We start from the raw sequence: 54,657 nt of genomic DNA, 5'->3' as shown, positions 1-54,657 counted from the left end.
ACTGGCGGCGGTGTTCGTAACTGGTTTGAGTGAGAGGATCGAAGCCGCAGAGAAAGGCCCGTCGAACGCAGCGGGAGGTACAATGATAGTACGGGGTGGCATGGAGTGATATCTGCGACTTCCTTGATCGGGCCATGGCTTCATCCTGATATATATACAGTACTGAATAATGCCTGCTATCGAAAAATTGATCAAGTTTTAAAGTGGGTGTCTCCGAAAATATTTCAAAAACACCTTTCCACATAAATGGGTGTCCCATAAATAAAACCATAAAACCCAAGTGGATGTCCTTTAAAGAAGACGCGAGGTGGGTGTCCTTTAAAACAAGATGGGTGTCCTTTAAAAAATTTTAAAAGGTTTGTGAATTTAATATCCTCGAAAAAAGCCGCCATCCATAACCAGGTTCTGACCGGTCATTTGGTCAGACATTGGACCGAGTAACGATAGAATCGCTTGTGCAATGTCTTCAGGCGTTGAGTACCTGCCACTCGGAACATTGTCGGTTTCGATGGTCAACTTGTTCTTCATAAGTTCTCTGATTTTTTTCGGCTTTACGTTGCAGTTTATGAATATATGAATCCGTACGTACTGCTCCCAACGATAGTGTATTTATTCTGACTCCTTGATCAGCCAACGTCAGAGCAATGCTCTTACTGTGTCCCACCCATGCCAAGCGCATGGTATTAGCAGCACCATAGTGTGGTAATGCACATACAGAGCTTAATCCATTCACAATTACAATCTTAAATGGCTTGGGGAACTGCTGAACATCCAGCACCATTCTTAATGCTTGTAATGGGTTCACGTATGTTTTTCCCATATATTCATGATATTCATCTGGCTCCGGAAATAATCCGTGCAGAGGCTCAACTCTTGGAGGAATTAAAACGACACCATCAACAGCACCGATTTGTCGATCGGGTTGAAAACCCGCTAGATCTTCAAAATCCAAATGCACATGACCGGGAACACTGCGGCTTGCTGGTACCCAATCGATATCAGAAGCATGGTTTAATAAGGCGTCTCCAACTCCACTCGAAGCGCATGTCAGCTAAATTCTCAAATGACTACCATCTCCATATAAGAAGGATCTATATCGAATATCTGAGACTCACCTTTAATGGTTAATATCACCTGGTTTTCCCGAAACTGATGGACTCCAACAGCAGTGTTAATAATTGCACTTCTGCTGATATGGCGGGTGCCGGGAAATATCACAGCAATATCACTGAGCGATGCCCTTATGCGAAGTTTTGAACCATCGAGATTTATAAAATTAATGTATGGATGACTCCTCTCGCCATATACCCAGTTATCATGAAAACCAACTATGCGACGGTTGCTTCCCATAACTCGAGACAAGGATTGCCGTATGTCAGATACCGTTAATGTATTCGATTCCTGATCTTGGTTATGCTCAGTTTTTGGCTTATAGAAGAACAGAAAGAAACCTGATAGCAAAACCACAGAGGAAGCAACCAAATAACATGCATATATCTTAAAGAACAGCGAAAAATTAAACCTGACCTGGGTTAACCATTCAATCTCTCCCAGTAATTTCTCTCCCAATCGAATATCAACGCTACCGCTGTCTGTGGATTTTCGAGCAAGCTCCGACAATTTGGTTCCATTGGAGCAAACAGAAATATTAATGTCAGAAACTTCCTGGAAGTTTAAAAATTTAGAAGACAGACAAATAGGAAGACCTGTGGTTTCATAAAGATGATTAGCCCAATTTGACATACGTCGTTCAAGTGCAGGGACATTAAATTGGTAGACATCATCCATAAAGCTATAGGAGGATGTCACATCACGCAGGAATACTGAGGCTCTTGGTATTGGGTTCAAGAATTTTGCAATAATGGTTGTAATTACAATACCTGACATTATTGCAGCCAAGATCAGTATTGAGAGCTTTAATCTCATTTATTATATCCTGGTTAAGCTACTGATTTTGCCCGGCAAACCAATTTCAGCATCCATACAATGTAAATTGAAATAAAAACCTTTGGATCCATACGAGCTCAATAAAATCAATGAATCGCCATTCAGGTGCTAGGGAAAGCATTAAACATTTTGATCGCTATTCCAATATATATTCCAACCCATAAAAAAGTTGCTGGTACTGCCCAACTTTCTTACAGGCCAGGCATATTCCCGGCATAAACGATTCCCTGTGCTGAGAGTTATGTTCAATTTTCAGAGTTTCGCTGAGACCGCCGAAAAATACCGTTTGTTGTGCGACGATACCGGGCAGGCGTATTGAATGGATGGGTACATGCTGTAATAGCGCCCCTCTGGCACCGGCTAACAGTTCTTTGGAATTAGTGGGTGTCCTTTCCATAGTACAGGCCTGAGAAATAAGTTCGGCTGTACGAATACCCGTACCGGAAGGACTTTCTTCTTTCTTGGGGCTGTGAGCCTCTATAATCTCCACGTCCGGCAGGTAGCGGGCGGCCATTTCGGCAAACTTCATCATCAATACAGCACCAATGGAAAAGTTTGGAGCAATAACACCCCCCACTTTTTTCTCTGCAGCAAGCGCCTGCAACTCAGCAACCTGTTGTTGCTGAAAACCCGATGTGCCGACGACAGGGCAAACACCAGCCTCGATTATCGTTCTGGTATTTTGGAAACCGACTGATGCAACGGTTAATTCGACCACAACATCCGGGCGCAATTCCTGGATCATGGCAGCCAGATCATGCTCACGACCAACGCCGCCCACAAACTCAAGTTCCGGATCCTGGCTAACCGCTTTAACCGCTTCTGTCCCCATACGTCCACGGGCACCATTTATCATAACTCTGATCATAAATTTGCTCTCTTTTTTGCCGATATCAGTTCAGTCCGACTGGCTAATACTGAGGGATGAGGGTATCAGGTGGGCCTCTTCTCCCCCTGAGTATTCATAAAAGAAATAGTGTTTCCGACGATAACCGCTTTCTGAAAAGACGATGGGTTGACCATCGAAAATGGATGGTCGATGACTGTGAGCCAATACCGCCAGAGGGCCTTCTGTGGTCCGGCTACGCCCCCATTCTACAGCCAGCGAGACCATGTCATAGACATAGGCATTTACGAAGGTTGGATGACTTTGTTTACTGCAGCGTTGATAAAATGCCGCCCAGAAATCATCTTTATATTGGCCCCTGACTTCTCCATCCCAGTTTTTCAGAAAAACCATTCGGGTCCCATTATTGTCGATTGACGGACCAACAATTTCGATAAATTCTTTACGTGCCCCAATGGAATCAGGGCCGATCAGGATGACATTACCATCATCTCTAAGTTGTCGATAAAGAAGTGCGATTTTAGGGTTTAACAGGGCCGCAAACACCACATAACCCGATAAATCCGGAAGCTTAAGCAGGCTGTCACCCACTACGTTATGCTCTGTGACCGCAACGGAGGCATTCATGATTTTCAATTGGCTCATAAACTGAGCTGACAACTGCTTGGAGTAAGCACTGCTGGCATCGGTAATCACTGCCAGTGGCCTGGATGGATAGCGCTCCAGGTAAAACTGGGCTAACGCTTCCGCCTGATCATTATTTCTGGGAAACAGCGATAAGCCTTCCTTCGGGGTCTTGATCACACTATCACTGGTCGCACTGGTCAGATAGGGAATATGTGCCTCTTTTAAGACAGAGATGGCCGCAATGGCCTCATCGGATATTAATGGTAGTAACGCCAGGTCAACGCCATCTTCAACCATTTTTTGCGCCGCAGTAACTGAGCCGATACGACTGCGATGATTTTCATAAATACGAAAGGTAACTCCAGACCGCTCTTGAATAGATTCAACGATACACAACTTTTCTATCGAACTGGCATCTGCCGCTCTCTCGCTTATGCCTCCAAACATCACTCCGATATTTTGAGCAACGGCTAAACCGCTATTGGCCAGCCCCAAAAACATAAAAATCACGTGAACAACTTTGTGCATTTTGAAACACTCTTGTTTTGTGACAGGACACCCCTAAGAGCCGCGATAGTACTGAATAAACGCTAAGTTGTTAACCACGGAAAATGTCGCTTATCTGCCTTTAATGCGCACAGTTAATGAATAAGCGATCTTGTTTCTATCTCTGAAATATTTATCAATATCCTCTACTCAATCAGGCCTTCAATCCGCTGTGGACGCTGTAAAAGTTTGATGCTTCCGAAACTTTTTCAGCAATAGCAGACGCTGTTATGAAGGACATTTTCCTCCCCTGATTGACAGAATATGAACGAACACAGGGCGTTCAGCAGAGATATGCATTTCATACTAAAGAATGAATTTTAAAGAGCGATTTTGTCCTTGCCGGCTCTCACCTTACAAACAGGAATAGACATGTGACTTATTTTTATGGTCTGAGCGAAAAAGCAGATGTTTCCGAAATCGGTTACAAAAGCAAGATGCTGTCTGAGCTTCACCTACTGGCCGATCGAACTCTGTATGAAGATCTGAATATCGTTGTTCCGGAAACTCTGGTTCTGAGTGCTGATTTTTATCGTGATCAGATCAATACCCTGATCAAGCGACATACTTTTCTGTTTCGGAATCTGACATCTACGAAGCACCTGAACAAACTCAGTCGTACAATAAGTGCGGAACTTGCGGGAATTGATCTGGACCGCGACAGCAAAGAGCAGTTACAGGATTGGCTGGCAAGCTTTCCAGAGGACTCGACTTTTGTGTTACGAACGTCTGCAACTTTTGCAGACCATAGTGATGCTATTCACAGCGGTCAGTATGGTAGCTATTTCAGCCTGAGCGGAGACCAGGTCTGGCATCACATCAAGCGTTCCTTACAGACAATGTGGCGTCCTGAAGTCATTAACTACCGTATGGTGCATGGTTTGTCCCATATGGATACCGCTATGGCCATCATGATACAACCGATGTTAATAGCAGATGCATCTGGCATTGCTTTTTCAATCAACCCACTCAACGGAGAGTTTCACGAGAGCCATGTCCAGCTGATTTTACCGGCAAGAAGCAAAACAGATAATCGCCCTATCAGCCATCATGACTGGATGGTTCGATGGCCCACTGACGCAACCACTGGCAGTCAGCCATTTTCAACGGCACCTTCCGAACCGGTAGCAGAGGTGATCAGTTTATCCGATCAAACGACGAACGTTCCGCTATCTAACACGGATGTTACTCGTCTTGCCAGCTTTACCAGAACAGTCATGTACGGACAAAAATGTCCTTGTAGTGTTGAGTGGGTGCAAGTTGGCCGTCAGATATATCTGATGCAAACTCGTACACAGGAAAATCTGCCTGACAAACTAGACCGTGCATCAACTATTCATCTGTTCCCAGAACCATTAACTCCTTTGATGGGTGACTGTGCCAGCAACGCTTTGAATGTATCAATCAAAGAAGCCAGCAAGGGCTCTGAACTGATCATGACAGGAACCCGGGGATGCTGTTATCGCGATGGATTCATTTATGGCAATCGAACCATTATCGCGCAGCTGGCACTCAGTGGTATAACTCCCGGTACGGGTCACCAGCCAGACTCACTGGAAATACCGGAATATTATCGTCAATCAAAGAGTCTGTTGAATTTACCGGTGCAATCAGCCAATGACCTGGATGCTTTTTTGGCTCAGGTCCGTCTGCTAGAGCAACAAGAGCTTTCTCAGGCGGAACTCAGTCAGTGTCAATATCATCTCGAACAGGTAATGGGTCTTACGCATGAATATTTCGGTGCGTATATCCGCCGTACCCTGGCAAAACAGTTTTTCAGCCGCCACCTCTATCACATTCTGGCCACGGTTGTGTACGAACCAATGGAAAGCCAACAGCTTTTTCTGGCCCTTATTGGTGCCACTCGTACTAAATCGTCGAGGATCAATCAGTTGATACGATCACTGGTCAAACAGGTGCAAGTGATGTACAGCCATCAGATGGAGCAATTGGACCCACCAGATATCAGTGAGTTAACCCAATGCCCGGAAAGCTTCAGGCAAACGCTACTGCACTGCATTGAGCATTACCAGGAAGGTTCGGATTTTTACGATTCCGGTTGGGATGAAAGCCCCACCACGGTATGGACACTATTGCATGATCTGACCGGTCGTGTATTTGATTTTGATACCCAGACGCGATTGGAACGTGACAAACTGGCGGCACTTAAAACCCTGTTTAACCAGGTACCGGCTGAGTATCATTTTACGTTGCAGGGCTTCGTTCATTATGCAGAAAGTTTTACTGCTATCGAGACAGTGGAGAATGTACAAGCCAGCCAGATTGGGAAGTTGTTACGTCATACCCTGACGATTCTGGGTCAACGTTTTGAATTAACGGATCCCCTGGATTTGTTTTTTCTCACCCAAACGGAAATTCAGGATCTACAACAGTGGCGTCTGCCAACCACTCTGCGCCAGCAGATGTTGGCACGGAAAGCAGCATATTTGGCCGACCGCAATTCAAACGGTGAAGAGACTTCCGGATCAGTGCAACAGCCTGGCAATGGAACCTTATGCGGCATTCCTGCCAGCCCGGGTATTGCATGCAGCGTCGTATATCGGGCCAATTGTCTTGACGATATTGAGCAAATGCCTGCCGGAGCTATTCTGGTGATCAAAAATGCTCATCCCCGCTGGCTGCCGTTTTTTTATCAAGCAGCAGGGGTCATCGCAGAAGCGGGTGATGTGCTGAGTTATTGCGCAGTCACTGCCCGTGAGATCGGCATACCCGCAGTGGTAGGCGTCGGACCAATGGTTGCTCAACTCAAACCTTTTCAGCATGTGGAGATTGATGGGCTGTCCGGCACCATTACGCTCACCGACTGAATCTGTATACACACGTCACTATTCTGTCAGGTCACCTCAGGTGAACTGTTTCGCCCGACGCATTTTGATCGGGCTCTTTTTTGGACTTCAGTCAACAATGCGAGGTATTTCGGCGACATCACCTCAAACCTGTTTCAAAGTCTGCCTGATCCTTAAAAACAGCTTTTCATTACTGAGCATGAGCAGACCACACAACAGTAAAATAGCCAGTAATTTGCCATGATAGTATTGGAGTGCTGGATCAAACAGCTCAAAGATCATGGTCAACAACGGAGATACATTGATGATGATGGTCACGTACAGGGCCGGTGCACGCTGAATCCCTTTCTGTAGTAACCATAACGGCAGTATGTTTCCGAGCAATACAATCACCGCAAGATATGACCAAAAGTGATCAGAGAACAGGTACTGACGGTGATCCTGTGGCAGAGCAAGCGCCACACATATCAACAACAGAGGAAAACGCAACGCCTGTACCTGAACGGCGGAGAAGTCCTGCTGGTGTAAATGGCGGGACAAATAGGTATACGCAGACAGACTCATGGCTGTCAGACCACAGAGCAGCAACAAACAAAAGCTGAACAGCCAGACGGATGAGAACGGATTGTAACGTTTGTGGTCTACAGCCAAATATAACAGTAAGCCGGCTGTCAGAGTCAATCCCACGATAACGGTTCGATAATGACCACTGATCGGCCTGCCCTGATAATATTCGTAAGCAGCCCCCATCACCGGCGATAAACCAAATATGATGGCAACCATTAACGACGGCTCTATCCATTTCAGGCCGATAAATAATCCCGCCCAGGCTCCAGCCGTGACAATATTGATCAGAAAAATTAATGGTAAGTGGGGCTGAGTGTGCGACCAACGCACTGGTCGGAACAGCAGCGTTATCAGGACAAATCCACTCCAGGTACCTAAAAACGTCCAGAATAGCAGTACGAATACCGGAAGGTTCTGCAGCAGGTGAGAGAGCACCACATCGATGATTGCGCCGATAAACGCATAGGCCAGTATGTAGCCGGATCCTTGCATACGGTTTTCTGAATCATGGGACAAAATCAAACATTCCCCGCTGTTCTAATTGGGTTAGCCACTGGTAATCATTCTCCACTTCTTCAGGGTCATCGTGGCACAGAGCAACCCAGCCAGGAGATGTGAATACGTCACGAGTGATGGAGATTCTGGTGCCTTGTTCCGGTAGCTGACAAGCCAGAAAAGTTTCTCGCGCGCGAATATCCGAAACCGCTCTTACGGCTTTCAGGTTACCGCTTTGATACGCGATCAGCTCTTTGATTTTCAGTGCTTTTAATGGCCGATAAGGCCGGCTCAATGCCGCCATAAATAAATCCGGATCCAGATAACACTGCACCAGTGCATCAATCTGAGTCTGTGCCAGCGCATCCCTGGACAAAACCGGAAAACCGGCACCATGAATACGGGCACCGGTTTCAATCAATACCCAACCTCGAGCCGTTAGAAACAATTCACTATGGCCAGCACCATAGTGAATTCCAAGAACATCCAGGCATTTAAAAACGTAGTTCTGCAACTCTGCTAACTGCGCGTCCGGCAAACTGATCAGTTCGGTAAACTCGCAGACAGCCGAGCCACCATTGTGCTGACCTTTGCCCATTTTCCAGATAGCACATAACCGGTGACGACCATGCATACTGACGGTATCCACCACATATTCTTCACCAACGATATATGGTTGCAGCAGCACTTCCGAATTAGGCAGATTCAATTGATTATCTGCACCAAACAACATATTAAAGGCATGTCGCAGTTGATTCATATCGGCACATACGGACACGCCGTCAGTACCTGAGCTTTCAACAGGTTTTAATACCACCCGACCGGAGTATTCCAACAACTCCGGTCCATATTGCTCAATCTCTGCAATACTGCTGACACACGTTGATGGAATGTGTTTCAGGCCGGCAAGCTTCAGTTGCATCTGCATAGCCAGCTTGTTTCGCCGTACCTGGCTGCTGGCAAAATCATTACCGGGTAACGTCAGTTTCATCGCCAGCAGATCCGTAAGCATCGTACCGGTTTCACAACCGGTTACCACTGCGGTAATCGACAGTTCTTCAAGATGATGCCAGAACCCGGGCGTATTACTGTAAGTTAATTGCTCGACAAAACAATCAGGCCGGTAAGAATGTAATAGCTTCTCTGGCAGATTATTCCGGCTCTGAATATGAACACACTGACAACCGGCCTGTTGAAACGCAGGGGCAATATCGATACCGGATGAATAAGCATCCACTATTGCAACGGTGTGGGCATGCGGAGAGGGTGATCTGGAGGTTTTAGTTTTCATGGGCAATATGCCTACCGGAAAAGGTTACAAGTCACAGGGGCAATACTGACGTTCACAGCTTGCCCTCTTCCTTCGGTGTTTTTAAGCTATTACCAGCTCAGCGGGAATAGTAAATTCTGTTGGCGGGGTACAAAATCAAATGCGCCACAAGCTTCATCCAACAATACAGCTACAGCTTCATATACAGCTGTTACATGTTATTCATCCACTTCAATATGCCTGTCGAAAAAAGTGGGCGAGCATCATATTACCATTACTCAGCTCATCGTCCAGGCTTCTTTCAATACTCGTTTGATAACCATGTGATCTTTGAGAGCAGGTTTAATTTAAGCCATTCTTCCTGCCGCATGGTGCAAAAATACGACATGGTTTAAGTGCAAGGTACTCCATGTGAACAAACCTGACCAATTGGCCATAGACCAATCGATTCTGCATAAGGGAACCCGTTGTTTATACCTGAAACTGGCTGTGCAGCCTGGCATTCAAACCGATTTTTCTGTAGATGAATATGGACGCGACTACTCAAAATGATGAGGTATATGATTTACATTTTTAAAAACAAATACAGTAGAGATTGATCATTCTCAGCGCGTTGCACGCAGATGTAATTTTTATAACACGGGGAATCACCCATAATTTCAAAAAACAAAAACAGACTCTGATTACTTTGAATGGTTCCCAAGACACAATGAACAAATAAGAAATTATCTATGATAATTATTGCTATCTATACCGTACTTTTTTACCAAACGGCCAAATGTACGTCTTTCTTTTCCAGCCATTCTGGCGGCTTTGGCGATGTTTCCGCCAGCCACCCGTAATGCCTGGTCAATATAATTACGCTCAAACAACTCTACCGCCTGATTTTTTGCCGTGCTGAACAATTGTAATGTTTCAACCCCATTTGGCTTTGATGCTGATTTTTCATTCGGTTTAGGACAGTTACCTGACTCATGTTTCATGTATTTCGAAACCGAAAATTCAGGTTCGCCTTTGGGCCGAGTTACGCGGATTTCTTCGGTGGGACTCAACAGGAATACTCGATGTATATAGTTTTCCAATTCGCGAATATTACCTGGCCAGTCATAATCAATCATCCAGGAGATAGTATCCGCATGAAGGTATTTTTCTGGCTTTTGATATTGCCGACTGAATTGGTTCATAAAATATTCCGCCAACAATGGAATATCCTCTGCGCGTTCGCTTAAGGTGGGTAAATTTAATCCTAGAATATCCAGACGAAACAGTAAATCATCACGAAAACGTCCCTGCTGCACCCACTCTTCCAAAGGCCGGTTGCTGGCAGCAATCAACCGCACATCAGCCTGACGAACTTTCTCTGAACCTAAGGGCCTGAACTCACGATCCTGCATGAACCGCAATAATGATACTTGTGACTTTAAGCTCAGGCTATCAACTTCATCGAGAAATAATGTACCACCCTGGGCCTGCTCTACCAATCCCAGATGCTTTTGTTTGGCATCGGTAAATGCTCCGCGCTCATGGCCAAACAACTCGGCAATAAACAGATCATCATTGTATGCGCCGCAATTGACGGCAATAAATGGCTTACTTTGCCTGGAGCTCAAATAATGTATAGCCCTGGCAGCCACTTCTTTGCCAGTACCGGTTTTGCCTTTTAACAATACCGGCGCATCGTATTCAGCCATCTGATGAATGAATTGGACCAGCTGCAGAAATGCCTCTGACTGACCAATCAACGACAGCCCGGGAATCGGAGACTGCAGGCTGGATTCATAACCACTGTCGTGCAGCCACTGACGAATGGAATTGGCCAGGATAATTGGATCCGTTGGTTGTTCGATAGTAGTGGCACCAGGTATTTGCCGTCGGGACTGACAAAATGCAATATGAAATAAATAATGATCATCAAGAGCATGAATATCTGGCAATCGCCCCTGCTGATCTTCAACAATTAGATTGGGTATGGTATCGGCTATCGGACGATCACTCTGGATGACATCAATATCCAGACGCATAAGTGCATCGAGGATAATTTGCTGTTCTGCTGTAAAAAATAATCTGACAAGTCGCACCAACTTCTGAGTCATCAGAATTCCCTCACTCTGGACCAGTGTTCTGTTCGCAAACCGGAATGTTCATAGCATGTACGCGTTCGTCACCGGTATTAAAAACGCTGCGTTAAAGTCTGCGCAAATCGATCACTTGTGACCGACAAACTAATTTTTCCCAGACTTTCGCTGTACACAGGCTTCCCCACCAACATTATTTAACAGATCCATATCATGATCAGATGTGACAAAATGCGGGTCTATTTCAACGGCATGGAAAACATCAATTGACCGGAAAATGGCTTTACTCATCCTTGCAAACCACAAGCCGCAACAAAACCGAGCACCTCAATAGGGACCAACAAATTGCTTTACGCCGCACAGCCAGAGCATTATCGGGTACCAATGTTTCAGGTAACAGCAGGTATCGTCTGCCAGCATAACAATGCAGCCAAACGCTATAGTGTTTTTGTCGCGATGACCGCCAAAACGGCAAAGTTCAGTAAAGACCGCCAGTGACGTTTTCGCAACCGCTAACGTTCTCGTTTGAGAGCCACTCAAAACCGCCAACGTTACACACGACACGGCACTATCGTCGCCCAGGCATGATTCCATGCACCGCTGACAAAATGAACGCAGCTCACATAAGAGTAGCGAACTGCTTATTATTTCCAACTAAAGAATGATATCCAAGAAACAAAGCCTGGCAGGTATCGTCAGACAAAATGCTTCCCGCATCTTGTGCAGGCTTTTTCTTCGTATTCAGTGGCAACTAGTTTGAATTGAGTAGTACGGCATGCCGAAGCAAGAAAGGATTAGGCTCAGACCATCCATTGGTTTGGGTTTGGGTTTGGGTTTGGGTTTGGGTTTGGGTTTGGGTTTGGGTTTGGGTTTGGCAGGTTGTTGCTGTTTTTCCTTTGTGCTGTGAGTAGTCCGCATCCTCCTCTGCGGCAATTCGGTTATGATCGACAAACTGCGCTTTTGATGCCCAGCACATCTCATACACCTATGGTTGTTCAGCTACAAATATACGGCTAGTACTCGATGGCAACATCCGTTTTAGGGACACTGCAGCAGGACAGAATATACCCAGCTTCGACATCTTCATCGGTTATACCGCCGTTATGTTCCATGGTCACTTCACCGGTTGTTTTGAGCACCTTACAGGTCCCACAAATACCTACACCACAACCTTTGGGAATATGCATCCCCAGTTTAGCCGCAGCGTTGTGGACAGTCTCCCCCGGTGCAACCTGTACACTCTTGCCAGTTGCAGTGAATTGCACTTGAAGCAAATCTTCCTGATTAATTGCATCGGCCTCTTCTGACGCAATCTCAGCCTGTTCCAGAGCATCCTGTTTGACGTCACTGGGAGTGGCACCGAACGACTCCTCGTGATAACGAGTCATGTCGTAACCCTGATCTTTCAGCAGTTTCTTAACTGCCGCCATATATGCAGTCGGACCACAACAGAAGATTTCCCTTTGCTGGTAGTCCGGTACCATCAGCTCCAGTTTGGCCAGATCCAGATAACCACGATAACCATGCCAGACCTGTCCAATCTCCTGGCGCTCACAGATCATATGCAAAGCAAAATGCGGCACTCTGGAAGACATGTGCTCAAGTTCGCGCTGATAAATAATATCTCTGGGTGTTCGGGCACTGTGTACAAACGCAATATCCACTTCACTATTGGTATCAAAATACCAACGTGCCATTGACATCAACGGCGTAATTCCCACCCCACCTGATAACAACAACACTTTGTCTGCCGGGTTATCGATACAGTTAAACAAACCGACCGGACCGTGTACGGCAATGACATCGCCCTGGCGCAGGTTCTCGTGCAACCAGTTGGATACATACCCATTCGCTACTCGCTTGACCGTAATAGAAAAACTATACGGCACAGATGGAGAACTTGAGATCGTGTAAGAACGCATGACCTGAACACCATCGATCTCCAACTCCAGCGTGACAAACTGGCCAGGCTTAAAAAAGAACATGACCGGCTGCTCAGCCATGAAGATAAAGGTTTTAGTATCCCAGGTCTCGTAGATCTCTCTGACACAACGCACCACATGCCGGCCGTTACTCCAGATATTAGTACTGACTGCAGTGTAGTAAGGTGTGATCAGGGCATTTTCAGGTGACTGGGTCATGCAATTCATCTCCATAGCGAATGGCCCGATTGTGCAGACAGACACACAGCTAAAGTTACCTGTTTACGACACGCATTTACGCTTTTTCCGGCACCGAAGGCTCACGGCCTCCTACAATTGTTATATCAGTGCCTTGTTAGTGATTAATCAGGTGGGTGTCCTATAAATAAAGAGGGTGAATAAAGTGGGTGTCCCTTAAAAGTCAGTGATTGATCAGGTGGGTGTCCTCGATGTTTATTGGAAACTCATCTAGCTTGAGTGAGTGTCCAGGGAACGGAGGGAGAGCTAGAGTGGGTGTCCTATGAATACAGTGGGTGTCCCTTAAAAGTCATTCCACAACACACATAGGTGTACCAGCGATGGGATCAGGATAAATCCGGGCCTTGACCGAAAACACTTGTTGCAGCAGTTCAGCCGTAAGGACCGAAGTGGGTGTCCCCTGAGCGCGGATCGCGCCGTTGGCCATAATGACCAGGTGGTCGCAGTAGCGGCAGGCTTGGTTAATGTCGTGCAGTACGGTGACGATGGTCCGTCCCTGACGATTTAGCTGACGCAGCAATTGCATCAATTCGATCTGATGATTGAGATCCATGTAGGTCGTCGGTTCGTCCAATAGCAGATACGGGGTATCCTGGGCCAATGTCATAGCCAGCCAGACCCGTTGTCGCTGCCCACCAGATAAGTCGCTAACCATGCGTTCAGCCAGTTCCTGAATACCGGTTTGAACCATGACGCGCGTAATGGTTTCACGGTCGGACTGGTCGAGCCGCCCCCAGAATCCGGTATAGGGACTGCGACCATAAGCCACCAGCTCTGCCACGCTGACACTTTCCGGTATCTGCTGGGTTTGCGCCAGCAGGGCAAGTTGGCGGGCAATCTGCCGCGATGGCTGACGATGTAGATTCTGTCCCTGCCACAGTACCTGACCGGAACGCGGCCGCAGTAGTCGCGCCATGGTTTTCAGCAATGTCGATTTGCCACAGCCGTTGGGACCGAGCAGGGCCGTAATTTTGCCATCAGGGATCGTTAGGTCGACACCTTTGAGAATAGTTTCGGCACCATAGCCCACAACCAGGTTTTGAGTACTTAGTTGCATGAATTACTTCACCTTAAATAACAACCAGAGAAAATAAGGAGCGCCGAGGATAGCCGTCATAATGCCGGCCGGCAGTTCGATCGGCGGAGCGATCGTGCGCGCGGCAAGATCGGCGACCAACAGCAGTAATGCTCCGGTCAGAATGGCCGCCGGGATCAGTTGCTGATGACGGCCACTGGTCAGTTGTCGGGCCAGGTGTGGTGCCACCAACCCCAGAAAGCTGATCGGACCACAAACAGACACCACCGCGGAGGTGAGACCAATAGCAATCGCCAGTGCCATCGCCCGGACCAGAGCAACATTCACCCCCAGACCAACCGCATTATCATCTCCTAACCCGATCAAATTCAGCCGGTGCGCCAGCCATACGGCCGGTAACAGTAGCACCAGCCAGGGAGCCACCTGCGCCAGTTGCGACCAGCCCCTGCCCCACAAACTGCCAGTCAGCCAAAGTAGCGCATTGTTGATTTCCATCGGTCGCGTCAGCATCAGAAAGTCGATGCCACTGGCGCAACAGGCCGACAGCGCGACGCCGGTAATGGCAAATTTGACCGGTGGTGTTTTGTGACCACAGATCAACCACAACAGGCCAGCGGCCAACAAGCCTCCACTCAGTGCTACCCAGGGCAGCCACATGACCGACAATTGCGGCCAAAGGGTCATCATAATCACTGCTGCCAACCCGGCTCCCTGACTGACACCCAGAATGTCCGGTGACGCCAGAGGGTTGCGGATCACGCCCTGAACAAGCGTTCCAGCCAGTGCCAGCATGGCACCTGCCACCAACGCCAGAAAGATTCTCGGCAACCGGTATTCATGCACCGTAAAGAAGTACTCACTATCACTATGAAGCCCATTCCAAAGCTGACTCCAGGATAAATCCACGGCTCCCAGGACCAGATTCAACAACATCATCAACAGCACCAGAAGCACTAATGTGAGCAATCGGAAAACAGCGCTGTTCATGTACGGACTTTGACCATGTAGATAAAAAACGGTGCACCAATCAGCGCCAGTATCGCCCCGGCCGGGGTCTCTACCGGGTATACCACGGCCCGGCTGACAATATCCGCCAGCAGTACCAGTGCAGCCCCCAGCAACATACTGAATGGTAGTACCCGCCGATGGTCTACACCCATCCAGCCGCGTGCCATATGTGGAACCAATAAACCGACAAACGCAATTGAGCCCACTGCAGCAACCGTCGGACCCACCAGCAACAGCACCACGCAGCCGACCAATAGCCGGATCCAGCCAATATGAACACCGAGATTACGGGCCCCGTCATCCCCCAGAGTCAATAGGTTCAACGTTGGGGCTAGCATTAATGCGATGAAAAGTGCAGGTATAACGGCTGGCCAAAGGTAAGCAAGGACTGACCAACGGGCATTGGCGACACTGCCGGCCAACCAGGTGATCACGCCAGCAGCCTGATCTTCAGCCATGATCACTGCGGCTTTGGTCAATGCCGCACACAATGCCGATACGGCTACGCCGGCAAGCACCAGCCGACCGCGTTCGGCACCCGGTCGCCAGGCTGCTCCGAGCAACATAACCAGTATCCAGGCAATGCCACCGCCAATAACTGCAGCCACTGAACTAAGCATCACCCCCATCAATGATGAAACAGTCGATACCAGCGCCATTCCGAGTGCGGCGCCCGCATTGATCCCCAGAATAGACGGTGACGCCAGCGCATTACGGGTCAGTCCCTGCATCAGTACACCGGCGGCGGCCAGTGACGCCCCTACCAGCATGGAAGTGAGCATGCGCGGCAGACGTAGGTCCAACACGACTGCATGGACGATGCTGTCAGCCTGAGGCCGAAACAATGCCAGTAGCGTCTGTGCCGGGGATATATGAACCGGTGACCAGGCGAACAGCGAACACCATGCCAACAGCAACAGTACGATGAGTAGTAAAGCGGTTTTTAACCACATAAGCAGAAACTATCGGGTCGACATGATGGCGACCAAATCGCGGGCGATCGCCTCTGCCGCGAGTATTCCACGACAGCGCGACCAGGTATTGCCATTCACATGGTAAACATGCTGTTGCTGCACTGCTGTGAGCAATTGCCACAGTGGCTCACTGTGCCACTGCACGTCCAGACTGTGGGTGGCATAGGGACCGATCATCAGGTATTCCGGGTTCAATGCCACCAGTTGTTCGAGACTGACCTGACGATAAGCAGAGTGATCCTTCAGACCAAAACCGGGTGTTGTCATTCCCAAAGCCTGAATAACCCCTCCGGCGTAGGAATAGGGAGTGTGTAGAAATAAAGCATCTTCGCGCGCCACACCGAACTGAACCTGGGCTCCGTCCGGCAGCTGCCGGGCATAGTTCTGCATGATCTGTCTGTGCTGCTGAAGCCGGTCTCGCATTTTCGTTTCTTTACCAACCACTCTGGCAATGATGGCTGCTGACTGCAGGCTCTGCTCATAGGTTTCGCTGCGGGAGGTCAGAATCAGGGTCGGTGCGATTTTATTGAGTTCATTATAGATGCTTTCATGGCGCTCAATATCGGCGATGATCAGGTCCGGCTTCAATGCTGCAATCATTTCCAGACTGGGTTGTGCCCGAGTGCCGACGGAGGTGTAATCACCCACAATTTCGCTGACGGCTGGCAGCAACCGTTTACGGTTTTTATCGTCGGCAATACCGACAGGGCGAAGGCCAAGCACTGCCAGGGCATCAGCGAACGAGAACTCCAGCACGACGATACGTTCAGGCCGCTGATCCAGCGTAAAAGCGCCCTTTTGATCATGAACAGTTACGGCAGGCGCGATTACTGCACTGAACATCAGGCCGACGACGAGTAATGCAGACAGGCGCTTCAACATATTCGGTTCCTTAATAAGACAGAAAAAAGAGTGAGAGTCGTTATAACCGATTGATCAGGATGCCGTTGTCCCCATAACCCTGATGAGATCCTGAGCCATATGCTCTGCCGCCAGAATGCCACGACAACGGGCCCAGATGTTGCCATTGACCTTATACACATGATGCTGACGCACGGCCTGAAGAATCTGCCACAGGGGTTCCTGTTGCCACTGCACATCGATGCTGTTTTCAACGTAAGGGCCAAGCAGCAGATATTCCGGATTGATAGCGACGAGTTGTTCAAGGCCAATCTGCCGGGAGGCGGTCTGGTCGGTGCGGCCCGTCTTCGGCGTTTGCATACCGAGCGCGGCAATAACACCTCCTGCATAGGAATCTGTCGTATGCACGAACAGCGCATCATCCCTGGCAACGGCAAACTGTACTTGTCTGCCCGCCGGCAGCTGGGCGGCATACTTGCTCATACGTTGCATGTGCAACTGCAGCCGGGCCTGCATCTGCTGGTGTTTGCCAACGAGATCACCAATGACAGCAGCAGCTTGCAGGTTGCCTGCATAGGTTTCCCGGCGCGAACGTAACAGGATGGTCGGGGCAATTTGACTCAATTGTGCATACACCGCCTCATGGCGGCCGATATCGGCGATGATCAGGTCTGGTTTAAGGGAAGCAATCACTTCAAGACTGGGTTGCGAACGAGTACCTACCGAATGATAGTCGCCTATCATTTGCCGTACTGCTGGCAGTAACCGGGTGGAGTCTTTGTCATCGGCGATGCCCACAGGGCTGACTCCGACAACAGCAAGGGCATCTACAAACGAAAACTCCAGTGCAACGATTCGTTGCGGTACGCTATCGATGGTGAACAAGCCTCTGGCATCTTCCACAGTGACAGCCTGTGATGAACCTGCCAGAACGAATAAGCACCCAATCAGATTGATCAGAATAACCTTTAACATGCATACAACCTTTACTATTGCGAATCCCAAATCAGACTGATCGGTCTGAATGCCATCAATGGAGCGTAATAATAATGATTATCATTTGATATTAAAGTTTTTTCTGTCCGAGACGCTCAGCCAGTGCCAGTATTTCGGTTTGCATAATGACCTTTTCGCGCCAGTGCAATGGTATGCCATCAACGCCATAAAAGGCTCCGGCAATCTGGCCACAAATGGCTGCCGTGGTATCGGCATCGTCACCAAGGTTGGCGGCCTGCAGTATTGCGTCCTGAAAACTCTCTGTGCTGGCAAAGCACCACAGAGCCGCTTCAAGGCTGTCTACCACGTAACCGGTACCTCGCACCTGGTCGACGCTTTTCTGCCGATAACCCGCGGTGGCAATAGCAGCCACTTTGCGGGTTTCTGGCTGATAAAGTCCGGAATGCAGAATACTGTCCTTATCTACACCAGCAAAACACTGATGTAGCAGAGTGGCAAAGTAGCGACAGGCATCCACACACTCCTTAGCACCATGGGTGGTTCTGGAGCTGTCGCCAGCATAACGGATCACCAATTCCAGTTCCGGGCTGAAATACATGACAACCGGGGCAAGACGCATTAACGAACCATTACCAGCCGTGAATGGATTGGTTGAACCAGCATAAGGGTCACCGCTTCTAAGGTATTGGCTGATCGCCTCCGAAACCGTTACGCCGATATCGAAACAGCGACCATTACTGCTCAGGTATCCTTCATTGCGCCAGCGACAATAACGCTGCATTTGGTCATCGGCATCAAAGCCTTCACACTCCAGCAGCGAGTGTGCCAGACATAAAGCCATAGAGGTATCATCGGTCCACTGTCCCGGCTTCAGGTTAAAAGGACCACCTCCAACCATGTCGGTCAGTGGTTCAAAACTCCCCCGTTCCCGAAACTCAAGGGTCGTACCAACAGCATCCCCACAAGCGAGTCCCAACAGGCAACCTCGATAACGTTGTTCACGATCTGTCATGGTAGTTTTTTCTGTTATTGGTTGAAGAAAGCGCTATTATGGCCGTTCAAAATTGGTTCTGGCCGATATTGGATCAACAATAATATGAATAGTTCCAATCAGCAAAACCTACATTTGCTACCCTCTTTTGCGTATCGCTCTATCAACCGTTGCAGTCTGCCGGCGGCCATCCTTGGCAGCCTGGAATTTCAACAACATCCTACGGCTCTGTTCATTGATGGCGTCCAGGAATTCTATTCGGAACTGTTTAACTCCTTACAGCCGATTGATGATCCGGATGATCGGGTGGAACATTTCAAGGAATACATGCGCTCGTGTTTTTTGCTGGACCATCTGGATGAAGCGGGTTACGCCGGTGACCAAAAACGCTACCAACGAGGCAAAGCCAATTATCTGCGCCTGTTACGCGGTTGGATGTTCAACGCCAGCGGTGTTGAAGGAGCGGTCATGAAAAGCTGGGTGACATCACGCTTCGGGCTGCTGCCACGTAATCATTTGGGACCACTGCATGATTATGACTCACATAATTATCAGGCTTACCGGGCTGGATATGCCCAGGGACTATACAACACCAATGCGCTGGAGGCGCAGCTGGATCTGTTATACAGCTTTTGCCAGTATGAACTGCAACGACGTTTTCCGGATACATCACACTGGCACTTATACCGGGGCGTCAACCGGCTACAGGATCACGATGTGCTAGCACAGCCTGGGCAACGAGAGTATGTATTGCTACTCAACAATCTCAATTCTTTCAGTCATAGTGGTGAATATGCTGAAAGCTTTGGCGACTATGTTTTTCGCACCGAGGTGCCCTCTGCCAAAATTTTGTTCTTCCCCGAACTGTTGCCAGGAATACTGAAAGGCGAACGAGAGTTTCTGGTAATTGGTGGTGCTTATCGGGTGTCGTTGCGTTGATTGCATAAAAGATCAGTAACGCCTTTTTCGGTTTCCGTTATAACTCGGCAGTATCCAGCATCTGCCCCAAAACAGTCTCAACGCGGATATGCTGACAATACCGAATACTCGTGATGTGTTTTTCAACGTCTGTTAACTCAAAAGGTGTTAAACCTTTGTAACGGCTTTGATATCGAAAAAATAGCACTAAAGTATGACTACCAACATCAGACACCCTTGGTGATGATGCTTACAAATTAACATCAGCGTGCCATTTATTCCGATCAACGGCAAATCCATGATTCAAACCATACCTGAGGGACTGCGAACATCCCGTACGTCATGGTTTAAAACACGCAGGGGTTTTCATGTGCAGAGAAAATGTGCCATATGTCTTTATTCCCATCCAAAAACGGATCGATAAAAAACCTCTGTTTATTGGCAGGCGAAGGTTACGAAAAAAACTCAGGGAAACACTTATAAATGCATTTGGTATTGGCGGCTGTTTTCTTGTGGGAGGTTATCGCGGTGTTGGTAAAACCTCCCTGGTCAACCAGGTATTGGAAGAGATCAAAAAGCGCTATCAACCCTGGAAAATACTGTCCCGCAAACCACTGTTTATTCGCATAGATCTCGGCGTGGATTCAGGTTTATCCATTCGTGACATTCTGTGTGATTTGGTTGAAAGCACCCATGTAAAAACCAGAAGAGAATGGCTGCATGCAGTCTCAAAAAGAGTTCTCCTTCTGGTACTGATGTGGGTTATCAGTATTTTTTACGGCTTTCAAATTGTCGGCAACACGGATATTACAGTGTTTATCCACAATGAAGCAGCAATACATGATCTGCTGCAATTTACGACAATCATCAGCGGTATTTTGTGTCTGCTGGGTTTCTGCTGGATCATGATTCTCAGAGGTCCCAACTTCACCCAGCTTGGAAAAATCACTCAGCTGGTTAAGTTAACCCGTTACGCACGAATGATCGAAATGGGTCTTACCACAGATGGCGGCTTACCGGGCAAAATCGGTGTCAGGTGGAAAAAATCCTATTCTCAGGAACCAATTTCAGCCAGAAGAATACAGCAGGAACTGACCAAGTTTTACCGGCATTCCAGCTATCAATACATCGTTGTGTTGGATGAAGTGGATAAAATAAATCCTGCTCCGGTGGAACAAAGCACCCAGAATTCGAAAACCCGTAAAGCCAAAGTCGATGAATTGCTTGGTGGATTGAAATCCCTGCTTAACGGAACCCACTGTATTTTTATCATTATTGCCGGCCGGGAAATGGTGGATGCCTATTACTCGGAATCCGGCTACACCAGCGTACTGTATGAAGGTGTTTTCAAAGAAATATTTGAAGTACCCACACTGCTGACAGATAGCTCCGATCACAAGCTCCATGAATTTCATTCGATGGTGAAAAAATACATCAATTCGGTATTGGCTGGGAAAGAAACAGGCGACAACCCCAATTTCGAGCACATGATAACTTTATCAGGTTCAAGGACAAACCATAACGTGGAAATACTCGATGTTCAGTTTTTCTACGAACTGTTTGTCAAATTTATCACTCTGCATTCCTGGGGCAACATCAAGCGAATGTCGATGATGGTTCAGGATCATATTGAATGGAACGATAAGGACTATTACGACCAACTGACTCACAGGCGCAGCATCAATCTGTTGCCGGCCAATCAGAGTAAATCCACACCTTTTCTGTTTTTTACGCCCTCGGATATACGGAAAATGTTCGTAAGCGCCAAACTATATTCGTTGTACAGCACCAACATTGGTCGTCTGGTTTCCAGAACCCATGATAAATCCGTCGTCTCCAGTTTTATCAGTATTCTGGATGTCGTGCGATTTCACAGCCAGGGATTTTCCCGGGCAATGCTGGATAGAACCGTCGCCGGTATCGATGTGCACTCGGAGACCAATCTGGCTTATGTCGCAGATGAACTGGTCAACTCAACCTTTCAATCCATCATTCGCAGAACGGCCAGCAATCTCTTTCCGTATCGATTTTACATTACCACAGACCTTGAGTTCAGTTATCTTTCCAAAAGCCTCGGAGCGAAATCCTCCAGCTTTGAATTTGCGCTGGATTCAGCAGAACCGGTTCGGGCATTTTATATACAGGAAGTGGAAAACCAGAAGCCGGACGACCGTTCTAAAAGTTCATTTTCGAGCGCTAAATTACAGTCGATATTGGGTGATATTTATGCATCAGAACAAAGTTATGACATGGCATTCTCCTACTATGCCAATGCCACTTTTCTACTGAAAAAATTACTCAGAAATATAGAGGGTAACCAGTGGCGCCAATCCGGCGGGGCATCATTGGAGGCGCACTACACATTGACACAGGTATTGTTAAAAAAAGGTCTGCTGGAAGAAATTCGTGAAAACCGTGCTGCCGCCATGAGTGCATATCGGGAAGCCGAACTCATCTGCCAGGAGAACTTTTACGAGATACAAAAAACTGAAGCCAACAATGGAACGCATATTCCTAATAAACATCTTGATAACAACCTTCAGCATGCGCTGCTTGCTCAGGAGTTTCTGGCCCTAAAATCCGGCAAACCACTGACTCACGAACTGTTTCATAAATTAGAAAAAATAAAAGTGGTTGTCGAAGATCCTACACTTTATTCAAAGGCTTTATTAGTCAATTATTTCGCCGGTAACTATCAGGAAATTATCGACAAGGTAAACCCCACGGCGGTACTTCGGCTCATCCAATTCTCGATGAAACGATCCAGCCAGAATGTGGATGATTATTTCAGGAAATATCATATCAGCCCCGCCGCATTCATTTACGCGCAATCCATATTTTCTCTGACTGCTCAGAAGCTGAAAGAACGCCTGAATAAAGCACTCCAACTCAACCAGAGTCACCCTGAAAAAATTTATCAACAGGCTTTTATTGTATGGTCTGGACCGGTACGGCACCTTCTTACACTTCCGGGAAAACTATCGAATTTTGAGAACTTTTTAGAAGATGACGAATGGCAGCAGCTCAAACCGGTTTCCAAGTTAACGGAAAGTGAAATGCTTGAACGCTCATTCAAACTCACCTTTCTTGCGGCCGATAACTCCCGCAGAAAAGGCCGCTATGCTGAAGCAGCTCATCAATACGTCTCATTATTGCTTAATTGGATCGCGCTGTTGGAAATATTTCCATGGAGCAAATGTGCAGAGATTAAACAAAAGGACAAAGAGATCAAAACTTCGTTGATGAATCAGGCAAGCACTACCCCCGAATGGCTGAAGGATTTAATTGCTAGTGCTCGTGACTGTATTGAGAAAAGCGATAAAGCAACCAACATCAAAGAGAGAGTGGAAATCCTGTCTGAAAACTCACAGACTCACGACCAAACCATGATTACGTCTGAAATACTCGCGAATATTTCAAAGCCCACGCAAACCTCTGTTTACTCATATTTAGTCTGGTATCGATCAAACATCAGCAGCTATTTATTAACTTTCGGTATTTGGGAGCATTATTGCCGGTACTCTATTTATCGTTGGTGTCGATACCCCAGCACCGATGAAGATAATCAGACCAATATGACCTTTAATCTTGATCTCATCCCCTCACCATTGGGAAATCTCCCTCGCGTGACGGCCATCTATTTATGGATAAAAGCGCGCAATAACATGCACGAACGGTTATTAATGAACGGAATGACTGGAACGAGTGATTGCATCGATGAGATCGCACATATTATCAGTTTGTTCAGCAGGGTTCTGGATGAGCACAGAAAAGTCTTTCGCAGTGATGACCCTGACACATTTCCGCCGAAGTCTCATGTCTATTTTAATATCTTTGAATTGCTTGAATGGATAAAAAACAAAGCTGAGGTTCAAACCAGCACCGATATCCTGAACAGGGTCCGTTCGAAACTTTTACAAGCCTATCCGGGCGTCCCGACGATGTTACTTGACCCGGAATACATTCAATCGAAAGTGGAAAGACACGTTCTGGATCTTGCCGAAATAGATAATATTTCGTCAACAGCTTACCGCCGAAAAGTCCGTCATAAATACTATCTCTATGATGACTTTGAAGATCCATTTTACATTGGCGAATGGGCATTTCTGCAGATGTTATCGAGCAGTTCCAAGCTATTGCAACGAATCGTTAAGTTTAGTCAAAAAAAAACAGGAGGGCATGAAACGGATCATCCATCGTGAGCCGTTTCATGCTTGAACCTTAAAAGTGATAGCGAGCAGTCAAATACATTCTTCTGGGTTCACCTGGAAATGCTCCGGTTCGTTCAATAAAGCCGCTACTGGCATATTCTTTGTCGAACAGGTTTTTCACGTTCAATTGAAACAACCAGTCACGCCAGCGAGTCTGCCAGGAGGCATCGAAAATTGTATAGGGCTGAATGGTCTGACCGTCGCGACTGATCTGCTGGCTAACATAGTCCGCCCCGAAAGAAATCGCTGAGTGCCAAGCTGGGATGTCATAGCGGGTCCATACACCCAACTGATGATGAGGCGAGTTAGCGAACTCTCCATCGGTGACATCGCGAATGCCATCATAGGCTTTTTCAACATTGGTATTGTTATAAGCATAACTTAAGTTCATGACCCAGCGCTCAGTCAAATCTGCCATCAAATCTGTCTCGATCCCCTGACTGCGCACTGCTCCATAGGCCACTAATCGGTCATCATTCTGTGGATCCTGCTGAAGGATGTTCTTTCGCGTAATATCATAAACCGCCACGTTAAGATTAACGGCATTTTCAAGCCAGTACGTTCTCACCCCTATTTCAAACTGCTGACTTTCCTCTGGATCGAATGGCCCGCCGACAGATTCAAGTTGATCGGCTGCATCCTGAGGAACAAAACCCGTGGCATATACGGCATAAGGATGTATATGCGAATTGAGCTGATAGGCTGACCCCAATCGATACGAATAACCGGTATTGTCATAGGATTCAGAAACATCAGTCATATGATTGACCACCCGGTCTTTATAGTGATCCACCCTGACACCGGCCAGCACGTCCCAGGCACTGCTTAATCGCCATTGATCCTGCAGGTAAAGTCCGATTCGATCAGTTTCACTTTCTTCATCCTTAGCCTGTTTTAAGGAGTAGTCCTCAACAGGTGTCACACCGTATTGCGGATCATTCAGACTGATGCCGTCAACATTGGCACGCTGATATATAAAATCGCTGTCGAGATGAAAATAATCTGTTCCGGCCAACAGAGTATGAGTCCCCAGCTCGGCGATCGCATTCAATGCCAGTGAGGTACCTTCGTTATGGCGAACCTGATCGCGATACTGGCGTTTACTGAAGTCCACCACGCCATCTCCGTTACCATCTGCCAGCCCATTCGGTTCATGGTATTTCTGGGTCTCTGTATTTTGGTAATAACGCATGGTCATATTCGCCGACAACCAGTCATTGAACAAATGGTCGGCGCGGGTCTGAAAGACCCTGGCCTTCAGTTTCTGATAATCAGACGCTTCATTGGCGTTCCAATTGATATCTGTCAGAAAGTTACCACCATCATCAATAGGAATTCCACGCAGCCTTGCTCCATCATAACGTTGATGAATATCGTTATATTGCAGGGTGATGGTGGTATCCGTTCCGGGATCCAGGGCATATCCCAGATCAATGATACGATTATGCTGTTCGGTGTTATTACGAAACGGTTCTTCCTCATCGGAGTACCAGCCAATACGATAGCGCTGGTTACCGGTTTGGGTAATCGGGCCAGATGATTCTACACTGCCGGCCAGATAGCCATAATTGCCGGTCGTCAGGGTTAAATGATGTTGTGAGTTATAGGTTGGTTTTTTGGTCACGTAATTTATGACCCCGCCAGGCTCACCGGCACCATACAGCGCGCCCGATGCACCTTTGAGCACCTGAACCTGCTCGATACTGAATAATTGCGGAATCGCAAACCCGTTAAAAGGATCACCGCGCATGCCATCGTATAAAATCTCATCCTGACGAAATCCCCTAAAAGTGACTCCTGAATAGGAATACTGGCTGACACCGGAGATAGAACGGTAAAGATCCGTGATCTGCCGCGCCGCCTGATCTTCAATCAGAGTTTCTGGCAACACCTGTATGGCTTGAGGGGTCTGGTCAATTGATGTGGTAGTACGGGTAGCCAGCGTGGCATCGGTTTCACGGTACAGGGATTCGGCCCGCCCCCGCACAGTCAACGTATCCAGAGTCAAGGCAGTGACCGATCCTGCCGGTTTATCGTCGGCATTCTGCAAGTCAGGCAACTCCTCAGCATGGACGGGAAGAGAAAACAATATGCCGGATAACACCAGCGGGGGGTACTTCATACGACAACCTTACATCTTGAAGTGAATATGAGAGGTATTGAATTTTAATGATATAGATTATCATTATCAATTATGACCTATCGGTCAAAACCGTGAACAACCTCCCTTTACAAGCCCTTAGGTTTCATTCACTGTGGGGTGTTGCCTGCAATCGCCACCGCGCGGTTGAGGTTTGAAACTGATTACACATTTACCGAATAACACCCTGATCATTCAAATTTATGCATCTGATTCATCGTTTTTTAGTCATTTTCCTGAGTATGACGCTGCTGAGCTGCAGCTTTCGGGAAATAGATCCATCCAATGATTTTGCCGGCAACGGCCGGGATACCCAGGTTCGCCGACAGTCGGAGTTATATCGCCTTAGTCCACCATGGCCCAGCTGGTCGCAATCTTCTGCGGACCTGCTGCAGGGTCTGCAACTACAGCAGAAGTTTTTGAGTCGCCCCAGCATTGATGATCACTATGTGCTTGGCAACCTGGAGGTGACCCGACAGCAGTTGCAGCTCAGCGTTGCACGCCTGGGTCAATGGCTGCAAAACCCTCAACAGGACCCAGGCCTGAGTCTCTATCAATTGCAGGGCGACGACAAACGCGGCAATGTTCAGTTTACCGGGTACTATGTTCCAGTCATGAAAGTTCGCCGCACGGCTGATGAGACTTATAAATACCCCTTGTATCGCAAACCGACCGAAGCGGAATTCAAACGCCCGTTGCCGGATCGCCAGGCGATTGATTTCGAGGGAGCCCTGGATGGATTAGGACTCGAAATTGCCTACAGCGACAGTCTGATCGATAACTTTTTTCTGCAGGTTCAGGGATCCGGGGTGGTGGAGTTTGAGGATGGTTCCCGGCGGCTGCTGTCCTGGGGAGGCGGAAACGGTTACGCCTACAAAAGCCTGGGGAAAATTTTAATTAAAGATGGAGAAATTGCTAAAGAACTGATTTCTTCGCGCACCATCAAAGACTGGTTGCTGGCAAATCCAGGGCGTCAACGCCAGGTATTATCCCAAAACCCCAGCTATCTGTTTTTCAGCGAAGGCCAGGACTCACCGGTTGGCGCAGCCAATGTGCCATTAACGGCCGGCCATTCCATTGCGGTGGACCCAGCGGTGATTCCATTGGGTTCTGTATTATTAGGTCTGATTCCCATACTCGATTCCCATGGCAATCTGATCAGGCATGAATATCGCTTTCTACTGGCGCAGGACAAGGGTGCCGCCATCAATGGTGCTGGCCATATTGATGTGTATTTTGGTATTGGTGAGAAAGCTCACCAGCAAGCCAGCGCACTCAAGCATTATGGTAAAGTCTGGTTATTGCTGCCCGGCGAAACATCGTTTGACGCGGTTCCGTGATTTACCAACGCTAGGGCCCTAGGAGGCCTCTGAAAAATAAGAATAGTTTTGATGCAGGCGAGGAAGCATCACTCGCAACACCGAAATTTACTGGCGTAAATGAGGATGTGAGGCTGGGACTGACAACGTCCTACGCGAAAATAGGCCATTTTTCAGAGGCTCCCTAGACGCGGCCTGAGCCTCATGCAAACTTTCTTCAATCAGCCTTTTTGTGAGAAGCAAAAGGGATACCTCCCCTACGAAAGAATGAATCGTATCCCGGCAGCTCTATTTTTATTTCAATAATTTTTGACAACTGCTTCACAAGTCTCCTGTTTGCCCTATCCATAACATTCTAAAACACGATTCCAGAACTTAAATCTGTTTGATATGAAGTCATGCTTTCATCCAGGCAAAAACATTCAGTCGCGTTTGTCTTCGTATATAAGTGTTTTTCGGATACTCATTAAGCCGTTCGAGTTCCGATGTCCAAGAAGTAGTACTCTTAACTGCAATGAAGGAACAACAATGAAAACAATATCATTCAAAGCAATTCTCATGACTGCCTCCATCCTTGGAAGCTTGGTAACTATCCCGGCCAAGGCTGATATTTCCCCTCCACCGGCGGGTTACGACCACTACAATCCTTCCATTTCTCATGGAACTTATCAGGTCGTACAATATTACTCGACGGTCGCTGGTGCGCATAAGAATACCCGAGTGCTGCTGCCTCCTGATTATTCACCGAATAAAACCTATAACGTGCTTTATCTACTGCATGGTATCGGCGGGGATATCAACGAATGGTCCAATAACGGCGCTCCTCTTAATATTATGGACAACCTCTATGCGGCCAATCAGGCGGAGCCCATGATTGTTGTAATGCCAAACGGTCGTGCCATGGATGATGATATTCCCATCGGAGACATTTTTGATCCGCAGGTGGTGGAATCGTTCACCAACTTTGAATACGAACTGTTGAATGATCTTATTCCGTTTATTGAATCCCGTTATCCGGTAAACCATGGCAGAACGTCACGCGCTATCGCCGGGTTGTCTATGGGAGGTGGTCAGTCGCTGAATTTCGGTCTCGGGAATCCAAACACTTTTGCCTGGGTGGGCGCATTCTCGGCCGCCCCCAATACAAAATCCGCTGACGCACTCATTCCGGACATATCAGATACCGATAACTTACCAATGCTCTGGTTATCCTGCGGCACAGCCGATGGACTGGTTTCAATTGCCACCGATATACACAACTTCATGACAGCAAATGGGGTTCAACATGACTATTTACTCCATGAGGGTGCTGGTCATGACTGGTCGGTGTGGAAACCGGGCCTGTATCATTTCGCCCAACGTATTTTTGTCAGTGATGGCGATAACAATCAGAATGATGGGGTGATCTTTTATCAGGATATTCAATATGGCGGCAGTAGTGGTCAGGCACTGATGCCCGGTCGCTATACGCAACAACAACTCGCTGCCAAAGGCATATTTAACGATTGGGCATCATCCGTCAAAATTCCTTCGGGATGGACCGTGACCATGTATCAGAATAACTATTTCTCGGGAAGCTCGTGGACTCTGACAACAGATACTCCGCACTTCTGGGCATTACAGCCCTACGCCAATGACCAGATGTCTTCCGTTGTGATTCAGTCTAACAGGTAATACATTTGTTCTTATCGGACTATCACCCGGGCAATGGAATGACCGGGTGAATCCAGCTCAGTGCAGGCATTCTTGTAACGAGTCTGTTAGGGCCTTATCGTCGAACCTGTTATTAGCTAAATAGGCCCGCTACTAAAACGTCAGGAACGTTTTAGCGTGTAACCCCGAAGGGGTACAGCTCATGAATGAGCTTTACCCTATCGCTCCTCGCACCTGGATTTGAGTGAAATTGGCTCTCAGCAGGCCGATGAAATGAGTGTAGACGGGCCCTAGTCAGGTATCCGCATAACATCAACCGCCACATGCAAGGTGGAGGACTCTCCACCACCAAATACCACACCTTTTAATGGCGGAACATCGGCATAATCGCGTCCCCAGGCGGTGGTAATATGTTGAACCCCGGCCATCTGGTTATTGGTGGGATCGAACTCGAACCAGCCTTCGCCCGGAGAATACACGGCAAACCAAGCATGAGAAGCATCTGCACCGACCAGCTTCTGCTGTCCTGGAGGCGGCAGGGTTTCGAGATAACCGCTGACATATCGGGCCGGATAGCCAAGTACCCGAAGACAGGCAATCCCGAGATGCGCAAAGTCCTGGCAGACGCCACGACGATGCTTAAGCACTTCGCTTAAGGGAGTGGAGATATTGGAAAATTCCGGATCATAGGTGAAGTCATTAAAAATACGCTGGGTCAGGTCCATCACTGCAGCCAGTAAGGTACGGTCACCGGTAAATGATGGAGCGGCATAGTCCATCAGTTCCTGGGAGGTTTTGATTTTTGGTGACTCCAGTATAAATTCACGCGCTGCCAGGATCTCAGCCTGATCACTTTTGAATAACAGTGTCTTACTGTATTCACAGGAGGTACCAATCTGCAGGTTGATGGCTTCGGCTTCCTGAACTTCCAGTTGGCTGACAACCGTCACGTCGAGCTCATCATGAGCCGTTTCGATACTAAAATGGTAAGCCTGATTACCATAGAGATCCTCTTGTACCTGTGCTTGCGACGCTGTCGGAGAAATACTCACCTGACTGTCATAGACTGTCTGACGACCCGTGTTCCGGGGTAATATGTAGCCCATGTTGTAACAGTGACTGACGCTTTCCTGATACTTGTAACGGGTCGTGTGGCGAACCTGATATTTCATAAATCATCCTGCCAGAAGGTATTTCTGACCAGTGGTTGTGGGCCCGCGGTGTGATCAAAGTAACGGTCACTGAGAGCATCGGATGTGGCGGCCAACAACCTCTGGATTCGTGCCATTAGCTGATCCAGCAAGGTTCTGACGCCATTGTTATCTTCCTGAGCCATAGTGCGAATATCGCACAATTGTACCGCCGTGGTCGCTTCCAGAATCAGTTTGTCATGGGCTCCCAGGCGTCCTCCCTGCACGGGTAACTGCTTGAGATGTTTACTTATCTTATTAAGCTGATACAGGATGGAGCGCGGATTCGAAGCGTCAAACAATAGCATATCGAGCCCCTTGCCCACTTCCGGCTGACAATGATAGCGGCGCCGATAGGTGATGATGGACTCGTTGGATAACAGTAGCGATTCCACCAGCAACTCTTGTTCTTCATCTTTCAGACAGGGCACGAACAGCGAGCGGATCTGACTGATCATTTGCAGGCTGCGCTCCAGACGCCGCCCAAGGTCAATAAAGTTCCAGGCATAATCCCGGACCATACTTTCCTGCACCAGACCAGACAGTGCCAGCAGTGTCGTTACCAACGGATCCAGTGCCTCTTCCGGGGCAGACCATAATCCAGGACGCAAGGTACTGCGCAAAATGTCCAGTTCATCACCAATATCATTGATAATGCGTTGGGTATCGCTGGTCAGCTGTTCCTTGACCTGTTCGGCCGAGCGCAACATAGCATAAAGATTCGCGGCCACGGACCCGGCACGATGACGATCCTGAATCAGTTGATACAGTTCACTTTCCGGGTTGGCAAACAGCTTTTCATTGTCTGCCGCAAATCCAGGATAACTCATCGTCAACTGGGTCAGTCCTTTCAACAGAATGCGATAACTGCTCTGTGGCAAAGGTTCAACCCGATTCAATTGCAAGAACACTGTCCGCAGAAACCTCAACGCTGCTTCTGCCCGTTCGGCATAGCGCCCCATCCAGAACAGATTTTCGGCTACCCGGCTGGGTAATTCCTGCTGGATAGAGAACGTTTCTTCGAGCGTCCCTTCCGTTTTGATCGCTACAGCTTTTTCCGGCTCTGAAGCCAACACCCAGGTATCCTTGGAGACCGAACCGGTCTGGTTGGAAACCACATGAGCAGACTCATCCAGGCTCACTCGGGTCAGACCTCCAGGCATAATGGAGTAATCGAACTCACCTGCTACAGAAAATGTCCGTAAAACCGAATGTCTTGGTAACATCTTTTCCTGATGCCAGGTCGGCGAGCAGGAACTTGGCATATACTCCTGGGCCACATACATGTAAGGACTACGCTTAATGCGGTTTTTCCACGCAGTCAGCTTATTGGCATCCAGGCTTGGACCATATACGGAATAGGCTCCGGCTTTACGGTAACAGGGTTTGATTATCAGCGTGGCGATATTATCCAGCACATATTGCAGATCATCCGGATCACCACACCACCAGGTGCGAACATTTTGCAACCGGGGTTCACGCCCCTGCAAATGCCGACCAATTGCCGGTAAATAACGATACAAGGCCGGATTTTCCAAAAAGCCGGACCCTAACGGATTGGCAATCACAACCTTACCGGCCCGGGCCACCCCCATAATGCCCGGAACGCCAAGATGGGAATCCCCGCGCAGTTCAACCGGATCACAATAAATGTCATCTACCCGGCGCAGGATCACATCAACCCGTTTCAAACCATCCAGGGATTTCATCCAGACATAACCACCGCGTACTGTCAGGTCATTTCCCTGCACCAGAGGAAAGCCGAGATAATTGGACAGGTACACGTGCTCGAAGTAGGTTTCATTGAGGGCACCGGGTGTAAGAATCACAACTCTCGGCAACCCACCGTTAGGATTCAGATCATTCAGTTTTAACCGCAGCTGGGTAAAAAAATAAGCCAGCCGATGAACATGGCTGTCGCGAAACAAACTTGGAAACACACGGGTCATGACAGTCCGGTTTTCCAGTGCATAACCTGCACCGGACGGTGCCTGACAACGATCGGAAATCACCGTCAGCTGACCGCTGGGATTACGGATCAAGTCAATGGCATGGATGATCAGTTGATGGGAGCCGGGGATTTTCAACTGATGGCAACTGCGTAAAAACCCTGAACTGGAAAATACCAGTTCAGGGGGAATGACGTTATGCTTGATCAGGGTTTGCGGACCGTATACATCTTCCAGAATCAGGTTGTATAACTCTGAACGTTCCAGCATGCCACTTTCGATAAATGCCCATTCCTCACTGTCGATCAATAAAGGTACGGGGTTGAGCTGCCAAACCTGACTGGCTTCCGGCTGCTGATAAATTTTGTAGGTGGCACCGTCATCGCGCAGAATCCGCGAAACCTTTTTTTGCCGTTCCCGCATGGCTTCCGGGCCCAGGGATTCCATACTTTCGAGCAGATATTTCCAGTGTGGGCGTACCTGACCCTCGGAGTCATAAACTTCATCCCGACCATCGCCGGGCTTTGGATACCCCGTCGCTGCCATCATATCTTGCATCTGCTGTTGCATTCAGCTTTCAACCTTAAATCCTGGCCATTTGTCATCAGTGTAGCGTTTTCATTGAGAAATGGGCGGCAAGCATAGCGAAACAGATCATCGACCGCCAACTTACCACCGTACTTCCGTGCACTGTTGTCAGCGAGGTCGTTTGCGTAAGTCCAATGTATGCGGATATTCAATATCCGGATGCTCCTGTGGAGGCGTCATCGGTTGTGGCGGATGCTTATGTTCAAAAAACTCGCGCAACACTTTGCCAGCCGGAGTGGGGCTAAGTTTGCCAGGTGTATGCTGGCCACTGAAATAGCGATTGACCCGCCGCGCTTCTGCCTCAAAGGCATTGACTGGATAGGTCTGATAGTTTCGTCCTCCTGGGTGGGAAACATAATAACTACAACCACCAATGCTCTTGCCATTCCAGGTATCAATCAGATCGAATACCAGCGGTGTATGAACGCCAATGGTGGGATGCAAAGCTGAAGGCGGCTGCCAGGCCCGGTAACGCACTCCGGCCACAAACTCACCTTTGGTATCTGTGGGGTTCAGATTCACTTTACGGCCGTTACAGGCTAATACATAACGGCCAGGTACCAGCCCCCGGAGCTTGACCTGCAAACGCTCAACCGATGAGTCCACATAGCGGGCCGTACCAAAACTGCTCACCTCCTCGCCAAGAACATGCCAGGGCTCAATCGCCCAGCGCAGTTCCAGCTCAATATCGTCGATCTGGGTTCTGCCGTAATGGGGGAACCGAAACTCTTCAAAGGGCGCCAGCCATTGCAGGTCGAATGGATAGCCATGGTCGTTGAGGTCCCTGACGACATCACGAATGTCAGACCAGACATAGTGGGGCAGCATGAATTTATCGTGCAACTCCGTGCCCCAGCGCACCAGATTATGCCGGTAAGGCTGCTTCCAAAAGCGGCTGATCAAACACTGTAGTAACAGAATCTGGACCAACGACATGCGGGCATGGGGCGGCATTTCAAAACCACGAAACTCCAGCAGTCCCTGACGCCCACTGGCTGATCCCGCGGCATACAACTTATCGATGCAAAATTCCGAGCGATGGGTATTACCAGTTATGTCCACCAGCAGATTACGAAACAGCCGGTCAACCAGCCAGGGCTGCTGCACTTCTCCATCAGGCATCTGTTGAAAGGCAATTTCCAACTCATACAGGCTTTCATCGCGCCCTTCGTCTACTCTGGGAGATTGCGAAGTCGGGCCAATGAACATACCTGAAAACAGGTATGACAAGCCTGGATGATGCTGCCAATATGTCACCAGACTCATCAGCAGATCCGGCCGCCTCAGAAACGGACTGTCCGCTGGACGAGCCCCACCGAAAGTGACGTGATTACCACCACCGGTACCGGAATGACGGCCATCCAGCATAAATTTTTCAGTCCCCAGGCGACACTGCCGGGCCAGTTCATACAGAGTCTCGGTATTCTCTACCAGTTCCTGCCAACCGGAAGCCGGCTGGATGTTAACCTCTATAACACCTGGATCAGGTGTCACCAGCAACTTACGCAAACGATCATCTTTGGGCGGTTCATAACCTTCCAACACAACCGGAATGCTCAATGCCACCGCTGTATCCTCGATCGCTTCGATCAGGCTGACGTAGTGCTCCAGATACTTGACCGGTGGCATGAATATATGCAATTTGCCGTTACGGCTTTCAAAACATAATGCCGTTCGAATGGTATGAGTATCAGAACCAGCCCCAGATACCCGTTGTTCGTTCCGATCCTGATTACTGACTGTAGAAGACGACGGTCGTGTGACGGATGGATGTTTGCCAAGCTGAGCATTGGCATGCCCCGCAGGCTGCAGCGGGCCTTTTGATGCAAATGGGTCGGCTTCAGGCTGAACCAGCTCTTCAACCCGTTCAAGCTCTGGCAACGAATCCAGCGGCAGCCTCAGCCCAATTGGGGAGTCACCGGGAATGAGAGTCAGTACGTCTGAGCGCAGCTTCCACGGGCCACTGCGCCAGCCACGAGCATACCAGTCCCACTCCAATGGCAAGACATAACCTGTAACACTGTTCACCCCGCGGTCAAGCAATTGAACCAGTCTTTTTCGGTCCAGCGAATCGCCGGTACGGGCTTTGGTCAGGTCGGCGTTGATTGGATGTCGCTGCTCCTGCCACAAATAAAACAGCGAGTCCTCATACGCAGGCATAACGTGGCCGATATCAAGTTTCAGGCGGCTGGCTAACTGTTCAGAAAATTGCTGTGCATGAGCGACGTTATGATCATAGTTCTGGCTGACTTTGGCCAACCATTTGGACTGGCGCCATAAGGGCTCGCCATCCGTTCTCCAGAAACACCCTAATGACCAACGTGGAATCTCCTCTCCCGGATACCACTTACCCTGGCCGTAATGTAACAGTCCTCCGGGGGCGAAGTGTTCTTTCAAACGGATCAGTAGATCTTTTGCCAGTCGCAGTTTATCTTCGCCAAGGGCTTCAGTATTCCATTGTGCCGATTCCATATCATCTATCGACACAAAAGTCGGCTCGCCTCCAGTAGTCAAACGTACATCCTGCTGGCGTAATTCCTGATCCACTTTATTGCCCAGCGCCAGAATGGTCTGCCATTGATCATCACCATAAGGCATGGTCACCCTGGGATCTTCATGCACTCGGATCACTTCATTGACATAATTGAATTTAACTTCACATTTACCCGTTGCACCGGTGATTGGCGCTGCAGACATTGGATCAGGAGTACATGCCAATGGAATATGTCCTTCACCTGCAAACAGTCCGGAAGTGGGGTCCAGACCAATCCATCCGGCTCCGGGGACATACACTTCGCACCAAGCGTGCAAATCGGTAAAGTCCTTGTCCGGTCCCGATGGTCCGTCAAGGGACTTTTGATCTGCCGTCAGTTGCACTAGATAGCCCGATGTGAATCTGGCAGCCAACCCAAGGTGACGTAAAATCTGTACCAATAACCAGCCGGTATCGCGGCAGGAACCTTTGGCCAGAGTCAGAGTTTCCTCACAGCTTTGAATGCCAGGTTCAAGCCTGACACCATAGCCGATCTGCTGCTGTAAGGTCTGATTAATACGAACCAGAAAATCGACGATATTTTCTTCCGGTTTCAGCTCAAAGGATGCTAGCCATTGTTGCAAGAGGTCGCCGTTTTCTATGACTTCCAGATAAGGCAGCAATTCTTTTTGCAACTGTTTGTCGTAGTCAAATGGAAACACCCGGGCATATTCTTCAACAAAAAAATCAAACGGATTAATAACGGTAATATCAGCTACGACTTCAACGTCTATTCGTAGTTTTTTGATTTTTTCAGGAAAGACCAACCGGGCAAGGTAGTTACCAAAAGGATCCTGTTGCCAATTAATAAAATGCTCTTCAGGCTGTATTTTTAAAGAATAACTGTGAATATGAGTACGCGAATGCGCAGCTGGTTTAAGACGCACAGTATGGGGAAACACTTTTACCAAACGATCAAATTCGTACTCGGTTACATGATGAATAGCAACTCGGATAGCCATTGTTCCTCTCTCAGCCGCACTTATACGGCAAACCAGTTCTCGGATATTCCATCATGCAATTCGCAGATACAAACCTGCAGATCGTTTAGGTAGTCCCGTAGTTCCTGACCCAACTTGTTGTAGTCAATAGTTTTCAAGCTAACATCTAGAACACCGCCAGCCATAGCCGACAGCTGTTTATTACGTGGCAATTCATCAATGCAGGATTTTACCCGGTGCAGACAGTACTTCAGCGATCTTGGAAATTGGGAGTTTTCAACCAAAAACTCAACTACTTCAGGGCCACTAACCTCAGAGCCGGTTTCCCGCAGATAGGCCTGAATCGCACTGGCAGAACTCAATACATTATTCCAGACGATCTGATCCCGGTTAGGGCTATCAACTTCATTCATGATCATCGCAGCACCGGCATCCAGGAACCGGGTAGTCATGTCTGCACGTTCAATATTTCGACCCAAGTGCAAAAAATGCCAACCGGCATCCCGGCTCATGACCCCTACCATTAAACCGACAATCTGCTGACAGGCACGCACAATGTGGTCCAGAAATTCATGACGGGAACCTTTGTTGATGCCAGCCGTTATATTCTCCCGAACAAACATGTTCAGCTCATTGATCAGTTCCCAGGTCTCACTGGGCAACACATCCCTGGATGTTCTGAGATTCTCTTTCACCCAATGTATCATGTTCACAATTGAGGAGGCGTTATTGGCATCGGCAATCATAAAGCGCAGGACATTACGTTCGTTACGCACTTTATACCTTCTTTCGAAACCTTCCTCCGAGCCATTGATGATAACCAGATTGTACCAACCCAGATTGATACCACTCGGCAAATCCAACAACAAACTGTTAAACACACTCAACAGCCTAGCAGTGTTTTCAACCCGTTCCAGATAACGTGCGGTCCAATAGACCCGTGCTGCAACTCTCGACAACATCACCGTTTCTCCATATCAACAATCCAGGTATCTTTACTGCCGCCACCCTGGGAGGAATTGACCACCAGAGAACCTTCTTTCATGGCCACTCGGGTTAACCCGCCAGTGGTGCAGTACATTGATTTGCCCTGAAGAATAAATGGTCTCAAATCCAGGTGTCTGGGTTTCGGTTGCGTTCCCTCAACCAAAGAAGGTGCCGTAGACAGTTTCAATGTCGGCTGTGCAATGTAGTTTCTGGGATTTCCAACAATCAGTTCAGCAAAGGTATCGCGCATCTTTTTAGTGCTGTGAGGGCCTACCAGCATACCGTAACCACCGCTTTCATTAGCCGGCTTAATCACCAGCTTATCGAGGTTTGCCAAAACATAGGACCGCTGCTCCGGATCTTCACACAGAAAGGTCTCAACATTCGGCAGTATGGCTTTCTCCCCCAAATAGTATTCAATCATTTTTGGCACATAGGCATAAACGACTTTATCGTCCGCCACACCTGCTCCCGGCGCATTTGCCAGAGCAACTTTTCCTGCTTTCCATGCCCGCATCAATCCAGGCACGCCCAAAACAGAATCTTTGTTAAAAACTTCGGGATCCAGAAATAAATCATCAATCCGACGATAAATAACATCAACTCTTTCAAGTCCTGAAATGGTTTTCATATAAACTATGTTGTCGTCATTGACCACCAGGTCGGATCCTTCCACCAATTCAGCCCCCATCTCCTGGGCCAGAAAAGCATGCTCAAAATATGCTGAATTAAAAATACCTGGTGTCAGGACGACAATCTGTGGTTGCTTGATCTTACGAGGTGACAAAGAGCCCAGCATCTTAAGCAACTCAGCTGGATATGCGTTATTTGGCAAAATGCGAACGGACTCAAACAACTCCGGGAATACCCGCTTGGTGATCGCTCTGTTTTCCAGCATATATGACACACCAGATGGCACCCTCAGGTTATCTTCAAGCACATAAAACTTACCATCCTCATCTCTGACCAGATCGGTACCACAGATATGAGCCCAAACACCGTAAGGAGGACTCACACCAATGCATTCCTTACGAAAGTTTTTTGATTCTTTAATGATGTGTGCGGGTACTATTCCATCCTTGATGATATTTTGATCGTGATAAAGGTCATTGATGAACATGTTCAGAGCTTTAAGCCTTTGTTTCAGCCCCAATTCGGTGCTCTGCCACTGTTTGCTATCGATGACGCGGGGAATAATGTCAAAGGGCCAGGAACGATCGATATTCTGCCCATCGGTATATACCGTAAAAGAAACGCCCATCTGCTGAATAGTAACTTCAGCTGCGTTGCGTCGTTCAGTCAGTTCCTGTTCTGTCAGCTTACACAAATAACCAGCCAGTTTCCGGCCAGCGGGTCTTGGTTTTCCTGGTTGTCGAATTAACTCATCATAGAACTGGTTTGGCTGGTATTCATTCCAATTTATACTCATATCCCGTCTCATTATTAATTGCGAGTTACGAACCGGCTTACGACAGTCTGTGGTTCAGTTGCTTATTACAGGGAAATAAGCCCGATAACTCTATTTCTGCAATTAATTTGCCAGCCAATAGATCCCGCTTTGGGAGCGGAGAAAATTTTCAGGATATAACGAAAACGACTACGTAGTAAGTTACAGAAAACGTCTTGGAGTGAGTAAGAAATGGAATTGAACAAAGATATAAGAGCTGTCTATGATGGACTTAAGCCTCGCACCAAAACAGCCCTTTTTTTAAACTGACAGAAAAGAGCGCACCAAAAAAAATACTACTCCTTAACGAGACCTGGAGATCAACTGATTAACGCCATCCGCCATAATTTGCACCCCTTCTCGAATTTTTTCTGCAGATAGACAAGAATAATTCATCCTGAGTTCGTTTCCATCCTCAGCACCAAGATAGAAGGTATCGCCAGGTACAAAGACCACCTTACGTTCCATGCAATAATCTAATAACGCCCGGGCAGAGAGGCTTTCGGGCAGTTTTAACCAAATAAACATACCACCTTCGGGATCACTGCAACTAACGCCTTCTGGCATCATTTCCTTAACCGCATCCACCATTGCTTGTTTCTGTGCTTGATAGTTATCAATGATACCGGCCAAATGAGGGAAAAAACTTTCACTGCTGACATACTCATGCAACACACGCTGACAAAAGCTATTAGTGTGTAAATCAATGGCCTGTTTGGCAATTAGAAACGGATCTATCAACGCCTCCGGTACAACAACCCAACCTAAACGAAAGGCGGGAACGACGGTTTTTGAAAATGATCCGAGCAATATCGTTTGATTCGGTAAAAGGCTCGCATAGCTCTGATAGCGTTGCTGGCTGAATTGAATCCAACCATATGGGTCATCCTGAATCAAAAAGCAATCTTGATCACGGAGCAAATCCGCAACAGCTTCACGATTTTGATTCGGGTGCGATAAACCGGTCGGGTTCTGAAAGTTTGGAACGCTGTAAAACAAGTGGGTAGAACATCTCAACGCTTTACGGATATCGTCAAGGTTCATCCCCTGCTCGTCCAGCCGAACACATTGCCATGCCGGACGGAAAAATGAAAAGGCCTGTATCGCACCCAGATAACCAGGCTGCTCCATGGCCAATGGATCGCCTTCATTTAACAAAACCTTACCGATCAGATCAAAAGCCTGCTGGGAACCATTGGTAATGACGATTTGTTCTGGCTTGACCTCCAACCCCTCTCTTGTCTTGTATTGATCAGAGATCCACTGCTTCAATGGAAGGTAGCCTTCAGTTGCAGCATATTGCAAAGCATCCACTCCATGATCTGCAAACACCAGACTACTTGCTGCATTGAGTTCATTTACTGGGAATAAATCTTTGTTGGGTAAACCCCCAGCGAATGAAATTGCATCAGGTTGAGCAGTGACCTTAAGAATCTCTCTAATAAAAGATGGCTTGATATTTTGGATACGACTAGATAAATACACGGTTTCTGCTCCTTTTTTGCTAAAGCATGCCGAATTTGTACAGCTTCGACAAATGACATTTTCGCAATATTTCAGTGCAAATATGCAAACAGTCCAGGACCATGCCACTCAAAGACAGGAATAACGGAAATGAATATAGATAGACAGGAAAAAATAGACAAAAAAAACCCCGCTTACAGGCGGGGTTTTCTATTACTCTTCGCTGGATGCTTCGTCGTTAGCGACAACGTCCACTTCTGGACGGTCCACCAACTCCACAAAAGCCATCGGTGCATTGTCGCCAGCACGGAAACCACATTTTAAAATGCGGATATACCCTCCTGGACGATCTTTATAACGAGGACCCAAGTCTGTGAAAAGTTTGCCAACTGCTTCTTTTGAACGAAGACGATCAAAAGCATAACGGCGGTTAGCAACGCTATCCACTTTTGCCTTGGTGATTAAAGGCTCTGCATGTCTGCGAAGTTCTTTCGCTTTAGGCAGAGTGGTTTTGATTACTTCGTGCTCGAACAAACTCGCCGCCATATTTTTAAACATGGCCTTGCGGTGTGCGCTGGTACGAGAGAAATTTCGACCACTTTTACGATGACGCATGGTTAATTTCCTTCCGATACTAGAGTGCTGATTACATCAGCACTTTGTCGTCGTTCTTGAGGCTTGCCGGTGGCCAATTCTCGAGGACCATTCCAAGAGAAAGACCTTTAGAAGCCAATACATCTTTAATTTCTGTCAGTGATTTCTTACCGAGGTTAGGTGTTTTAAGCAACTCAACCTCTGTTCGCTGAATCAGGTCACCGATATAGTGAATGTTCTCGGCTTTCAGACAGTTCGCAGAACGGACTGTAAGCTCAAGATCATCAACCGGACGAAGTAAAATCGGATCGATCTTATCTTCTTCCTCTTTAACTTCGGCTTCACCTTCGCTTTCAAAATCAACAAAAGCTGCAAGCTGTTGCTGAAGAATAGTTGCTGCGCGGCGGATAGCCTCTTCCGGATCAATCGTACCGTTAGATTCCAAATCGATAACCAATTTGTCCAAGTCGGTACGCTGCTCTACCCGGGCTGACTCAACTACGTAAGAAACTCTTATAACAGGGCTATAAGATGCGTCTAACTGAAGCTTACCAATTGGCTTGCTCTCGTCATCGGCCGATTCACGAGATTCAGCAGGAACATATCCGCGACCGGTGGTCACTTTCAATGTCATGCTGATACTAGAATTCCCACTCAGGTGACAAATTACATGAGCTGGATTGACGATCTCAACACCATGGTCCAACTGGATATCTCCAGCTGTCACTTCGCCCTCACCGCTTTTATTTAGCTTGAGAACAACTTCATCGCGCTCAAACAGTCTTACAGCCACACCTTTCAGGTTCAAAAGGATATCCAAAACGTCCTCTTGAACACCTTCTATTGTGCTGTACTCATGCAATACACCTTCAACCTCTACCTCGGTAATGGCTGCTCCGGAAATCGACGACAGCAAAATCCGACGAAGAGCACTACCCAGCGTGTGACCAAAACCGCGCTCTAACGGTTCAAGAGTGATTTTCGCACGTGTAGAGCTGATTTCTTCAACTTCTATGTTACGAGGTGTCAGAAAGTCATTAACTGAACGCTGCATATATGCTCCCCAGCAATCGGTTACTTAGAATAAAGTTCGACGATTAGGTTTTCGTTGATGTCGGCAGACAAATCAGAACGTTCTGGAACTGCTTTGAATGTGCCTTCAAACTTTTTACTATCTACTTCAACCCAACCCACAACAGCACGGCCGGATGAAATCTCAAGTGCATTTTGGACACGAAGTTGCTTCTGGGCTCTTTCGCGCAAGGCGATAACATCGCCTACTTTCACTTGATATGAAGGGATATTCAAAGTCTGACCATTAACCAGAATCGCTTTGTGACTTACTAGCTGACGAGCTTCTGCACGAGTGCTACCAAAGCCCATTCTGTAAACCACGTTATCCAGACGACTTTCTAGAATTTGCAACAGGTTTTCACCAGTTGCGCCTTTCCGGCGAGCAGCTTCTTTGTAATAACCACGGAACTGCTTTTCTAGAATGCCGTAGATACGACGAACTTTCTGCTTCTCACGTAACTGCAGACCATAATCGGACAATCTGCCTCTACGTGCGCCGTGTACACCAGGTGCACTTTCGGCCTTACATTTGGTGTCCAGCGCACGAACACCGCTCTTTAGGAATAGGTCGGTACCTTCCCGGCGAGACAGTTTACACTTTGGACCAATATAACGTGCCATTCATGTGCCTCCTGTTACACGCGACGCTTCTTCGGTGGGCGACATCCGTTATGCGGGATGGGCGTCACGTCAGTGATGCTATTAATTTTATAACCACAAGCATTGAGTGCACGAACAGCTGACTCTCGACCGGGACCAGGACCTTTAACCTCTACATCCAGATTTTTGAGGCCGTATTCCTGAGCGGCAGTACCTGCCCGCTCAGCGGCCACCTGGGCTGCATAAGGTGTACTTTTTCTGGATCCACGGAAACCGGAGCCACCGGCTGTTGCCCAACTCAGAGCGTTGCCTTGGCGGTCTGATATTGTCACGATAGTATTGTTAAAAGACGCATGGATATGCGCGACACCGTCGGCTATCTGCTTCTTAACCTTTTTTCGCGACTTGTTTGAAGAACCTGGCTTTGCCATCTTCGATTTCCTTCAAATAATTCGTTTTTACTTCTTAATGGCTTTGCGCGGCCCTTTACGGGTACGAGCATTAGTTTTGGTACGCTGCCCACGTAAAGGAAGGCCACGGCGGTGACGAATACCGCGATAGCACCCCATATCCATTAAGCGCTTGATGTTCATTTGCACTTCACGACGCAGATCACCCTCAGTAGGGATTTCAGTTATCGCTGAGCGCACCTGGTCAAGAGTTTCCTCTGACAGGTCTCTTACCTTGGTAGTTGGGTCTATTCCGACTTTCGCACAGATTTCGTAAGCGGTAGGCTTACCGATTCCGTACACATAAGTGAGCGAAATCACAGCGTGCTTGTTATCAGGAATATTGACGCCGGCTATACGGGCCATTCAACTTACTCCGTTATTAAACACCGAAAACCGGAACGGAATGCTCCGGCTCTGAACCCTGATCATTTTAGGGCGCGAAAGAATAATGTTTGATTTCTTGGAAATCAAGCAAATTATTAACCTTGGCGCTGTTTATGCTTAGGCTCGCTGCAGATCACGCGCACCGAGCCGTTACGACGGATGATCTTGCAGTTTCGGCAGATTTTTTTTACCGATGCACGTACTTTCATTACTAACTCCAATTACGACCGGACACTAACAATTAGTGGCCAATTGTCTTCAGGTTGGCTTTTTTCATCAGTGACGAATACTGATGAGACATCAAATGAGATTGCACCTGCGACATAAAGTCCATTACCACTACAACAACGATCAACAACGAAGTACCACCGAAATAGAACGGTACATTAGCTGCTAATACCAGTGCCTGCGGCATCAAAGACACTGCAGTAATATACAGTGCTCCGAAGAACGTTAGCCTAGCTGAAACCCCATCAATATAACGGGCGGTTTGCTCACCAGGGCGAATACCCGGAATGAACGCCCCTGACCGCTTCAGATTCTCTGCTACGTCTTTAGGGTTAAAAGTAACCGCAGTATAGAAATAGCAGAAGAATACAACGCTAATCGCAAATAACAGGATATACAGTGGCTGCCCGGGACCCAAAATCAAATTAATGTCCTGAAGCCACTCCAAGCCTTTACTTTGACCAAACCAGCTGGCCAGAGAACCTGGAAACAGCAGTAACGACGAAGCAAAGATCGGAGGTATAACACCTGCCATATTAACTTTTAGCGGTAGGTGACTGGTTTGTGCTGCAAATACTTTTCTGCCTTGTTGTCTTTTCGCGTAATTAATCGTAATGCGACGCTGGCCACGCTCGATAAAAATCACAAAAGCAACAACGACAATTGCAAATGCCGCTATCCCCAATAACACCAGTATATTTAGTTCACCCTGACGCGCAGACTCAAAAGACTGCCCCACTGCGGTGGGCAATCCTGCAACAATACCGGCGAAAATCAGCATGGAAATACCATTACCAATTCCTCTCTCGGTTATTTGCTCGCCCAACCACATCATAAACATGGTTCCGCTAGTGAACGTTACGGTAGCTACAAAGTAGAAACTAGGACCAGTTTCGAACGTTACGCCTTGACTTGCCAGCCCTGCCGCAATTGCAAATGACTGAATAATCGCAAGAACAAGGGTTCCGTAGCGGGTGTACTGCGACATCTTCCGACGTCCCGCTTCCCCATCTTTTTTCAATTGTTCAAGCTGAGGACTCACCACCGTCAACAACTGCATAATAATAGAAGCAGAAATATAAGGCATGATACCCAATGCAAAGATACTCATACGTACCAATGCACCACCTGAAAACATGTTAAACATGCTTAATATGGTGTCTTTATTTCTTTCAAACAATGCAGCTAGCGTATCCGGATTAATACCTGGTACCGGGATATGAGCACCGATCCGATAAACCAGGATTGCCAGCAGCAGGAATCGAAGGCGAGCCCAAAGCTCGCCTAGACCACTCTGCATGCCTGAAGGTAGTGATCCTTTAGCCATTTAGTCCTCGACTTTTCCACCAGCAGCTTCAATGGCGGCCTTAGCACCTTTGGTAACCCGTAGGCCTTTCACTGTCACTGCTTTGTTGATTTCGCCAGAGAGAATAACTTTTGCTCTCACCATTGTATTATTGATGATATTTGCTTTCTTCAATGCAGCTATATCAACAACATCAGCATCGACTTTAGCGAGTTCATTCAAGCGAACTTCCGTAGTCGTCTTGGCAATACGAGATTGAAAGCCAAACTTCGGCAAACGACGCTGCAAAGGCATCTGTCCACCTTCAAAACCAGGCTTCACTTTACCGCCCGATCTTGATTTTTGACCTTTGTGACCCCGGCCGCCGGTTTTACCCAGGCCGCTACCGATACCACGACCAACACGCTTAGGTGAGTGTTTTGCACCTTCACCGGGGTTCAGAGTATTCAGATACATGATTACTCTCCTACCACTCTAACCATGTAGTTTACTTTGTTGATCATCCCTCTAACCGACGGAGTATCTTCAACTTCAACTACGTGACCAATTCGTCTTAGTCCCAAACCTTTTACACATAATTTGTGCTTGGGCTGGGTTCCAATAGGGCTGCGAAACAGCTGAACTTTAATAGTATTGTTAGCCATTAATCTTACCCCACAATATCTTCAACGGACTTACCACGCTTAGCCGCAACATCTTCTGGAGAACGCATTTGCTGTAATCCTTTATATGTTGCGCGAACAACGTTTACTGGGTTCGTTGAACCGTAGCACTTAGCCAGAATGTTATGGACTCCAGCAACTTCAAGCACTGCACGCATCGCGCCACCGGCGATCACTCCAGTACCTTCAGAAGCTGGCTGCATATACACCTTTGAACCGCCGTGACGGGCTTTAAGCGGGTACTGAATAGTGCCATTTTCAAGCTGTACACTAATCATGTTCCGGCGAGCAGCGTCCATTGCTTTCTGTATAGCAGCAGGCACTTCACGCGCTTTACCTCGGCCAAAACCAACTTTGCCATTCCCGTCGCCAACAACAGTCAATGCTGTAAACGCGAAAATACGACCACCTTTTACAACTTTGGCGACCCGGTTCACCTGAACCAGTTTTTCAATCATTTCGCCGCCAGCTTGTTGCAGTTCATTATTGGACATAATCTTCCCCTTAGAACTGTAGACCACCTTCACGGGCGGCATCTGCCAAAGCTTTTATCCTGCCGTGGTATTGGAAACCAGAGCGGTCAAAAGCCACCTTTTCAACGCCAGCTGCTTTTGCACGCTCAGCGATCAGAGAACCAACCTTTGCAGCTGCCGCTGCATTACAGCCGGCTTCACCGCGTAGATCTTTGTCAAGCGTAGAAGCCTGAGCCAGCACGCGACCACCCTCAGGTGAAATTACTTGTGCGTAAATGTGTTGGGAACTGCGGTTCACACACAAACGGTGAGCACCTTGCTCACGGATTCTTAACCGTGTGCGGCGGGCCCGACGCAAGCGAGATTCTTTCTTACTATTCATCGACTTTGCCCTACCTTACTTCTTCTTAGCTTCTTTACGACGTACATGTTCGTCAGCATATCTGACACCTTTACCTTTATAAGGCTCTGGCGGTCTGAATGAGCGAATTTCTGCCGCAACCTGACCTACCAACTGCTTATCTGAACCAGATAAAACAATCTCTGTCTGAGAGGGAGTTTCAACAGAAATTCCAGCTGGAACGGTATAATCGACGGGATGCGAAAAGCCGAGAGTAAGGTTCAAAGAATTTCCTGATGCCTTAGCACGATAACCAACACCATTCAAAAGCAACCGACGTTGGAAGCCTTGAGCTACACCCACAACCATATTATTGATCAACGAGCGAGCAGTACCGGCCTGTGCCCAGGCTTGTTTACTGTTTTCTCTGGGTAAAACATTTACCACCGAGCCGTCAATTTTGACTTCAACAGCACTGTTAGCATCCAGACTAAGGTTACCCTTGGCGCCTTTTACGGTTATCTGATTACCAGAAACCTTAACTTCAACACCTGCTGGAATATTAATAGGTGACTTAGCAACACGTGACATTATCCACCTCCTTAGAAAACTTCACAGATGACTTCACCACCAACACCAGCCTGACGGGCTGCGCGGTCGGTCATGACACCTTTCGAAGTGGAAATGATCGCTACTCCCAAACCTCCTGCCACTTTAGGCAGATCGTTAGCACCTTTGTATTGACGCAAACCAGGAGTACTAATGCGCTTAACGTGTTCAATTACAGGCTTGCCTTCGTAGTACTTAAGAGCAACTGTCATAACAGGCTTTGCTTCACCTTCTACAACAACGCTTTCTACATAGCCTTCGTCCTTAAGGACGTTCGCCACTGCCACCTTCATTTTTGATGAAGGCATGGTTACAGTGGAATGCCCGGCCTGCTGGGCATTACGGATACGAGTGAACATATCCGCCAATGTATCTTGCATACTCATTTTCTTTCTCCATTGTGCAGCATAACGCGGTAACAGAGGCTAAATTGCCTCTGTCCAGACCATTAAGCTTACCAACTGGCTTTTTTAAGCCCCGGAACCTCGCCTTTCATAGCGTGCTCACGAAGCATGATTCGAGACAATCCAAACTTGCGGTAAACCGCATGTGGACGTCCTGTGCGTTGACAACGACGTTGTTGACGAACGGGAGATGCATCACGTGGTAATTTTTGCAATGCCATCTGTGCTTCCCAACGCTCTTCATCTGAAGCCTGCACATTATGAATGATTGCTTTCAAAGAAGCACGCTTTTCAGCATACTTTTCTACTGTCTTTGTGCGCTTCAGTTCACGCGCCTTCATACTTTGCTTAGCCATGATTCACCTCAACCTCTAAAGGGGAAAGATAAGGCCTTGAGCAAAGCACGACCTTCTTCGTTGGATTTAGCAGTGGTAGTGATTGTGATATCCATGCCTCTCAGTTTATCAACCTTATCGTATTCGATTTCAGGGAAGATAATCTGTTCGCGAACACCCATGGAATAGTTACCACGACCATCAAACGATTTCGGGCTGATACCGCGAAAATCGCGAACCCGTGGCAGAGCAACATCTACCAAACGATCAAGAAAGTCCCACATACGTTGATTACGCAGAGTTACTTTGCAACCAATTGGCCACCCTTCACGAATTTTGAAACCCGCTACTGACTTACGTGCTTTAGTAACCACGGCCTTTTGACCCGCGATTGCTTGCATATCTTCAACAGCGCTTTCGATTGCCTTCTTATCAGAAGCACCTTCACCAACACCCATATTCAGGGTAATTTTAGTAATACGTGGCACTTCCATAACTGACTGATAACCAAACTCTTCAAGCAGAGCCGGCAACACTTCAGACTTATAAAGCTCTTTTAAACGAGACATTGTCCGGCTCCTTAAGAAATGGTTTTACCGTTTGACTTAAAGAAACGCACCTTTTTGCCGTCTTCCACGCGGAATCCGACACGGTCACCTTTCTCGGTCTCTGGGTTATAAATAGCAACGTTAGAAGCGGAAATAGGCGCCTCTTTTTCAACGATACCACCAGGCTGATTAGTCATTGGATTAGGTTTCTGGTGTTTTTTAACCATATTCACACCAGTCACTATGAACTTATCATCTTTCCGATCAGCCTTGATCACTTTTTGGATCTTGCCTTTAGTGCCTTTATCACGACCGGCAATAACGACAACTTGATCACCTTGCTTTAGCTTTCGCATTCTCTACCTCAGTTCCTACAACCGTCTAGTGCTTATAGCACTTCCGGTGCCAGGGAAATGATTTTCATAAATTTTTCTGTACGCAGTTCACGTGTAACTGGGCCAAAGATACGAGTACCAATCGGAGCATGCTGATTGTTCAACAGCACAGCTGAATTGGTATCGAATTTAATAAGTGACCCGTCTGGACGACGTACTCCCTTTCTGGTACGAACAACTACCGCGTTCATTACCTGACCTTTTTTAACCTTTCCGCGGGGAATTGCTTCTTTAACGGAAACTTTTATTAGATCGCCAACACTCGCATAACGGCGGTGAGAACCACCCAGCACTTTAATGCACTGAACACGCTTTGCGCCACTGTTGTCGGCTACATCCAAAATCGTTTGTGTTTGAATCATTTCTTTTCTCCAAACCGCTCTTCGCCAACTGCGCTGGCTTTAAACGCCAGCGGCGCGCTCGTCAATGCTGACCAGGTTCCAAGTTTTCGTCTTGGAAATTGGACGCGACTCTTTAATGGTAACGGTATCACCAATCCGGCACTCGTTATTTTCGTCATGCGCGTGCAACTTCGTGCTGCGCTTGACGAACTTGCCATAGATCGGGTGCTTAACCTTACGTTCAACCAGAACAGTAATAGTCTTATCACCCTTGTTGCTGACGACTTGTCCGCTAACAGTACGGGCATTACTCTCTGACATATTAACCACCCTGTTTTTCTGTAATTACGGTTTTAACACGCGCAATATTGCGACGCACCTGTCCCAACAAGTGGGTCTGTTGCAGCTGACCAGTAGCCTTTTGCATACGGAGTTTAAACTGGTCGCGAAGCAACGTATGCAGCTGAGCTTGTAACTCAACTACTGTTTTTTCACGAATTTCACTAGTTTTCATTACATTACCGTCCGTTTTACAAAAGTGGTGGCTACTGGAAGTTTAGCCGCCGCTAGCGCAAATGCTTCGCGAGCTAAAGTCTCAGATACACCTTCAACCTCATACAGAACCTTTCCTGGCTGAATCTGGCATACCCAGTATTCAACATTACCCTTACCTTTACCTTGACGAACTTCCAAGGGCTTTTCGGTAATTGGTTTGTCAGGAAACACGCGAATCCAGATTTTCCCACCACGCTTAATATGACGGGTCATGGCTCGACGAGCTGCTTCAATCTGACGGGAAGTAATACGTCCACGATCTGTAGCTTTAAGAGCGTATTCACCGAAGCTTACTTTGCTACCACGCAAAGCTAAGCCACGATTACGACCCTTTTGTACCTTTCTAAATTTGGTACGCTTAGGCATTAACATCGATTAGTTCTCCTTATCGAGAGCCTTTCTTCTTAGGCGCAGCTTTGGCTTTGGCACGAACTTCTTCGATACCACCCAATACTTCACCTTTGAAGATCCAGACTTTAACACCCAACACACCGTATGTAGTGTGCGCCTCATAAGTCGAATAATCGATATCTGCTCGCAACGTGTGCAAAGGTACACGACCTTCTCGATATGACTCGCTACGCGCAATTTCCGCACCGCCTAAACGACCACTAACCATGACTTTGATACCTTTGGCACCACCGCGCATAGCATTTTGCATGGCACGTTTCATCGCACGACGAAACATGACCCGACGCTCCAGCTGACCAGCAATACTTTGAGCAACCAATCTGGCATCAAGATCCGGTTTACGGATTTCTTCGATATTGATATGCACAGGGATACCCATCTTTTTGGACAGTTCCTGACGCAGTACTTCAACATCTTCACCTTTTTTACCAATTACGATTCCTGGACGAGCCGTATGAATTGTAATTTTGGCGTTTTGAGCAGGACGTTCGATAACAATCTTACTCACGGAAGCTTTCTCAAGCTTCTTCTCGAGGTATTCTCTAACCTCGATATCGTTCAATAGCTTTGTGGCATACGACTTAGAATCTGCGTACCAAATGGACGTATGGTCCTTGGTAACTCCTAATCGAATGCCGGTAGGATGAACTTTCTGACCCATCTGACATTCCCCTCTTAATCAGAAACCTTGACCGTGATATGACACGTACGCTTAAAAATACGGTCTGCACGCCCTTTGGCACGAGGACGAATGCGCTTCATAGTCAAGCCTTCATCCACAAAAACTGTTGATACTTTTAGCTCATCAACATCTGCACCTTCGTTGTGTTCCGCGTTTGCGATCGCACTTTCCAGCACTTTCTTAACCAGTAGAGCACCTTTCTTGGGACTGAAAGCCAACACGTCCAGTGCTTCTGAAACTGATTTTCCTCTAATTTGATCTGCAACCAGGCGACCTTTCTGAGCAGAAAGACGAGCACCACGCAGAACTGCTTGTACTTCCATCATTCTCCCCTTAGCGCTTGGCTTTTTTGTCTGCGCCATGACCCTTATAAGTACGAGTCAAAGCGAATTCACCCAATTTGTGACCGACCATGTCTTCTGTAATGTGCACAGGGACATGTTGACGACCATTATGGACTGCAATAGTCAACCCAACAAATTCTGGGAAGATGGTGCTACGACGAGACCAGGTCTTGATAGGTCTTTTGTCTTTTGCTTCTACTGCAGCCTCTACCTTTTTCATCAGATGCAGGTCTACGAAAGGACCTTTCTTCAGTGAACGTGGCACGGCCTATTTCCCCTTATTACTTCTTAGTACGACGGCGTACGATCATCTTATCGGTACGCTTATTCGTGCGAGTTTTATAACCCTTGGTTGGAACGCCCCAAGGAGTGACTGGGTGACGACCACCGGAAGTACGGCCTTCACCACCACCATGTGGGTGATCCACAGGGTTCATCGCTACACCGCGAACAGTCGGACGAACACCGCGCCAACGCTTGGCTCCAGCTTTGCCCAATTGACGCAGACTATGCTCAGAATTACTAACTTCACCCAAAGTTGCACGACAATCTGCCGGCACTTTTCTCATTTCGCCAGACCGTAAACGAATGGTTGCATGAGCACCTTCTCGGGCCACCAACTGAACAGACGTTCCAGCAGACCGGGCCATTTGGCCACCTTTACCTGGCTTCATTTCAACGTTATGTACAACGGAACCCAAAGGAATACTGCGAAGAGGCATGGTATTACCGGTTTTCACCGGAGTATGCTCACCACTCTCGATAACATCCCCTGCCGATACACCTTTAGGAGCCAGAATGTAACGGCGCTCACCATCCGCATATAAAACCAGCGCAATATTCGCAGAACGGTTTGGATCATATTCCAAGCGTTCAATTTTCGCAGGTATACCATCTTTATTACGCTTAAAATCGATGCGGCGATAATGATGCTTGTGTCCGCCACCTTGGTGACGAACAGTAATTCGCCCATAATTATTACGCCCACCATTCTTTGAGTTTTTCTCAAGCAATGGAGCGTATGGAGCGCCTTTATGCAGCTCTTTATTTACAACCTTCACCAGATGGCGGCGGCCCGCTGAGGTTGGTTTAGTTTTAACAATTGCCATTATTCCAAGCCCCTTTGTTATTCAGCGCCCAGGAAATCGATTTCCTGACCATCTGCCAAACGTACATAAGCTTTTTTGATATCGCTACGCTTACCAACACCACGAGCAGTACGTTTAACCTTGCCTTTCTGGTTCAGCGTACGAACAGATACAACAGAAACATCAAACAGCTTTTCTACAGCCTGCTTGATTTCTGGCTTGGTCGCATCTTTAACCACTCGAAATACATACTGACCATTTCCATCTGCAACAACAGTTGCTTTCTCGGAGATGTGTGGCCCCTTAAGAATTTTCAGCATACGTTCTTCGTTCATGCCAGCACCTCCTCAACCTTTTTCAAAGCAGGAACGGTGATAACAACTTTTTCAAACGCCACCAGACTCACTGGATTAATTGCATCAACGTCCAGAACATCAACATGCGGAACATTACGCGCAGACAAAAACAGGTTTTCATCTACTTCTGCTGAAACAAACAGAGCGTCAGAAACATTCAGCTCTTTCATTTTGGCTACGAACTGCTTGGTTTTCGGAGCATCAATACTAATGTTGTCTACAACAATTAGCCGTTCCTGACGTAACAGCTCGCTAAAAATGGAACGCAAAGCACCGCGATACATTTTACGGTTAACTTTTTGCTCAAAATTCCGCGGAGTCGCAGCGAAGTTTTTACCGCCGCCTCTCCATATAGGGCTACGAATCGTACCTGCACGAGCTCGGCCAGTACCTTTCTGACGGAAAGGTTTTTTACCGCCACCAGACACTTGGCTTCTGGTTTTCTGAGCTTTGGTACCCTGTCTTGCTCCTGCCAAATAAGCAGTAACAACCTGATGAACCAGAGACTCATTGAATTCTTTGCCAAAAGTTGTCTCTGAAACCTCCAGAGACTGGCCTCCAATAGTGTTTATATTCATTTGTTACCCCTTCACCGCTGGCTTAACAACAACCTGACCACCAGTCGCACCGGGAATAGCACCCTTGATAAGAAGCAGATTGCGCTCTAAATCCACGCGCACAACTTCCAGACTTTGGGTAGTTACTTTTGCTGCTCCCATATGGCCGGCCATTTTCTTACCTTTCCAAACTCGACCTGGAGTCTGACATTGACCGATAGAACCTGGAGCGCGGTGGGACAGGGAGTTACCGTGAGTGGCATCTTGAGTACGGAAATTATGACGCTTTACTGCGCCTTGGAAACCTTTACCCTTGGACTGACCAGTAACATCAACTTTTTGACCAGCTTCGAAAATAGCAATACTAATTTCGTCACCCAGCTTATATTCAACTTCGCCATTGAGACGAAACTCATTAACAACCAGACCAGCTTCAACGTTAGCTTTAGCAAAATGACCAGCTTGAGCCTTGGTCACTTTACTGGATTTCTTATTACCTGCAGTCACCTGCACGGCAACATAACCATCCGTATCAACTGTTTTTAACTGAGAAACCCGGTTAGGGGAAACTTCAAGGACTGTGACAGGAATAGACGCACCCGCTTCATCAAATATGCGCGTCATACCCGCTTTCCAGCCGATAATACCTAAAGACATTTTTTTCAACCTCTTATGTACGGGGCTAATACCCGCTATGGCCGCCCATGCTATGGACTGTTACACAGAGAATTTCAGATCTACCGGGGGTTTAGCCCAGACTAATCTGAACATCCACTCCGGCAGCGAGATCCAGCTTCATCAACGCATCAACTGTTTTTTCTGTTGGCTCAACAATGTCAAGCATACGTTTATGAGTGCGAATCTCGTATTGGTCACGCGCATCTTTATTCACGTGCGGAGAGATTAGGACTGTGTAGCGCTCTTTACGAGTAGGCAACGGGATTGGCCCGCGTACTTGAGCACCAGTTCGCTTGGCGGTCTCGACGATTTCCATAGTGGATGCATCAATCAGTCGATGATCGAACGCTTTCAAGCGAATTCTGATCTTTTGGTTCTGCATGTGACCAAAACTCCAAAATTGTTAAACAGCAGTTAGAATTTCCCCTGAAATTAGGGGACGCGAATTATATTTACCACCCACACGACTGTCAACAACACAAACGCCATTGAGAAATAAAAAACACCACCTCTAAATGCCACGCAAAAAAAAGGCTCCTACTGGAGCCTTTTCCTTATAAAGCAAACATTCGTTTACTCGATGACTTTAGCAACCACGCCGGCACCAACTGTACGGCCACCTTCGCGAATCGCGAAACGCAAACCATCATCCATCGCAATCGGAGCAATAAGCGTTACAACCATTTTGATGTTGTCGCCTGGCATAACCATCT

Annotated in this window: 57 protein-coding genes and 2 pseudogenes; 7 read left to right on the top strand and 52 right to left on the bottom strand. The window is 47.6% G+C overall.

Annotated features, from left to right (window positions below; all coding sequences use genetic code 11):
• The 6 genes and pseudogenes from ACQY6I_RS12185 to ACQY6I_RS12160 form a co-directional block, all read right to left on the bottom strand.
• A pseudogene (locus ACQY6I_RS12185) lies at positions 1–136 on the bottom strand (transposase); the annotation flags it as partial.
• 230 nt (positions 137–366) lie between these two features.
• A complete protein-coding gene (locus tag ACQY6I_RS12180; protein WP_428241758.1) occupies positions 367–528 on the bottom strand; it encodes an SDR family oxidoreductase in 162 nt (53 codons plus the stop codon).
• Entirely contained in the window at positions 467–952 is a 486-nt protein-coding gene (locus tag ACQY6I_RS12175; protein ID WP_428241757.1) for an SDR family oxidoreductase, read from the bottom strand. Before ACQY6I_RS12175 ends, ACQY6I_RS12180 begins: the two co-directional genes overlap by 62 nt.
• Before the next feature lie 107 nt (positions 953–1,059).
• The gene (locus ACQY6I_RS12170; RefSeq protein ID WP_428241756.1) at positions 1,060–1,926 is read right to left on the bottom strand and encodes a hypothetical protein; all 867 of its coding nucleotides are present in this window, start codon (positions 1,924–1,926) and stop codon (positions 1,060–1,062) included.
• A 157-nt stretch (positions 1,927–2,083) separates the two neighbouring features.
• Positions 2,084–2,815, bottom strand: coding sequence for a 4-hydroxy-tetrahydrodipicolinate reductase (gene dapB, locus ACQY6I_RS12165; protein ID WP_428241755.1), 732 nt, complete (start codon positions 2,813–2,815; stop codon positions 2,084–2,086).
• 30 nt (positions 2,816–2,845) lie between these two features.
• A complete protein-coding gene (locus ACQY6I_RS12160; protein WP_428241754.1) occupies positions 2,846–3,949 on the bottom strand; it encodes an ABC transporter substrate-binding protein in 1,104 nt (367 codons plus the stop codon).
• A 392-nt stretch (positions 3,950–4,341) separates the two neighbouring features.
• On the opposite strand from ACQY6I_RS12160, the gene ACQY6I_RS12155 reads away from it, so the two are divergent.
• Entirely contained in the window at positions 4,342–6,795 is a 2,454-nt protein-coding gene (locus ACQY6I_RS12155) for a PEP/pyruvate-binding domain-containing protein (protein ID WP_428241753.1), read from the top strand.
• A 123-nt stretch (positions 6,796–6,918) separates the two neighbouring features.
• On the opposite strand, the gene ACQY6I_RS12150 is transcribed toward ACQY6I_RS12155, so the two are convergent.
• The gene (locus ACQY6I_RS12150) at positions 6,919–7,857 is read right to left on the bottom strand and encodes an EamA family transporter (protein ID WP_428241752.1); all 939 of its coding nucleotides are present in this window, start codon (positions 7,855–7,857) and stop codon (positions 6,919–6,921) included.
• Positions 7,847–9,127 (bottom strand): ATP-grasp domain-containing protein, encoded by a 1,281-nt coding sequence (locus ACQY6I_RS12145; protein ID WP_428241751.1) that lies wholly within the window; start codon positions 9,125–9,127, stop codon positions 7,847–7,849. Before ACQY6I_RS12145 ends, ACQY6I_RS12150 begins: the two co-directional genes overlap by 11 nt.
• 390 nt (positions 9,128–9,517) lie before the next feature.
• Between ACQY6I_RS12145 and ACQY6I_RS12140 the strand changes: the two genes are divergently transcribed.
• Entirely contained in the window at positions 9,518–9,658 is a 141-nt protein-coding gene (locus ACQY6I_RS12140) for a hypothetical protein (protein WP_428241750.1), read from the top strand.
• Positions 9,659–9,831: 173 nt separating this feature from the next.
• Here the strand turns inward: ACQY6I_RS12140 and ACQY6I_RS12135 are convergent, their stop codons facing one another.
• Positions 9,832–11,199, bottom strand: a complete 1,368-nt coding sequence (locus ACQY6I_RS12135; RefSeq protein ID WP_428241749.1) for a sigma-54 interaction domain-containing protein — start codon at positions 11,197–11,199, stop codon at positions 9,832–9,834.
• A 327-nt stretch (positions 11,200–11,526) separates the two neighbouring features.
• Between ACQY6I_RS12135 and ACQY6I_RS12130 the strand changes: the two genes are divergently transcribed.
• Positions 11,527–11,679: a hypothetical protein gene (locus ACQY6I_RS12130; protein ID WP_428241748.1), complete on the top strand. Its 153-nt coding sequence runs from the start codon at positions 11,527–11,529 to the stop codon at positions 11,677–11,679.
• A gap of 515 nt (positions 11,680–12,194) precedes the next feature.
• On the opposite strand, the gene ACQY6I_RS12125 is transcribed toward ACQY6I_RS12130, so the two are convergent.
• The 7 genes from ACQY6I_RS12125 to ACQY6I_RS12095 all read right to left on the bottom strand — a co-directional run bounded on the left by ACQY6I_RS12125 (position 12,195) and on the right by ACQY6I_RS12095 (position 19,209).
• A complete protein-coding gene (locus ACQY6I_RS12125; RefSeq protein ID WP_428241747.1) occupies positions 12,195–13,322 on the bottom strand; it encodes an FAD-binding oxidoreductase in 1,128 nt (375 codons plus the stop codon).
• 328 nt (positions 13,323–13,650) lie between these two features.
• Positions 13,651–14,418 (bottom strand): Fe(3+) dicitrate ABC transporter ATP-binding protein FecE, encoded by a 768-nt coding sequence (fecE, locus tag ACQY6I_RS12120; RefSeq protein WP_428241746.1) that lies wholly within the window; start codon positions 14,416–14,418, stop codon positions 13,651–13,653.
• Positions 14,419–14,421: 3 nt separating this feature from the next.
• Complete coding sequence (gene fecD, locus ACQY6I_RS12115) at positions 14,422–15,384, bottom strand: Fe(3+) dicitrate ABC transporter permease subunit FecD (protein WP_428241745.1); 963 nt, start codon at positions 15,382–15,384, stop codon at positions 14,422–14,424.
• Positions 15,381–16,358, bottom strand: a complete 978-nt coding sequence (locus tag ACQY6I_RS12110; RefSeq protein ID WP_428241744.1) for an iron chelate uptake ABC transporter family permease subunit — start codon at positions 16,356–16,358, stop codon at positions 15,381–15,383. The genes fecD and ACQY6I_RS12110 overlap by 4 nt, the downstream gene beginning before the upstream one ends.
• A gap of 9 nt (positions 16,359–16,367) precedes the next feature.
• The gene (locus tag ACQY6I_RS12105) at positions 16,368–17,261 is read right to left on the bottom strand and encodes a Fe(3+) dicitrate ABC transporter substrate-binding protein (RefSeq protein WP_428241743.1); all 894 of its coding nucleotides are present in this window, start codon (positions 17,259–17,261) and stop codon (positions 16,368–16,370) included.
• Positions 17,262–17,315: 54 nt separating this feature from the next.
• Positions 17,316–18,215, bottom strand: coding sequence for a Fe(3+) dicitrate ABC transporter substrate-binding protein (locus tag ACQY6I_RS12100; protein WP_428241742.1), 900 nt, complete (start codon positions 18,213–18,215; stop codon positions 17,316–17,318).
• Positions 18,216–18,306: 91 nt separating this feature from the next.
• Positions 18,307–19,209: an ADP-ribosylglycohydrolase family protein gene (locus ACQY6I_RS12095; protein WP_428241741.1), complete on the bottom strand. Its 903-nt coding sequence runs from the start codon at positions 19,207–19,209 to the stop codon at positions 18,307–18,309.
• An 84-nt stretch (positions 19,210–19,293) separates the two neighbouring features.
• Between ACQY6I_RS12095 and ACQY6I_RS12090 the strand changes: the two genes are divergently transcribed.
• Both ACQY6I_RS12090 and ACQY6I_RS12085 read left to right on the top strand, forming a co-directional pair.
• Positions 19,294–20,127: an NAD(+)--dinitrogen-reductase ADP-D-ribosyltransferase gene (locus ACQY6I_RS12090; protein ID WP_428241740.1), complete on the top strand. Its 834-nt coding sequence runs from the start codon at positions 19,294–19,296 to the stop codon at positions 20,125–20,127.
• Positions 20,128–20,474: 347 nt separating this feature from the next.
• Positions 20,475–24,308 carry a hypothetical protein gene (locus ACQY6I_RS12085; RefSeq protein WP_428241739.1) on the top strand — a complete coding sequence of 1,278 codons (3,834 nt, stop codon included), beginning with the start codon at positions 20,475–20,477 and terminating at the stop codon, positions 24,306–24,308.
• 19 nt (positions 24,309–24,327) lie between these two features.
• On the opposite strand, the gene ACQY6I_RS12080 is transcribed toward ACQY6I_RS12085, so the two are convergent.
• Positions 24,328–26,439, bottom strand: coding sequence for a TonB-dependent siderophore receptor (locus ACQY6I_RS12080; protein WP_428241738.1), 2,112 nt, complete (start codon positions 26,437–26,439; stop codon positions 24,328–24,330).
• Positions 26,440–26,660: 221 nt separating this feature from the next.
• Here ACQY6I_RS12080 and mltA point away from each other — a divergent pair, with 221 nt between their 5' ends.
• Together mltA and ACQY6I_RS12070 are read left to right on the top strand one after the other, a co-directional pair.
• On the top strand, positions 26,661–27,797 hold the full coding sequence (gene mltA, locus ACQY6I_RS12075; protein WP_428241737.1) for a murein transglycosylase A: 1,137 nt from the start codon (positions 26,661–26,663) through the stop codon (positions 27,795–27,797).
• Positions 27,798–28,304: 507 nt separating this feature from the next.
• Entirely contained in the window at positions 28,305–29,450 is a 1,146-nt protein-coding gene (locus tag ACQY6I_RS12070) for an alpha/beta hydrolase (RefSeq protein WP_428241736.1), read from the top strand.
• Positions 29,451–29,719: 269 nt separating this feature from the next.
• Here ACQY6I_RS12070 and ACQY6I_RS12065 read toward each other — a convergent pair whose 3' ends face one another.
• From ACQY6I_RS12065 to ACQY6I_RS11895, 35 genes and pseudogenes are all read right to left on the bottom strand, one after another.
• Positions 29,720–30,601, bottom strand: coding sequence for a transglutaminase family protein (locus tag ACQY6I_RS12065; RefSeq protein ID WP_428241735.1), 882 nt, complete (start codon positions 30,599–30,601; stop codon positions 29,720–29,722).
• Complete coding sequence (locus ACQY6I_RS12060) at positions 30,598–33,138, bottom strand: circularly permuted type 2 ATP-grasp protein (protein ID WP_428241734.1); 2,541 nt, start codon at positions 33,136–33,138, stop codon at positions 30,598–30,600. Before ACQY6I_RS12060 ends, ACQY6I_RS12065 begins: the two co-directional genes overlap by 4 nt.
• Before the next feature lie 126 nt (positions 33,139–33,264).
• Complete coding sequence (locus tag ACQY6I_RS12055) at positions 33,265–36,651, bottom strand: DUF2126 domain-containing protein (RefSeq protein WP_428241733.1); 3,387 nt, start codon at positions 36,649–36,651, stop codon at positions 33,265–33,267.
• A 20-nt stretch (positions 36,652–36,671) separates the two neighbouring features.
• Positions 36,672–37,592, bottom strand: a complete 921-nt coding sequence (locus ACQY6I_RS12050; RefSeq protein ID WP_428241732.1) for an alpha-E domain-containing protein — start codon at positions 37,590–37,592, stop codon at positions 36,672–36,674.
• Positions 37,592–39,046: a circularly permuted type 2 ATP-grasp protein gene (locus tag ACQY6I_RS12045; protein WP_428241731.1), complete on the bottom strand. Its 1,455-nt coding sequence runs from the start codon at positions 39,044–39,046 to the stop codon at positions 37,592–37,594. The genes ACQY6I_RS12050 and ACQY6I_RS12045 overlap by 1 nt, the downstream gene beginning before the upstream one ends.
• Before the next feature lie 321 nt (positions 39,047–39,367).
• A complete protein-coding gene (locus ACQY6I_RS12040; protein ID WP_428241730.1) occupies positions 39,368–40,549 on the bottom strand; it encodes a PLP-dependent aminotransferase family protein in 1,182 nt (393 codons plus the stop codon).
• Between the two features lie 192 nt (positions 40,550–40,741).
• Complete coding sequence (rplQ, locus tag ACQY6I_RS12035) at positions 40,742–41,143, bottom strand: 50S ribosomal protein L17 (protein WP_428241729.1); 402 nt, start codon at positions 41,141–41,143, stop codon at positions 40,742–40,744.
• 31 nt (positions 41,144–41,174) lie between these two features.
• Entirely contained in the window at positions 41,175–42,176 is a 1,002-nt protein-coding gene (locus tag ACQY6I_RS12030; RefSeq protein WP_428241728.1) for a DNA-directed RNA polymerase subunit alpha, read from the bottom strand.
• 20 nt (positions 42,177–42,196) lie between these two features.
• Positions 42,197–42,817, bottom strand: a complete 621-nt coding sequence (rpsD, locus tag ACQY6I_RS12025; protein WP_428241727.1) for a 30S ribosomal protein S4 — start codon at positions 42,815–42,817, stop codon at positions 42,197–42,199.
• 14 nt (positions 42,818–42,831) lie between these two features.
• Positions 42,832–43,227 carry a 30S ribosomal protein S11 gene (rpsK, locus tag ACQY6I_RS12020; RefSeq protein ID WP_428241726.1) on the bottom strand — a complete coding sequence of 132 codons (396 nt, stop codon included), beginning with the start codon at positions 43,225–43,227 and terminating at the stop codon, positions 42,832–42,834.
• Positions 43,228–43,254: 27 nt separating this feature from the next.
• Complete coding sequence (rpsM, locus tag ACQY6I_RS12015) at positions 43,255–43,611, bottom strand: 30S ribosomal protein S13 (RefSeq protein ID WP_428241725.1); 357 nt, start codon at positions 43,609–43,611, stop codon at positions 43,255–43,257.
• Between the two features lie 116 nt (positions 43,612–43,727).
• Positions 43,728–43,841 (bottom strand): 50S ribosomal protein L36, encoded by a 114-nt coding sequence (gene rpmJ / locus ACQY6I_RS12010; protein ID WP_082070888.1) that lies wholly within the window; start codon positions 43,839–43,841, stop codon positions 43,728–43,730.
• Between the two features lie 32 nt (positions 43,842–43,873).
• Positions 43,874–45,187 (bottom strand): preprotein translocase subunit SecY, encoded by a 1,314-nt coding sequence (gene secY / locus ACQY6I_RS12005; RefSeq protein ID WP_428241724.1) that lies wholly within the window; start codon positions 45,185–45,187, stop codon positions 43,874–43,876.
• The gene (gene rplO / locus ACQY6I_RS12000) at positions 45,188–45,622 is read right to left on the bottom strand and encodes a 50S ribosomal protein L15 (protein ID WP_428241723.1); all 435 of its coding nucleotides are present in this window, start codon (positions 45,620–45,622) and stop codon (positions 45,188–45,190) included.
• Positions 45,623–45,624: 2 nt separating this feature from the next.
• Positions 45,625–45,810, bottom strand: coding sequence for a 50S ribosomal protein L30 (gene rpmD, locus ACQY6I_RS11995; protein ID WP_044619285.1), 186 nt, complete (start codon positions 45,808–45,810; stop codon positions 45,625–45,627).
• Positions 45,811–45,815: 5 nt separating this feature from the next.
• Entirely contained in the window at positions 45,816–46,322 is a 507-nt protein-coding gene (gene rpsE, locus ACQY6I_RS11990) for a 30S ribosomal protein S5 (protein WP_044619286.1), read from the bottom strand.
• Between the two features lie 10 nt (positions 46,323–46,332).
• Complete coding sequence (gene rplR / locus ACQY6I_RS11985; protein ID WP_428241722.1) at positions 46,333–46,683, bottom strand: 50S ribosomal protein L18; 351 nt, start codon at positions 46,681–46,683, stop codon at positions 46,333–46,335.
• Positions 46,684–46,698: 15 nt separating this feature from the next.
• Entirely contained in the window at positions 46,699–47,232 is a 534-nt protein-coding gene (gene rplF, locus ACQY6I_RS11980; protein WP_428241721.1) for a 50S ribosomal protein L6, read from the bottom strand.
• An 11-nt stretch (positions 47,233–47,243) separates the two neighbouring features.
• Positions 47,244–47,636 (bottom strand): 30S ribosomal protein S8, encoded by a 393-nt coding sequence (gene rpsH, locus ACQY6I_RS11975; RefSeq protein ID WP_428241720.1) that lies wholly within the window; start codon positions 47,634–47,636, stop codon positions 47,244–47,246.
• A 68-nt stretch (positions 47,637–47,704) separates the two neighbouring features.
• A complete protein-coding gene (gene rpsN, locus ACQY6I_RS11970; RefSeq protein WP_044619290.1) occupies positions 47,705–48,010 on the bottom strand; it encodes a 30S ribosomal protein S14 in 306 nt (101 codons plus the stop codon).
• An 8-nt stretch (positions 48,011–48,018) separates the two neighbouring features.
• Complete coding sequence (gene rplE / locus ACQY6I_RS11965) at positions 48,019–48,558, bottom strand: 50S ribosomal protein L5 (RefSeq protein WP_428241719.1); 540 nt, start codon at positions 48,556–48,558, stop codon at positions 48,019–48,021.
• 11 nt (positions 48,559–48,569) lie between these two features.
• Entirely contained in the window at positions 48,570–48,893 is a 324-nt protein-coding gene (gene rplX / locus ACQY6I_RS11960) for a 50S ribosomal protein L24 (RefSeq protein ID WP_428241718.1), read from the bottom strand.
• 32 nt (positions 48,894–48,925) lie between these two features.
• Positions 48,926–49,294: a 50S ribosomal protein L14 gene (gene rplN, locus ACQY6I_RS11955; protein WP_044619293.1), complete on the bottom strand. Its 369-nt coding sequence runs from the start codon at positions 49,292–49,294 to the stop codon at positions 48,926–48,928.
• Between the two features lie 39 nt (positions 49,295–49,333).
• The gene (gene rpsQ / locus ACQY6I_RS11950) at positions 49,334–49,594 is read right to left on the bottom strand and encodes a 30S ribosomal protein S17 (RefSeq protein ID WP_428241717.1); all 261 of its coding nucleotides are present in this window, start codon (positions 49,592–49,594) and stop codon (positions 49,334–49,336) included.
• Between the two features lies 1 nt (position 49,595).
• Positions 49,596–49,787, bottom strand: a complete 192-nt coding sequence (gene rpmC / locus ACQY6I_RS11945; protein ID WP_044619295.1) for a 50S ribosomal protein L29 — start codon at positions 49,785–49,787, stop codon at positions 49,596–49,598.
• On the bottom strand, positions 49,787–50,200 hold the full coding sequence (gene rplP, locus ACQY6I_RS11940) for a 50S ribosomal protein L16 (protein WP_044619296.1): 414 nt from the start codon (positions 50,198–50,200) through the stop codon (positions 49,787–49,789). The genes rpmC and rplP overlap by 1 nt, the downstream gene beginning before the upstream one ends.
• 13 nt (positions 50,201–50,213) lie before the next feature.
• On the bottom strand, positions 50,214–50,900 hold the full coding sequence (gene rpsC, locus ACQY6I_RS11935) for a 30S ribosomal protein S3 (protein ID WP_044619297.1): 687 nt from the start codon (positions 50,898–50,900) through the stop codon (positions 50,214–50,216).
• 14 nt (positions 50,901–50,914) lie between these two features.
• Complete coding sequence (rplV, locus tag ACQY6I_RS11930; RefSeq protein ID WP_428241716.1) at positions 50,915–51,247, bottom strand: 50S ribosomal protein L22; 333 nt, start codon at positions 51,245–51,247, stop codon at positions 50,915–50,917.
• Between the two features lie 7 nt (positions 51,248–51,254).
• On the bottom strand, positions 51,255–51,530 hold the full coding sequence (rpsS, locus tag ACQY6I_RS11925) for a 30S ribosomal protein S19 (RefSeq protein WP_044619299.1): 276 nt from the start codon (positions 51,528–51,530) through the stop codon (positions 51,255–51,257).
• 16 nt (positions 51,531–51,546) lie between these two features.
• Complete coding sequence (gene rplB / locus ACQY6I_RS11920) at positions 51,547–52,374, bottom strand: 50S ribosomal protein L2 (protein ID WP_428241715.1); 828 nt, start codon at positions 52,372–52,374, stop codon at positions 51,547–51,549.
• A 17-nt stretch (positions 52,375–52,391) separates the two neighbouring features.
• Positions 52,392–52,688 carry a 50S ribosomal protein L23 gene (gene rplW, locus ACQY6I_RS11915; RefSeq protein ID WP_428241714.1) on the bottom strand — a complete coding sequence of 99 codons (297 nt, stop codon included), beginning with the start codon at positions 52,686–52,688 and terminating at the stop codon, positions 52,392–52,394.
• Positions 52,685–53,287, bottom strand: coding sequence for a 50S ribosomal protein L4 (gene rplD, locus ACQY6I_RS11910; protein ID WP_428241713.1), 603 nt, complete (start codon positions 53,285–53,287; stop codon positions 52,685–52,687). Before rplD ends, rplW begins: the two co-directional genes overlap by 4 nt.
• A 3-nt stretch (positions 53,288–53,290) precedes the next feature.
• Positions 53,291–53,923 carry a 50S ribosomal protein L3 gene (rplC, locus tag ACQY6I_RS11905; RefSeq protein WP_428241712.1) on the bottom strand — a complete coding sequence of 211 codons (633 nt, stop codon included), beginning with the start codon at positions 53,921–53,923 and terminating at the stop codon, positions 53,291–53,293.
• Between the two features lie 91 nt (positions 53,924–54,014).
• Entirely contained in the window at positions 54,015–54,326 is a 312-nt protein-coding gene (gene rpsJ, locus ACQY6I_RS11900; protein ID WP_044619304.1) for a 30S ribosomal protein S10, read from the bottom strand.
• 191 nt (positions 54,327–54,517) lie between these two features.
• Positions 54,518–54,657: pseudogene (locus tag ACQY6I_RS11895) on the bottom strand (hypothetical protein); the annotation flags it as partial.

Source organism: Gynuella sp., from assembly GCF_050297175.1.
Taxonomy (GTDB): domain Bacteria; phylum Pseudomonadota; class Gammaproteobacteria; order Pseudomonadales; family Natronospirillaceae; genus Gynuella.
The sequence above is the reverse complement of the archived record's forward strand: the minus strand, read 5'-3'. Positions and strand labels throughout refer to the sequence as shown.

Coding starts and splice junctions, on each gene's coding strand:
- ACQY6I_RS12180 (WP_428241758.1), bottom strand. CDS start 528: ATGAAGAACAAGTTGACCATCGAAACCGACAATGTTCCGAGTGGCAGG.
- ACQY6I_RS12170 (WP_428241756.1), bottom strand. CDS start 1,926: ATGAGATTAAAGCTCTCAATACTGATCTTGGCTGCAATAATGTCAGGT.
- dapB (WP_428241755.1), bottom strand. CDS start 2,815: ATGATCAGAGTTATGATAAATGGTGCCCGTGGACGTATGGGGACAGAA.
- ACQY6I_RS12160 (WP_428241754.1), bottom strand. CDS start 3,949: ATGCACAAAGTTGTTCACGTGATTTTTATGTTTTTGGGGCTGGCCAAT.
- ACQY6I_RS12145 (WP_428241751.1), bottom strand. CDS start 9,127: ATGAAAACTAAAACCTCCAGATCACCCTCTCCGCATGCCCACACCGTT.
- ACQY6I_RS12135 (WP_428241749.1), bottom strand. CDS start 11,199: ATGACTCAGAAGTTGGTGCGACTTGTCAGATTATTTTTTACAGCAGAA.
- ACQY6I_RS12125 (WP_428241747.1), bottom strand. CDS start 13,322: ATGACCCAGTCACCTGAAAATGCCCTGATCACACCTTACTACACTGCA.
- fecE (WP_428241746.1), bottom strand. CDS start 14,418: ATGCAACTAAGTACTCAAAACCTGGTTGTGGGCTATGGTGCCGAAACT.
- fecD (WP_428241745.1), bottom strand. CDS start 15,384: ATGAACAGCGCTGTTTTCCGATTGCTCACATTAGTGCTTCTGGTGCTG.
- ACQY6I_RS12110 (WP_428241744.1), bottom strand. CDS start 16,358: ATGTGGTTAAAAACCGCTTTACTACTCATCGTACTGTTGCTGTTGGCA.
- ACQY6I_RS12105 (WP_428241743.1), bottom strand. CDS start 17,261: ATGTTGAAGCGCCTGTCTGCATTACTCGTCGTCGGCCTGATGTTCAGT.
- ACQY6I_RS12100 (WP_428241742.1), bottom strand. CDS start 18,215: ATGTTAAAGGTTATTCTGATCAATCTGATTGGGTGCTTATTCGTTCTG.
- ACQY6I_RS12095 (WP_428241741.1), bottom strand. CDS start 19,209: ATGACAGATCGTGAACAACGTTATCGAGGTTGCCTGTTGGGACTCGCT.
- ACQY6I_RS12090 (WP_428241740.1), top strand. CDS start 19,294: ATGAATAGTTCCAATCAGCAAAACCTACATTTGCTACCCTCTTTTGCG.
- ACQY6I_RS12085 (WP_428241739.1), top strand. CDS start 20,475: ATGTGCAGAGAAAATGTGCCATATGTCTTTATTCCCATCCAAAAACGG.
- ACQY6I_RS12080 (WP_428241738.1), bottom strand. CDS start 26,439: ATGAAGTACCCCCCGCTGGTGTTATCCGGCATATTGTTTTCTCTTCCC.
- mltA (WP_428241737.1), top strand. CDS start 26,661: ATGCATCTGATTCATCGTTTTTTAGTCATTTTCCTGAGTATGACGCTG.
- ACQY6I_RS12070 (WP_428241736.1), top strand. CDS start 28,305: ATGAAAACAATATCATTCAAAGCAATTCTCATGACTGCCTCCATCCTT.
- ACQY6I_RS12065 (WP_428241735.1), bottom strand. CDS start 30,601: ATGAAATATCAGGTTCGCCACACGACCCGTTACAAGTATCAGGAAAGC.
- ACQY6I_RS12060 (WP_428241734.1), bottom strand. CDS start 33,138: ATGCAACAGCAGATGCAAGATATGATGGCAGCGACGGGGTATCCAAAG.
- ACQY6I_RS12055 (WP_428241733.1), bottom strand. CDS start 36,651: ATGGCTATCCGAGTTGCTATTCATCATGTAACCGAGTACGAATTTGAT.
- ACQY6I_RS12050 (WP_428241732.1), bottom strand. CDS start 37,592: ATGTTGTCGAGAGTTGCAGCACGGGTCTATTGGACCGCACGTTATCTG.
- ACQY6I_RS12045 (WP_428241731.1), bottom strand. CDS start 39,046: ATGAGTATAAATTGGAATGAATACCAGCCAAACCAGTTCTATGATGAG.
- rplQ (WP_428241729.1), bottom strand. CDS start 41,143: ATGCGTCATCGTAAAAGTGGTCGAAATTTCTCTCGTACCAGCGCACAC.
- ACQY6I_RS12030 (WP_428241728.1), bottom strand. CDS start 42,176: ATGCAGCGTTCAGTTAATGACTTTCTGACACCTCGTAACATAGAAGTT.
- rpsD (WP_428241727.1), bottom strand. CDS start 42,817: ATGGCACGTTATATTGGTCCAAAGTGTAAACTGTCTCGCCGGGAAGGT.
- rpsK (WP_428241726.1), bottom strand. CDS start 43,227: ATGGCAAAGCCAGGTTCTTCAAACAAGTCGCGAAAAAAGGTTAAGAAG.
- rpsM (WP_428241725.1), bottom strand. CDS start 43,611: ATGGCCCGTATAGCCGGCGTCAATATTCCTGATAACAAGCACGCTGTG.
- rpmJ (WP_082070888.1), bottom strand. CDS start 43,841: ATGAAAGTACGTGCATCGGTAAAAAAAATCTGCCGAAACTGCAAGATC.
- secY (WP_428241724.1), bottom strand. CDS start 45,187: ATGGCTAAAGGATCACTACCTTCAGGCATGCAGAGTGGTCTAGGCGAG.
- rplO (WP_428241723.1), bottom strand. CDS start 45,622: ATGTATCTGAATACTCTGAACCCCGGTGAAGGTGCAAAACACTCACCT.
- rpmD (WP_044619285.1), bottom strand. CDS start 45,810: ATGGCTAACAATACTATTAAAGTTCAGCTGTTTCGCAGCCCTATTGGA.
- rpsE (WP_044619286.1), bottom strand. CDS start 46,322: ATGTCCAATAATGAACTGCAACAAGCTGGCGGCGAAATGATTGAAAAA.
- rplR (WP_428241722.1), bottom strand. CDS start 46,683: ATGAATAGTAAGAAAGAATCTCGCTTGCGTCGGGCCCGCCGCACACGG.
- rplF (WP_428241721.1), bottom strand. CDS start 47,232: ATGTCACGTGTTGCTAAGTCACCTATTAATATTCCAGCAGGTGTTGAA.
- rpsH (WP_428241720.1), bottom strand. CDS start 47,636: ATGAGTATGCAAGATACATTGGCGGATATGTTCACTCGTATCCGTAAT.
- rpsN (WP_044619290.1), bottom strand. CDS start 48,010: ATGGCTAAGCAAAGTATGAAGGCGCGTGAACTGAAGCGCACAAAGACA.
- rplE (WP_428241719.1), bottom strand. CDS start 48,558: ATGTCTCGTTTAAAAGAGCTTTATAAGTCTGAAGTGTTGCCGGCTCTG.
- rplX (WP_428241718.1), bottom strand. CDS start 48,893: ATGCGAAAGCTAAAGCAAGGTGATCAAGTTGTCGTTATTGCCGGTCGT.
- rplN (WP_044619293.1), bottom strand. CDS start 49,294: ATGATTCAAACACAAACGATTTTGGATGTAGCCGACAACAGTGGCGCA.
- rpsQ (WP_428241717.1), bottom strand. CDS start 49,594: ATGTCAGAGAGTAATGCCCGTACTGTTAGCGGACAAGTCGTCAGCAAC.
- rpmC (WP_044619295.1), bottom strand. CDS start 49,787: ATGAAAACTAGTGAAATTCGTGAAAAAACAGTAGTTGAGTTACAAGCT.
- rplP (WP_044619296.1), bottom strand. CDS start 50,200: ATGTTAATGCCTAAGCGTACCAAATTTAGAAAGGTACAAAAGGGTCGT.
- rpsC (WP_044619297.1), bottom strand. CDS start 50,900: ATGGGTCAGAAAGTTCATCCTACCGGCATTCGATTAGGAGTTACCAAG.
- rplV (WP_428241716.1), bottom strand. CDS start 51,247: ATGATGGAAGTACAAGCAGTTCTGCGTGGTGCTCGTCTTTCTGCTCAG.
- rplB (WP_428241715.1), bottom strand. CDS start 52,374: ATGGCAATTGTTAAAACTAAACCAACCTCAGCGGGCCGCCGCCATCTG.
- rplW (WP_428241714.1), bottom strand. CDS start 52,688: ATGAACGAAGAACGTATGCTGAAAATTCTTAAGGGGCCACACATCTCC.
- rplD (WP_428241713.1), bottom strand. CDS start 53,287: ATGAATATAAACACTATTGGAGGCCAGTCTCTGGAGGTTTCAGAGACA.
- rplC (WP_428241712.1), bottom strand. CDS start 53,923: ATGTCTTTAGGTATTATCGGCTGGAAAGCGGGTATGACGCGCATATTT.
- rpsJ (WP_044619304.1), bottom strand. CDS start 54,326: ATGCAGAACCAAAAGATCAGAATTCGCTTGAAAGCGTTCGATCATCGA.